Below are 57,671 nucleotides of genomic sequence, written 5' to 3'. Positions count from 1 at the left end.
TCCGAACCGGCGGACCTGGCGGTGTTGCGCGAGCGGGGAGCGCGGGTGCACCACTTCCCCGCCGACCTGGGAAAGCCGGGTGCCGCCGCGGGGCTGGTCGAGCGCGTGCATCGCGAATTCGGCCCGCTGCACGGCGTTCTGCACTTGGCGGGCACGACCCGCGACTCGTTCCTGGTGCGCAAGACCGATGCGGAGATCGCCGACGTGCTGGGCGCGAAGGTGCGCGGCGCCATCGAGCTGGACCGCGCCACCGCGGACGACCCGCTCGACTTCTTCGTGACGTTCTCCTCGATGTCCGGTGCGGCGGGCACGCCCGGCCAAAGCGACTACGCCTACGCGAACCGGTTCCTCGATGCCTTCGCGCGATGGCGAGGCGACCGCGGGCAACCGGGCCGGAGCCTGTCGCTGCTGTGGTCGCTGTGGGCCGAAGGCGGCATCCGGGTGGATGCCGACGGCGCCGCGCAGCAACGGATGGCGCGGCAGGCCGGGCTCCGCCCGATGCCCACCGGTGCGGCGCTGGCCGCGTTCGACGGCGCCTTCGCGCACGAGGGCGACCACCTGCTGGTCGCCTACGGCGATCCGGGCCGAATCCGGGAAGTGCTGGAAACCGGTGCTCGCGTGCCTGCGCCGGATCCCACGCCGCAGACCGCCGTGGCGGTCGAGGCCGGTGAGCTGCGGGCCGCGGCCGAGGACTTGCTGCGCGGTGTGCTGGCAGGCGTGTTCGAACTGGCCTCGGAGGAGATCGAGGCGGACGCGGCGTTCGAGCTCTACGGCATCGATTCGTTGCTGATCATGGACTTGACCCGGCGGCTGGAAGAGCACTTCGGCTCGCTGCCGAAGACGCTGTTCTTCGAGTACCAGGACTTGGAATCGCTGACCGGCTACTTCCTGGACCGGCACGCCTCCCGGCTGGCGGAGTTGCTCGCCGACCACGCTTGCGCATCTCCGGACGGCGCGGGCGATTCCCGCACTCCTGCCGCGCTCCACGACAGGCGCGAACAGCGGGTTTCCGGCGAGCACGGCGAAACCCGGGCCGAGCAGGCCCCCCGTTCGGATCAGGACGGCCAGCTCGGCCGCGACGAGCGCGAGCACCGGAGTGAGCCGGAAGACCGCGACGGCGGAACCCGCGGTCCGAGCTCGCAACGCGAATCTCCCGACGGTGCGGACGAACCCATCGCCATCATCGGGGTCGCGGCCCGCTTCCCCGGCTCGCCGGGGCTGGACGGCTTCTGGGCGGATCTGCGCGCGGGCCGGGACCTGATCACCGAGATCCCGGCGGATCGCTGGGACTGGCGCGACTACGACGACGCCACCGAAGCGGACCGGGCCGCCGCCTACAGCAGGTGGGGCGGTTTCCTAGACGGCATCGACGAGTTCGATCCGCTGTTCTTCGGCATCTCGCCCCGCGAAGCCGAGATCATCGATCCGCAGGAGCGGCTGTTCCTGCAAACCGCGTGGCACGCGGTGGAGAACGCGGGCTACACCCGCACCGACCTGCGGTCCGGCCGGACCGGGGTCTACGTCGGCGCGATGTACACGCTGTACCAGCTCTACGAGGGCGACGACGGACGGATCGCCGCCTCCTCCTACGCCGCCATCTCGAACCGGGTGTCCTACACGCTCGGGCTGACCGGGCCGAGCCTGGCCGTGGACACCATGTGCTCGTCGGCCTTGAGCGCGATCCACCTCGCGGTCCGCGATCTGCGCTGCGGTGATGCCGAGGTCGCGCTCGCGGGCGGGGTCAACCTGCACGTGCACCCGTACAAGTACCGGTTCCTCGGGCAGGGCGGTTTCACCTCCAGCGACGGCCGTTGCCGAAGCTTCGGGGAAGGCGGCGACGGGTACGTGCCCGGTGAGGGCGTCGGGGCGGTGCTGCTCAAACCGCTGAGCGCGGCGATGCGCGACGGCGACCACGTGCACGGTCTCATCCTCAGCAGCGGCGTCAACCACGGCGGTCGCACCAACGGGTTCACGGTGCCCAGCCCCGTGGCGCAAGGAGACCTGATCGGCCGAGCGCTGCGGGAGTCGGGCATCGACCCGGGCACCCTCGGCTACCTGGAGGCGCACGGCACCGGGACCGCGCTCGGCGACCCGGTCGAGATCCGCGGTCTGAGCAGGGCCTTCGGCTCCGCCGAGCTGCCGGCGGGCGGGCTGCCGATCGGCTCGGTCAAGTCGAACATCGGACACCTGGAGTCCGCGTCCGGCATGGCGGGGCTGTGCAAGGTGCTGTTGCAGATGCGCCACGGCGAGCTCGTGCCGTCGATCCACGCGGAGCCGCTCAACCCGAACATCGACTGGAGCGACGCCCCGTTCGTGGTGCAGCGGGAGCCGGCGCCTTGGCTGCGCAGGGACGACCTTCCGCTGCGGGCGGGCATCAGCTCGTTCGGCGCGGGCGGAGCCAACGCCCACCTCATCATCGAGGAGCACCGGGCGGTGCCCGCCGCCCGCTCGGCGACCGGGCCGTGGTTGTTCCCGCTGTCGGCGAAGACTCCGGAACGGCTGGGCGTGCTCGCCGCCGAGTTGGCCGATCACCTCGCGGACCACCCGCCGGAGGACGCGGCGGGGCTGGCCGACATCGCGCACACCCTCGCCGTGGGCCGGGAGGAGTGCGCGGACCGGATGGTGGTGCTCGCGTCCTCGGTCGCGGAGCTGGTGGAACGGTTGCGGGCGGGATCGGGCGAGGGGGTGTGGCAGGGCACGGCCCGGGGCCGGGCGCGTCGGCCGCACGCCGACGGTGGTGACCTCGCGGCCCGCGCGCTGGCCTGGGCCGGGGGCGCGGCCGTGGACTGGACCGGACCGGGGTCCGCCGATCGCCGTCGGGTGCCGCTGCCCGGCTACCCGTTCGAGCGGATGCGGTGCTGGATCACCCCGGAGATGTGGCGCCCTCGTCCCTCGGCCGAGTCGGCACCGCACCCGCTGCTCGATCGCATCGATCCGGCCGCGAGCCTCGGCGGGCTGACCTACCGCAGCACGTTCGGGCCCGAGCACCCGCTGATCGGTGATCACCGCGTCGGTGAGGTCCGGCTGCTGCCCGGGGCAGCGGTGCTGGAGATGGCGCTGGCCGCTGCGGGCGAGGCCGGGCTCGAATCTCCTCGGCTGCGAGAAGTGCGGTGGCTGCGGCCGGTGGTCGTCACCGACGCCGACCGCGAGGTGCGGTTGCGCCTGCTGCGCGAGGACGAGCGGATCGTGTTCGAGCTGTGCGACGAGTCCGGCGACGTGCTCGCACGGGGATCGATCGACTCCGCCGGTCCGGTGGCGGGGGAAGTCGTGGACCTGGATGAGGTGCGGCGCCGCTGCCCGGACCGGCACGAGGGCGCCGCCCTCTACGCCGATCTGGCGGCGAACGGACTCGTGTACGGGCCGTCGCTGCGCGGCGCGGAGTGGATCGCCTCCGGTGACGGCGAAGCCCTCGTGCGGATCGTGGTGCCCGCGGCGGCGAAGCGGTTCGAGGGCTGCGCCCTGCACCCGAGCGCGCTCGACAGCGCCCTGCACGCGTTGGGCGTGCTGCGGGACCGCACCTCGGGCCCGGCGATGGCGCCGTTCGCGGTCGCCTCCGTCGAGCTGCTGCTGCCGGTGACCGAGCACTGCTACGCCCACGTGCGGACGGCGGGTCCGGACCGCTACGACGTCGTGCTGTCCGACGACGGCGGACGGGTGCTGGCGCGCGTGCGCGACCTCGCGCTGCGCCCCGCCCCGGGAACGGACCGCGCCCCGCGCGGGGCCGTCGCAGAAGCCGTCGCGGACGAAGTGCCGTTGGACGACCTGATGTACGTCCCGACGTGGACGGCGCTTCCCGCGATGACCCGACCGGCGCCCACCACGGGCGAGGTGTGGGTGCTGCGCGGGCCGGAAGCGGCTCCGCTGGCCGCCGCTGTGGCGGCGGAACTGGGCCGGCCCGTCGTGGAGATCGATCCGGACGACGTGGACACCGCGGGTGAGCGCCCGATTCCGGCGGAGATCTTCGTGCTGTCCGGTTCGGTCGACGCGCGCGCGGATGACCTGGACTCGCTCGAAACCGCCCAGCGCAGGGGAGTGCTCGCGCTGTTCCGCTTGGTGAAGATCCTGCTCGCGCGCGGCGCGTCGGGGCGGAACCTGCGGCTGACCGTGGTGACCGAGGACGTGTGCGCGGTGCCGGGCCGCGTCGTGCGCAGCCCGTTCACCGCCGGGCTGCACGGGCTCACCTTGTCGCTGGCCCAGGAGCTCCCGAACTGGCGGGTAGTGCTGGCCGACCGCGATGGCGGCGACGAGCCCCGAGCGGCGGCGACCGCGCTGGTGGCGCTCGCGCCCGGTGGCCCGTACGCGCTGCGAGGCGGCGTGAGCCACCACCGGAAGCTCACGCCCGTCCGGCCTTCGCCGGGACGTGAGGCGATCCGCGCCGGTGGTGCGTACGTGATCCTCGGTGGTGCGGGCGGAATCGGCATGGAACTCGCCGATCGGCTCGTGCGACGCCACCGGGCGCACGTCGTGCTCGTCGGCCGCAGCGAACTGGACGAGCAGCGGCAGGCCCGGATCGGCGAGGGCGGCGGGCTGATCACCTACCGCCGGGCGGACGCGGCCGACCCGCACGCGCTGCGAGAGGTGTTCGACGAGGTCGAGCGCACGTGCGGCGCGCTGCACGGGGTCTTCCACAGCACGATCGTGCTGCGCGATCAGAGCCTGGCGTTGATGCCGGAGGAGGTCTTCCTCGCCTCGCTGGAGGCCAAGACCAGGACCAGCGTCGCTATGCGGGCTGCGCTCGGGGCGCGTTCGCTGGACTTCGTCGCGTTCTTCTCCTCAGCGGTCGCGCTGTCGGGCAGCGCGGGGCAGAGCAACTACGCCGCCGGATCGACCTTCGAGGACGCCTACGCCCACCACCTCGGGGCCACGATGAGCGCCGAGGTCCGGGTGCTCAACTGGGGTTACTGGGGCACGGTCGGGATCGTCGCCGACGACGACCACCGCAGTCGGCTGGCCCGCACCGGCATCTTCTCGATCACCCCGGAGGAGGGCCTGGCCGCGCTCGCGCACGTCCTCGGTCACGAGGACCGCCAGGTGCTGGTGATGAAGGCCGACCGCGCGGTGCTGACGGCAGCGGGCGCCGAATTCGCGGGGGAAGGCGCGGAGCAGCTCGTTCCCGAACTCGCGCAACGGCGACCGGTGGCGCGGCTGCTCACCGAGGACGACACCACGCGGATCGACCGGATCCTGCTGGAATGCCTGTGGTCGGCGCTGCGCGAACGGGGCTTGCCTGCCCCCGGGGAGCAGCGCTGGACGGTGGAATCGCTGGCGTCCCGGCTCGGTGTGCTCGACGACCGGCGCCGGCTGTTCGCCGAGCTGATCAGGGTTCTCGCGGTGGGTGGGCACTTGGTGGACGGGGGCGACGGCACGTTCGCGGCCGTGCACCGCGACCCGGCCACCGCCTCCCGCGACCCGCGGGCCGCGCTGGTGGAGTTGTGCGAGCGGACTCCGGCGTTGAACCACTTCGACCGGCTGCTGCTGCCCTGCCTGGAGAACCTGGTCCCGGTGCTGCGCGGCGAGGTGCGCGCCACGGACGTGATGTTCCCCGGCGGTTCCACCGAGCTCGTGGAGGGCGCGTACCGGGGCAGCCCGGTCGTCGACCGTGCCAACGAGCTGGTCACAGCGGCGGTGCTGGACCACGTCGGCCGGGCCGGACGCCGGGTGACGATCTTGGAGATCGGCGCCGGGACCGGCGGCACCACGGCCGGTCTGCTGCCTGCCTTGGCCGGTGCGGAGGTCCGCTACGTCTACACCGACGTCTCCCGCGCGTTCCTCCAGCACGGCCGCACCCGCTTCGCCGCGCAGCACCCGTTCGTCGAGTTCGAAGTGCTCGACGTCTCGCGGGACGTCTCGGAGCAGGGGTTCATCCCGGGCACCGTGGACGTGGTGGTGGCGGCCAACGTGCTGCACGCGACCGAGGACCTGCTGTTCACGCTGCGCCAGGCGAAGGCGCTGTTGCGGCCGGGGGGCAGGTTGGTGCTCAACGAAGCCACCCTGAACGTGCTCACCGCGACGCTGACCTTCGGGTTGCTGGACGGGTGGTGGCTCAACCGGGACGAGCACCTGCGGCTGCCGGGCAGCCCGCTGCTGTCCGGGGACGGTTGGTGCCGGGCGCTGGAGCTGGCCGGTTTCGGCCGCAGCCGCGCGCTTCCGGCGGACGAGGGGCTGACCCAGCACGTGGTCGTGGCCGAGACCACCGGCGGCTCCGGCGCGGACTCCCCCGAACTCGCCGTCGGCGGACCAGCCACCGCCGGGCGTTCGCTGGAGCCGCGGACCGAGCCGCGGCCGGAACCGGAAGCGTTGCGCGCGGTCGCGCAGGAACACGTCCGCGGCGTCTTCGAAGAGGTCCTGCAGGTTCCGAAGGACCGGTTGTGGCTGGACGAGACGTACGAGAACTTCGGGGTCGACTCGCTGACCGTCCCGCGCATCACCGACCGGCTCGCCGCGGACGTGGGGGAGCTGCCCGCGACGTTGCTGTTCGAGCACCCCACTATCCGTGAGCTCGCCGACCGGCTGCTGGAGTCGCACCCCGACGCGATCCGAGCCCTGGCACCGGAGAGGGCCCGGCAGGAGGTTCCGCCGCCCGCCGCTTCCCGGCGCGGTGGGGAGGACTCCGCAGCGCCGGCCGGACCACCGTCGTCCGGAGCGGAAGTCCCGCTCCCGCAAGCCGGATCCACCGCTGCCACGGGTGCCCGGCGGATCGCCGTCGTCGGTGTGGCGGGCCGCTACCCGATGGCCGCCGACGTCTCCGAGTTCTGGCAGAACCTGCGGGAGGGGCGCGACTGCGTGCGCGAGGTCCCCGCCGACCGGTGGAACTGGCGTCACGAGTCCGAAGTGGACGGAACTCCGGTCGGGCGCTGGGGCGGATTCCTCGACGGGATCGACGAATTCGACCCGCGCTTCTTCCAGATGTCGTTGCGGGAGGCTGAACTCACCGACCCGCAGGAAAGACTGATGCTGCAAACCGCGTGGCACGCGCTGGAGGACGCGGGGTACCCGCGTGCTCGGCTGCGCGGCAAGCAGGTCGGGGTCTACATCGGCGTGATGTACGGCCACTACCAGCTCTTCGAAGACGAGCGGGGGCTCGCGGGCGGCATGGGCTCGGCGTCCATAGCCAACCGCGTGTCGTACTTCTTCGACTTCCACGGACCGAGCCTGGCCGTGGACACCATGTGCTCGTCCTCGCTCACCGCCGTGCAACTGGCGTGCCAATCCCTGGCGCTGGGCGAGATCGACCACGCCCTCGTCGGCGGGGTCAACCTCGCCCCGCACCCGCGCAAGTACCGGCAGCTCGCCGCGGGCGGGTTCACCTCCAGCGACGGCCGCTGTCGCAGCTTCGGCGAAGGCGGTGACGGCATGGTGCCCGGCGAAGGCGTGGGGGCCGTGCTGCTCAAGCCGCTCGCGGACGCGGAGCGGGACGGCGACCGGGTACTCGGCGTGCTGCTGGCCGCGGCGGTGAACCACGGCGGCAAGACCGGCGGGTTCGCGGTGCCGAACCCCGCGGCCCAGGGCGACCTGGTGGCCGGAGCGCTGCGGGAAGCCGGTGTCGACCCCGCGACGGTGTCCTACGTGGAGGCGCACGGCACTGGGACGGCCCTCGGCGACCCCACGGAGATCGCCGGGCTGGCCCGCGCGTTCGGTACCCGCCCGGACGCGGCACCGCGGATCGCCCTCGGCTCGGCGAAGTCCTCCATCGGGCACCTGGAGTCGGCGGCGGGCATGGCCGCGTTGACGAAGGTCCTGCTGCAACTCCGGGCGCGGGAGCTGCCGCCGTCGCTGCACGCGGATCGGCTCAACCCCGACATCGACTGGGAGTCGGCGCCGTTCCAGGTGCAGCGGTCGCTGTCGCCGTGGACCGGTCCCGCGCCGCTGCGCGCCGGGATCAGCGCCTTCGGCGCCGGCGGGTCCAACGCGCACCTGATCGTCGAGGAGTACCCGGAACCAGCCGAGCCCGTGGTGAACGAGCGGCGTCCCCGCCTGTTCCCGTTCTCGGCGCGCGACGACGACCGGCTGCGCGAGCTGGTGCGCGGGATCTCCGGCGTGCTCACCGCGCATCCGGGGCCGGACGCGGACCTCGTGGCCGATCTCGCCGAGCTGGCCGGGGTGGCGCAGTCCCAGCTCGACGACTCGCTGGACGAACTCGGGATGGATCCGACGACGATGATGCGGCTGCCCGCGCGGCTGGCCGAGCGGCGCGGCGCGGTCGCCGAGACCGTGCGGCCAGGAGCCGTCCACCTGGGCATGAGCCTCCGGGAGGTCGCCGCGGAGCTCGCCGGGACCGGCCGGCCCGAGGGCGTCGACTTGGACCGCCTCGCCCACACCTTGCAGACCGGCCGGGAGCCGATGGCGCACCGCCTCGCCGTGGTCGCCGAGAGTTCCGCCGAGCTGGCCGCTTCGCTGGCGGACTTCCTCGCTGGGCGCACCGCGGCGAACCACCACGTCGGCACCGCCGCGGTGGAACCGGTCCGACGGGCGCTGCCTGCCGCTCCCGACCTCGCCGAGGTGGCCCGCGCTTGGGCGAGCGGTGAGGAATTCGACTGGGCGGGGCTGCATCCCGTGCCTCCGCGGCCGATGTCGCTGCCGGGATATCCGTTCGCGCGGACCCGCTGCTGGATCCGCGCGGCAGCCGGTGCGGGTGCTCCCCGGCCGGACGGTGCCGCCGAACCGGTCGCCACCGCGCCGACCCGGGACCGGGTGCTGGGACTGCTGGCCGAGATCAGCGGCTACCCGGTCGAGGAACTCGACCCGGACGGCACCTTCCACGAGCACGGACTCGACTCCCTCAGCCTGCTGAAGCTGGCCGACCGGGCCGGAGCCGAGTTCGGCCTGCCCATCGGACCGGACCAGCTGCTCGCGACCTCGACGGTGAACGCGTTGGCGTCGTGGCTGGTCGAAGAGCGCGGAGCAGGCTCGCCGGAGTCCCGTCCCGATGCGGCGGATCGCCCCGCTCCGCCTTCGGCGACCGAGGACGCGGATCGATTCGGCGGGCGTACGACAGATCCGGCTGAGGACCCCGGCTCGGTGGCGACCGTCGGACAGCGCTCAGCCCAGGACTTCGAGCGGTCCGACGAACACCGCGGTGCGGTGGACGTCGCCGCGGAGCCCGCCACGGCTTCGGAGTGCACGACGCCCGGCGGGAAATCGGCGAGGACCTCGACGGGCGGCGGCGCGGCCCGGGCACCGCACCAGGGCTCCACCGAGCAGGATCCGGTGGTCATCGTCGGCATGGCCGGTGTGCTCCCCGAATCCCGCGATCTCCGCTCGTTCTGGGCGAACCTCACCGCCGGGGGAGACCTCATCTCCGAGGTCCCGGGCGACCGCTGGGACTGGCGGGGCACCTACGGCGACCCCGCCGAGCAGACGGGCCGCACCCGGATCACCCGGGCGGGATTCATGCCCGGCATCGACCGGTTCGACCCGCTGTTCTTCGGCATCTCGCCGCGCGAGGCGAAGTGGATGGACCCCCGGCAGCGACTGCTGCTGCGCACCGCGTGGAGCGCGATCGAAGACGCGGGGATCGACCCGCTGTCGCTGGCGGGCAGCGACACCGGGCTGTTCGTCGGAGTCGGCCCGTCCGAGTACGCCGAGCAGATCCAGCGCTCCGGTGTCAGGACCGACGCCTACGCCTCCACGGGGCTGACGCCGTCGATGCTGGCCAACCGGATCTCCTACCAGCTCGACCTGCGCGGCCCGAGCGAACCGGTGGACACCGCGTGCTCCAGCTCGCTGGTGGCGCTGCACCGCGCGGCCGAGGCGCTGGAGCTCGGCCACTGCGAGACCGTGCTCGCGGGCGGGGTGGGCGTGCTGTTGTCCCCGGGCGCGTTCTCCTCCCTGGAGCAGGCGGGGATGCTCAGCCCGGACGGTGTCGGGCGCGCGTTCGCCGCCGACGCCGCCGGATACGTGCGTGGTGAGGGCGTCGGCGTGATCGTGCTCAAGCGCCTGAGCCGGGCGCTGGCCGACGGGAACCCGATCCACGCCGTGCTCCGCGGGAGCGCCGTCAACCACGGCGGCCGGGCGAACTCGCTGACCGCGCCCAACCCGCTCGCCCAAGCGGAGGTGGTGGTGCGAGCCCACGAGAAGGCGGGCATCGACCCGGCCACGGTGGGTTTCATCGAGACGCACGGCACGGGCACGGTGATCGGTGACCCGGCCGAGGCCAACGGCCTGCGCCGAGCCTTCGCCGAGCTGTACCACCGCTGGGGGCACCCGGCTCCCGCCGAGCCGCACTGCGCGCTCGGCGCGTTGAAGAACGTCATCGGCCACCTGGAGCCCGCCGCGGGAATCGCGGGGGTGCTGCGCGTGCTGCTGTCGATGCGCCACGGCCGGTTGACCGGAAACCCCGGCATCGGCGAGCTGAACCCGCACCTCGACCTGGCTGGTTCGCCGTTCCACATCCCCGTGTCCGAACAGGACTGGCCGCGCCCGGCCGACGGCGTTCCGCGCCGCGCCGGGGTGAGCTCGTTCGGCTACGGCGGGGTCAACGCGCACGTGGTGCTGGAGGAATACGTGTCCGAGGACGATTCGCACGCCGCCGACGGTCGGCCGGTCGTGTTCGCGCTGTCGGCGCGCGATCCGGAGCGCCTGCGGGCCTACGCCCGGTCCTTCGTGGACGCCGCGCAGGACTGGGCGCACGACTTGGCCGGTACCGCCCACACGCTCCTAGCGGGCCGTGCCGAGTTGCCGGAGCGGCTGGCGTTCGTGGCGAGCGACGGCGCGGAGGCGCTGCGCCACCTGCGCGGATACCTCGCCGGCGACGTCACCGCGCTGCACACCGGGCGGGTCGAGCGCGGGGCTCGGCCACCGGCTCCGGACGGGCAGGACCTGCACGAGGTCGCGAGCGCGTGGGTTCGGGGCGCCCGGATCACCTGGGGCGGTCCCACCACACGGCGCCGCCGCCTTCCGACCTACCCGTTCGCCGAGGACCGGTACTGGTTCACCGACCGCGGCGCGGGCCTGAGCTGGTACCGCGCGGACTGGCGTCCGCAGCCCGCGGCGTCCGCCGCGGAGCACGCCGACGTGGCGCTGGTGCTGGGCGAGCTGCCACTGCCGGGGGCCGTGCACGTGCGGCAGGGGCCGTATTTCCAGGAGCGGGATCCGCGGTCGTTCGAGGTGCGACCGGACCACGCCGAGGACTACGTGCGCTTGCTGCACATCCTCCGCGAGCGTGGTGTCCGCGTCGGCCGGGTCGTGCACCTGTGGACGCTGGCCGAACCGGACTTCGCACGGAGGCTCACGACCGGCCCCGAGGCGATGTTCCTGCTCGTGCGGGCGTTCGTGGCCGTGGAGCCGGGAGCGTTGCGCCGGGTCCACGCGATCGTGCCGGAGGACGGTGCGCTGGCCGAGGCGTGGGGCGGCTTCGACATGTCGCTGCGCGCGGTGCTGCCCGGACTTGCCTTCTCGGTGGTGCGGATCTCCGGCGACGTCGGCGCGCGGCGGCTGTGCGCCGAAGTCACCACCGAGCACGTCGACGCCGCCATGGTGCGACTCGGCTCCGCCGACCGGGCCGTGCGGTACCTGCGGGAAGCCGACCCGGAGCCGGTACAGCCGTCACCGCTGCGCCAGGGCGGGACATATCTGATCACGGGCGGGCTCGGCGGATTGGGCGCTGTGCTGGCCCGGACGCTGCTGACCCGCTTCGGGGCGCGGCTCGCGCTCACCGGCCGGTCCGCTCCGGAGGGGGAGCGGGCCGCGGTGCTGGCGGAACTGCGCGAGCTCGGCGAGGTCGAGCACTTCGTCGCGGACGTGGCCGACGAGCGCAGGATGGCCGAGGTGGTCGCCGAGGTCGGAGCGCGCTGGGGTGCGCTGCACGGCGTGTTCCACTTGGCGGGGACGGTCTCCGGCACCCCGTTGCCGGACAAGGACTTGGCGGAGCTCCGGTCGCGGCTGCGGGAACGCGTCGAAGGCCCTCGGGTGCTCGACGTGGTCACCGCGGGCGAGCCGTTGGAGCTGTTCGTGCTCTACTCGTCGATCGCCGGACAGCTCGGCGACTACGGGCTGGTCGACTACGCCGTGGGCGCGCGCTTCCTGGACGGCTTCGCCGTCGAGCGGGAGCACCGCCGTGCCGACGGCGATCGCCGGGGCCGGACCGTGTCCATCGACTGGCCGATGTGGCGCTCCGGCGGGATGCACGTCGACGCCGAGGACGAGCAGCGCTATTTGACCGGCACCGGGTTCGATTACTTGGACAGCGATGCGGGTGTGGCCGCGCTGGAGCTGGCGTTGCGCACCGGGTGGAGCCAGCTGGCGGTGCTGCCAGGCGAGCCCGAGCGGATGCGTGAGCTGGTCGCGGGCACAGCGGTGCGGGAACGTCCCGCTGTACCCGCGGAATCGGATGGCCACGACGCCGGATCGCCCATCGCCGGTGGGAATTCCGTGCGCGCGGGACGGGCGGAGGCAGGGGAACCGGCCGCTCCCGCTCGTACCGGGACGCAGCAGGGTCCGGTCGTGGCAGCTGCTTCTGATGGTCTCGGGACGTCCGCGGACGAAGGCGCGGTGCGGATCTCGCCCGCGGCGAACGCGCCGGAAGCCGGGGCGATCGAGTCGGCGGTGGCGGCGGTGCGCGAGCTCGTGGCCGGAGTCGTGGACCTGCCCGCCGCCGCGTTGGACGCCGACGCGGGTTTCGGGGAGTACGGCCTCGACTCCTTCGGCCTCCAAGCCCTCGCCGCGGAACTCACCGCGCGGCACGGCATCGAGGTGCCCACGACGACGCTGTTCGGGGCGAACACGATCGCCAAGCTCGGCCGCCACTTGGCCGGCGAATTCCCGGACGTGCCGACGTGGGGGCGCCTTCCGCTCACCGGAGCGGCGGTGACGTCTCCGGAGCACGACGGGACGCCGACGGATGTGAGGTCCGATCCGGTTGCGGCGACTGGGGAATCCGAGCGGGCGGATGCTTCCGCTGCCGTGACTCCGGTGCGGTCGGCCGGGGGCGACGCGGTTCGCCCGAACATCGCGGTCGGCCGATCCGCGATTCCCGCGCCGGAGGCGGAACCGATCGCCGTGATCGGCATGAGCGGCCGGTTCCCCGGCTCGTCCGGGTTGGAGGCGTTCTGGCGCGACTTGGAGCAGGAGCACGACCTGATCACCGAGGTACCCGGCGACCGCTGGGACTGGCGCGAGGTGTCCCGCGAGTACGGCGGTTCCGCCCGTTGGGGCGGATTCCTCGACGAGGTGGACAGGTTCGACCCGCTGTTCTTCCGGATCTCCCCGCTGGAAGCGGAGGTGATGGACCCGCAGCACCGGCTCTTCCTCGAACACACCTGGTCCGCCCTGGAGGACGCCGGTCGGCGTCCGGACCGGCTGGCGGGGCGGCCGGTGTGCGTGTTCGCGGGGGTGCAGTTCACCGACTACGAGTCGATGGTGCTGCGCGACGGCGAGGTCAACGCCTACACCGGGACGGGATTGGCGCGCACCATGCTGGCCAACCGGGTGTCGTACCTGCTGGACCTGCGCGGCCCGAGCGAGAGCATCGACACCGCGTGCTCCAGTTCGCTCGTCGCCCTGCACCGTGCGGTCCGATCGCTGCGGTCCGGGGAGAGCGAGTTGGCCATCGCGGGCGGGGTGAGCCTCGTGCTGTCGCCGCAGACCGTGGTCGCGGGCAACCAGCTCGGCGTGCTGTCGCCGGACGGCAGGTGCAAGGCGCTGGACGCGGGCGCCGACGGATACGTCAAGGGCGAGGGCGTGGCGGTGCTGGTCCTCAAGCCGCTGGCGCGGGCCGTCGAGGACGGGGACCGGGTGCACGCGGTGATTCGCGGCAGCGCCGTCAACCACGGCGGGCGGGCCAGCTCGCTGACCGCGCCGAACCCGCTCGCGCAGGCCGATCTGCTGGTCGAGGCGTACCGGGACGCCCAGGTGCCGATCGAGACCGTGTCCTGCTGGGAACTGCACGGCACCGGCACGAAGCTAGGGGATCCGGTGGAGGTCGAGGCCATCGTCGACGCCGACCGGCGGCTGGCTTCCGGTCACCCGGCGGTCGGCTGCGCGCTGGGCACGGTGAAGAGCAACATCGGCCATCTCGAACCCGCCGCGGGCATCGCCGGGGTGGTGAAGGTGATCCTCTCGATGCGGCACCGCACGCTTCCCGCGACGCTTCACGTGGCCGAGCTCAACCCGCTGATCCGCGTGGACGGCACCAGGTTCGAGCCGGTGCACCGGACGCGCGCGTGGGAGCCGGTGGACGCCTCGGGCGCGGTCGTCCCGCGCCGGGCGGGGGTCAGCTCGTTCGGCTTCGGCGGGGTCAACGCGCACGTGGTGCTGGAGGAGCCCCCGGCGCGCGACGCCGGGCGCACCGAGGGCGGGCCCGAGGTCTTCCTGCTCTCGGCCCGGGACGAGAGCGCGCTGCGCCGCTACATCGACTCCGTCCTGACCTTCCTGGACGGCACGACCGCATCCCTGGCGTCGCTGGCGCACACCTCGCAGACCGGCCGGACGCCGATGGCGGTCCGGCTCGCCGTCGTGGCCGACTCCGTGGCCGGGCTGCGATCCGAACTCGCCGCCGCCGCGACCGGTGACCTGCGGTGCGCGACGGCGTCCGGCGCGCACGAGTGGCTAGGCGAGCCGGAAGGTCGCGCCTACCTCGCCAGGCTGGCGAGTGAAGGCAGGCTGGACCGCTTGGCCCGGTTGTGGGAGGGCGGCGCGGACGTCGACTGGCCTGCGTTGCGCTCCGGGAGGCCGCCGCTGACGTCGCTGCCCACCTACCCGTTCGCCCGGGAACGGCACTGGCTGCCCGGCCGTGCGCCCGAGCAGGCGCGGGAGGACGGGGACGTCCGCCTGCTGGCCCGCTCGTGGCGGCCTGCCGAGGCCGTCGTGCGGCCGAGCGCGCCGCACGGCGAATTCCTGGTGCTGGCGGGGGAGAACACCTTCGAACTCGCCCGCGAGGCGTTCGGCGCGGAGGCACGCGTCGTGTCGTTGGACGAAGCAGCCGACGCCGACCCGGAGACCGGCACCCGCTTGGCGCGCGAGCACTCCGGGGCGATCGGCGTGCTCGACCTGGTGGACGCGGCGGGCGGGCCGGACGACCCGGCCCCGGAGAGCTGGGCGCGGATCGTGCTCGCGCAGGAGCTGATCGCGGCCCGCCGCACCACGGGACTGTGGTACCTGCACGTCACCGGGGGAACGGCCGAGGCCGGTGAAGCGGGGCCGGCTTTGCGCGGCGCCGTCATCGGCGGGCTCGTGCGGATGCTGTCGGCGGAGTACCCGTCGGTGCTCGCGCGGACCGTGGACGTCGACGGGCTGACCATCGGCGGTGTGCGGTCGCTGCTCGCCACCGAGCTCGCCGCGCCCGAACCGTTCACGGAGGTGCGCGTGCGAGGCGGGGCGCGGTTCGTGCCGGAGATGCGCGAAGTCGCCGGCAGCGGCGGAACCGAGTGGTCCGACGACCTCGCCGGGCGGACCGTGCTGATCACCGGCGGAACGGGTGCGCTCGGCCGGGCCGTCGCGGGGCGGCTGATCGAGCGCGGTGCCGACCGGCTGGTCCTCTTGGGGCGGATGGAGTTGCCGGCCAGGGACCGCTGGGAGGCGGTGCTGGCCGATCCCGAGGTCGATCCCGGCGTGGCCCGGCGGTTGCGCGACCTGCTGGAGCTGGAGCGGCCCGGCGTCGGCATCACGACCCTCGCCACGCCGCTCGACGACCCGGAACGGTTGCGGGAGGCGCTCGCGGAGGTGCGTCGCGAGTGGGGGCCGATCACGGGCCTGGTGCACTGCGCCGGACTGGGAGTGATGGACAACCCGGCGTTCATCGCGAAGGACCTGGGCGAGATCCGCGCGGTGCTGGCTCCGAAGGTCACCGGCGTCCAGGAGTTGTTCCGCGCGTGCGCGGACGATCCGCTGCGGTTCGCCGTGCTCTTCTCCTCCGTGGCCGCCGCCGTGCCCGCACTGGGCGCGGGCATGAGCGACTACGCGCTGGCGAACTCGTTCCTGGACCGCTTCGCCGAGCAGCAGACCGCGCTCGGGCGGTCGACCGCGGTGCGCGCGGTGCAGTGGCCGAGCTGGCGCTCGGACGGGATGCCGGAGGTGCACACCCCGGTCTACCGCGCACTCGGCCTGCGGACCCTCGACCCGAAGACCGGGCTGGACCTGCTGGACCGAGCGATGGCCGCCGCAGGGGAGCCGGTGGTGCTGCCCTGCCTGGTCGACCCGGATCGCTTCGACCCGCAACGCCTCACCGCCGTCGTGCGACGGAGTCCGGCAGCGCCGGAGCGATCCGCCGCGGACGACGCGGAGGGACCGTCGAGCGGACGGGAGATCGCGGCGACCCCGGCAGAACCAGCGGAACGGTCCACGAAGGACGACCGCCGCGCGCGGGCGAAGGCTGAAACCCCCACCGCACGGGGGATTTCGACCGGCCCCGCGGCCCGAGCCGAGGACCCCGCGCCCGGACCGGACGGTGCGCCTGCCGAGCTGGAGGCGCGGTTGACCGAGGTGTTCGCGGACCAGCTGCGGCTCGACGCCGCGGTCGTGGCCCGGGACGCGGACTTCGCCGAACTGGGCGTGGACTCCATCATGATCGCCCAGTTGCTGACCGCACTGGAGCGCGAGCTCGGGGTGGTCGCGGAGCCCTCGGCGCTGCTGGAGCACCCGACGATCGGCCTGCTCGCCGGACACCTGCGCGACCAGGTTCCGGTCGGCTCCGGCGCGCCGCTGCTGCGGGCCGCCCGGACGTCGACGGATGCGGGCGACGACGGCGAGCAGCTCGGCGAAGTCGACCGGCCGGTCCCGGCGGAGGTCTCCGCTGCGCGGCGGGCGGGCGGCGAGGGCATCGCCGTGGTCGGCATGGCGTGCCACCTGCCCGGGGCGCCCGATCACCAGACCTTCTGGCGCAACCTGCTCGCCGGGGTCGATTCGATCGTGGAGGTCCCCCGGTCGCGCTGGGACGTCGACGGGTACCACAGCCCGAATCCCGAACCCGGCCGCAGCGTCAGCCGCTGGGGCGGATTCCTCGACGGCATCGAGGACTTCGACCCGGAGCACTTCCGCCTCGACCCGGCGGGCGCCGCGCAGATCGATCCGCTGGTGCGCCAGTTCCTGGAGGTGTCCGCGGAATGCCTCGCCGACGCGGGGCTGCGGCCCGAGGACGTCGCGGGCTCCGCACTGGGCGTGTTCGCCGGGGCCCGCTCGGCGAACTTCGGCAGCTACCACTCGGGTCCGGGGCGGGATGCGATCAGCGGCATGGCGCAGAACTTCATCGCCGCGCACGTCTCGCACTTCCTCGACGTCCACGGTCCCGCCGTGGTGATCGACTCGGCGTGCTCGTCGTCGTTGGTGAGCGTGCACCTCGCCGCGCAGAGCCTGCGTTCGGGCGAGTCGGACCTGGCCCTCGCGGGCGGGGTCGAGATCCTGCTGGACCAGGTCCCGTTCGTCGGCCTGAGCGAGGCGGGAGCGCTCTCGCCCACCGGCAGGTGCCGCACCTTCGACGAGGGCGCGGACGGGATCGTGCTCGGCGAGGGAGCCGGGGTGCTGCTGCTCAAGCGCCTCCCGGACGCCCTGCGCGATGGCGACCCGATCCACGCGGTGCTGGAGGGCAGCGCCGTGAACAACGACGGCCGCACGATGGGGATCACCACGCCCAACCCCCGCGCGCAGCAGCGGACCATCGAGCAGGCATGGCGGGCGGCCGGAGTGGACGCCGACCGCATCGGTTACGTGGAGGCGCACGGAACCGGGACCAGGATCGGCGACCCGATGGAGCTCAAGGCGTTGACCGGGGCGTTCCGCAGCAGCACCGCCGAGGTCGGCTTCTGCGGCGTCGGCAGCGTCAAGACGAACATCGGGCACGCGCTGAGCGCGGCGGGCATCGCCGGCCTGCTCAAGGTGGTGCTCGCGGTGCGCCACGGGCAGCTCCCGCCCACCTTGCACTGCCCGGATCTCAACCGCCGCTTCCGGTTCGAGGAGTCGCCGCTGTACCCGGTGCGCGAGGCACGCGAGTGGGTCGGTCGCGACGGGGTGCGCCGAGGCGCGGTGAGTTCGTTCGGCTTCGGCGGGACGAACGCGCACGTCGTCGTGCGGCAGGCCCCGGATGGACTGGTGCCCGTCCGGACCTCGTTGCCTCCGGTCCGCTACCGGCGGCGTCGGTTCTGGTTCACCGGCGGCGGCGCGGCGGCCCCCGGCGCCGCTCCGGCGGCGGACGGCGCGGCCGTGGCCCCCGCCGAGACGGGCCCGAGGACCAACGGCGCGCTGCCGGGCGAGCCGCCGGTGGCCCCGTTCTTCGAGCTGCAGTTCTGATCATCGAGCACGAGCCGGAAGGGACGAGATGGACGCGTTGGACGGAGTCCGGTGCACCGTGGTGGTACGGGGAGACGACCCGGTGCTGCGCGACCACCGGGTGCACGGCACCCGCATCCTGCCGGGGGTGTCCTTCCTGGACATGATCTACCGGGTGCTGGTGGCGCGGGGCGTCCCCACCGGTACCGCCGAGCTGCGCCGCGTGCTGTTCCGCAACCCGGTCGCCGTGGCGGAGGGGGGCAGCTCACGGCTGCGGTTGCGCTTCGCCGCCGAGCACGGTCACCACCGGATCGACGTCGAAGCCGACGCGGAGTCCGGAGCACCGGTTCCCGTGCTGGAGTGCGAGCTGCATTCGGGGGAACCGTTCCCGCACCAGGCGGTCGACTTGGCGGGACTGCGGGAGCGGGCGTCGCACGCGGTCGACATGAGCGAGCTGTACGGGGTGGTCCGCCGCACCGGGATCGAGCACGGCGAGTTCATGCGGGGGACCGGCACGCTGCACGTCTCCCGCTCGGACCTGCTCGCCGACCTCTCGCTGGGCCCTCTCGCCGCGCCGCACACCGAGCACTTCCACCTGCACCCGGCCGCGTTGGACTCCGCGACGTTGCTGCCGACCCAGTTCGCCCGGACCGACGGTGCGCCCGAGGCCGACGACGGGGACGGACGGCCGTACATCCCGATGCTCATCGACTCGTTCCGGGCGCGCGGGCCGCTCGGCCGCGATTACCGGGTGCACGCGCGACCACCGGGCCGCGCCGGTCGGGACGGCGACCTCACGACCTGCGATCTGGACTTCTACGATCCCGACGGTGTCCGCGTCCTGTGGCTGCACGGCCTGACCTCGAAGCGGGTCCGGCGCCCGGAATCGATCACGCGGCTCGCCGCGGACGCGCCGCGACCCCCGGCCGTGGCGGAGCTGGTGCGCGATCTGGTCGCGCGGCGCCTCGGCTCGGACGCTCCGATCGACCCCGAGCTGGGCTTCTACGAGCTGGGGTTGGACTCGTCCGGGCTGCTGGGCATCGCCGGTGATCTGGAGCGGGCGTTCGGCACCGACTTCTCCCCGACGCTGCTGTTCGAGCACAACACGCTCGCCGACCTGGCCGGTCACCTGGAGCGAACGGCGGGGCCACCTCGCGCGGACGGGGCTTCTCCCGGAGCCCCTCCGGAAGGGAGTTCCGCCGTTCCACCGGGAAGCCCCGAGCCGGCCGAGGTGGTCTACTTCCATCCCCGTTGGGAGGCCGGTCCTCCGCCGGAGGGCCCGCTCCCGCGCCGGGTGCTGCTGGTGGGGGAGTGCGCCGGGGCGGCCGACGTGCTCGCGCGGTGCGGCGCCGAAGTGATCGCCGTGCGGTGGGCGACGACGTTCGCCCGCACCGCGGACGGATTCGTGCTCGACCCGGAATCGCCAGCGGACTGGCAGGCGCTGCTCGACGCGGTCCCCGGTGACCTGTCGGTCCTGTGGCAGCCGGACGATCCGTGCGATCTGGAACGCGAGTTCCTCTCCGTGCTGCACTTCGCCGCCGCGCTGGCACGCAGGCCCGGCGGTCGCGTGCGGCTCGCCTACCACCTGGACCAGCTTGATTTCGTGCCGGTGCAAGCGATTTCCGGCATGTTCCGCGCGCTCGGCGGGGAACAGCCCGGGATGCGCGCCTGCGTGGTGCGCGCGCCCGGACGGGTCGACCTCGCGCTCGCCGAGCTGGCGGGCGGTGATGAACTCGACCCGGAGGTCCGCCACTCGCCGGGTTCGCGCGAGGTCCGCCGATTCCGCCCCGCGGCTCAGCCGGGGGAGCCGGTGCAGTGGCGCGATCGGGGCGTCTACCTGATCACCGGCGGGCTCGGTGGCGTGGGAACGGCGCTCGCCCTCGCGCTCGCCGAGCAGTGCCGTGCCCGGCTGGTCCTGTGCGGACGTTCCGAACCCGAGCCCGCCGTGCTGCGGTCGATCGTCGACGCGGGCGGCGAAGTGCTGCACGTCATCGCGGACATCACCGACGCAGGGGACGTCGAGCGCGTCGTCTCCCGGGCCAAGGAGCGGTTCGGCGCGCTGCACGGCGTCGTGCACGCGGCCGGTGTGCTGCGGGACGGTTTCGCGGCGGGCAAATCGGCGGCCGACGCTCGGGCGGTGCTCGCTCCGAAGGTCGCGGGCGCGCGGAACCTCGACGCCGCCACTCGCGGCGAGCCGCTGGACTTCTTCGTGCTCTGCTCCTCCACCGCAGGAGCGTGGGGCAATCCGGGGCAGACCGACTACGCCTGCGCCAACGCCTTCCTGGACGCGTTCGCCGAGCAGCGGCCGGGAACGATCTCCGTCGGCTGGCCCGCGTGGGCGGAGGGCGGTATGCCACTCGACCACGACAGGATGCGTGCCGCCGGGCTGCGCCCGATGGAGACCGGTACGGCGGTCGACGTGCTGCGGCGCGCGATCGGCGGAGCCGAACCGCACGTGCTCGCCCTGGTCGGCGACCGGGACCGGATCGTCGCCGCATTCGTCGCGGGCCAGGCAGCGCACGCCCAGGCAGCGGATCCCCGGGTCGAGGTCGTGCACGAGGAGCTGCCCGCGGACCCGGACGCCATCGCGATCGTCGGCATGAGCGGGCGCTACCCGATGGCCGCCGACGTGGACGAGTTCTGGGCGAACCTGCGCGCCGGGCGGGACTGCATCAGCGAGGTGCCCCCGGATCGCTGGGACCACGAGGCGCTGCTGACCGAGCGGCGCGGCGAGCCGGGGCGCACCTACTCCCGGTGGGGCGGGTTCCTCGACGGCATCGACGAGTTCGACCCCGGTTTCTTCCACATCTCGCCGAACGAGGCCGCCGTGCTGGACCCGCAGGAACGGCTGTTCCTGCAAACCGCGTGGCACACCTTCGAGGACGCCGGGCACGCGCCTTCGGCGTGGCGAGGTCGCCGGGTGGGCGTGTACGTCGGTGTGATGTACGGCCAGTACCAGTTGTTCGGCGTGCGCGGCGCGGCGGAACCACCAGGGCTGGTGCCGTCGTCGTTCCACGCCTCCATCGCCAACCGGGTGTCCTACTTCCTGGATCTCCGGGGACCCAGCCTCGCGCTGGACACCATGTGCTCGTCCTCGCTGACCGCGATCCACCTCGCCGCCGACGCGATCCTGCGCGGGGAGTGCGAGGCCGCGGTGGCGGGCGGCGTGAACCTCACCGTGCACCAGAACAAGTACCTGCTGCTGAGCCAGTCCTCGTTCCTGTCCACCGACGGCCGGTGCCGCAGCTTCGGTGCGGGCGGCGACGGTTACGTGCCGGGGGAGGGCGTCGGCGCGGTCCTGCTGCGGCCCCTTCGGGACGCGCTGCGCGACGGTGATCAGGTGCTGGCGGTGATCCGCGGCCGGGCGCTCAACCACGGTGGCCGGACCGCCGGATTCTCCGTGCCGAACCCGGAATCGCAGGCTCGGTTGATCACCGAGGCGCTGCGAGGTTCCGGGGTGAGCCCCAGCGAGGTCGGCTACGTGGAGGCGCACGGAACCGGGACCGCACTGGGCGATCCCATCGAGATCGCCGCGCTGGAGACGGCGTTCGACCGGCTCGGCGAACCCGGAGCGGGTTGCGCGATCGGGTCGGTGAAATCGAACGTGGGCCACCTCGAATCGGCGGCGGGCATCGCCGCGGTCACCAAGGCCGTCCTCCAGCTCCGGCACCGGGAACTGGTGCCGTCGCTGCACGCGGAGGCGCTGAACCCGGACGTGGAGTGGTCGAGGTCGTCGTTCGTCGTGCAGCGGGATCTCGCACCCTGGCGGCCACGCGGCGACGGACCGCTGCGCGCTGCGGTGAGCTCGTTCGGCGCCGGTGGCTCGAACGCCCACCTGGTGCTGGAGGAGCACCCGGCGGCGCCGCCCGGGCCGGTGGCCGACGGGACGCGGCTGTTCGTGTTCTCGGCGAAGAACGCCGATCGGTTGCAGGCTTTGCTGGCCCGCTTCGAAACGTTCCTGAGCGCGTCGGCGGGGGGTGCGGGGGAGCGGCTGACCGCCATCGTGGAGGGCCTGCTCGGAGTGGCGGTGGACCCGGCGGAGCCCTTGGTGGACCTAGGGTTCGACTACTCCGACCTGGCCGTGCTCGCCAAGCAGGTCGAGTCCGCCTTCGGGGTGTGGCCCGACCTGCACGAGGGCACCACGATCGCCGGGCTCGCCACCGGGCTGCCCGAGACGTCCACTGTGGACCCTGATGCGCTGGCTTTCACGTTGTGGGCCGGCCGCGAACACCTGGAGGAGCGCTTCGCCGTGGTGGCGGGAGGAGTGGACGAACTGCTGCGCGCGCTGCGCACCCAGCTCGCCGGGGAGACCGGGAACGGCGCGTTCCGCGGTCGGCGGAGCGTTCCGGCGCCGTCCGCGCCGCATTCGACGGCTCCGGACGACCTCGCGAAGGCGTGGGTCGGCGGTGCGGAACTCGACGCGCCGATGCCCGCCCGCACCCGGCTGTCGCTGCCCGGATACCCGTTCGAACGCACCCGCTACTGGATCGACGACCGGCCGTTCGAGCGGGGACATCCGCTGGCCGGTGACCCGGTCGCGATGCCGGACGGGACGGTGTTCACCGGGTTTCTGGCGGTCTCGGCGCACCGGTGGTTGCTCGACCACGCCATCGGTTCCGGACCGCTGGTCCCCGGAACCCTGTTCGCCGAGCTGGTCCTGCACGCCGGGGCGCGCCTCGGGTGCCCGGAGCTGACCGAACTAGTGCTGGAGCACCCGCTCGACCTGGACGAGAGGGCGGAGGTGGAGCTGCACTTGTTCGTCGCCGGTCCGGACGCCTCGGGGGCGCGGGCGTGCGCTCTGCACTCGCGCCGGGGCGGCGAGGACTGGAACAGGCACGCGTCCGGGGTGCTCACCGCGCGTCCGGTGCGGGCGGAGCAGGGGCAGACGTCGTGGCCGCCTGGAGGTGCCGTGCCGATCGACGTCGCCTCGCTCTACGACGAGCTCGGCTCCGCGGACGTGCACTACGGCCCCGCCTTCCGGGGGTTGCGCTCCGCTTGGCGGTCCGGGGACGACGTGTGCGCCGAGGTCACCCTGCCGGACGTCGAACCCGGCGCTTGGGGGATGCACCCGGCATTGCTGGACGCGGCCTTGCACGCGGTCGTGCTCGGTGACTTCCTCGCCGCGCCCGGTCGCCCGCACCTGCCCTTCGCGCTGCGCGGCGTGCGGGTCCACGCGCGGGGCGCCACCGCTTTGCGGGTCCGGATGGCTCGGGCCGGGCGTGATTCGGTGTCGCTCGCGCTCTTCGGCGAGGACGGCGCCCTGGTGGCGGAGGTGGATTCGGTCTCGCTGCGCCCGGCCGGTTCCGGCGGGCCGGAAGTGCAGCTGCACCAGGTGGAATGGGTGCCGGCGCCGGTTCCGGAAGACATCGGTCCAGCGCGGTGCGCGGTGGTCGAACTCGCGGGATCCGAGTCCGGTCCCTGCCTCGCCGAGCCCGGGGTGCAGCGGTACGGCTCCCTGGCTGCGCTGGCCGAGGCCGCGGAGGTCCCGCCCGTCGTGCTGCTGCCGTGCCACGGCGGCGGTACCGCCGCCGCGGTGCACGAGCGCACCCGCGCCGTGCTCGGCAGCGTGCAGGAATGGCTCGCCGACGACCGGTTCACCGCGTCCCGGCTGGTGCTGATCACTAGCGGAGCCGTGGCCGTCGCGGCGGACGAGGAGCCCGACCCGGCCGCCGCGGCGGTCTGGGGCCTGGTGCGCTCCGCGCAGTCCGAGCACCCCGGCCGGTTCGCCTTGCTCGACGCGGCGCGCAGCAGCAGCGAACCCGGCCCGACCGAGGACGAAGACCCGGACGTCGCGCGCGGCTTCGGACTCACCGCCTTCGTCGGCTCGGAGGAAGCACAACTGGCGGTGCGCCGGGGAGTTCCGCACGTCCCCCGGCTGGCGCCCGCCCCGGATTCGGGCGCGCGTCCTGCGCCCTTCACCGGCACGGTCCTGGTGACCGGTGCCGCGGGTGCGCTCGCCGGACCGGTCGCCCGGCACCTGGTGCACCGGCACGGAGTCCGGAACCTCGTGCTGGCCGGCCGACGCGGGTCGGCCTCATCGGAGATCACCCGGCTCGCGGCGGAACTGACCGGCGCGGGTGCGGAGGTCCACGTCGCCGCCTGCGACGTGGCCGATCGGGAGGCGGTGCGGGAACTGCTCGCCGGAATCCCCCCGCAGCGCCCGCTGTCCGCCGTGGTGCACACCGCGGGAGTGCTCGACGACGGCGTGCTGACGTCGCTGACGCCTGAGCGCCTGTCCGCCGTGCTGCGGCCGAAAGTGGACGGTGCGTGGAACCTGCACGAGCTGGCCGGGGACGCCGAGCTCGTGCTGTTCTCCTCGGCGGCCGGAGTGCTCGGCGGTCCGGGCCAGGCCAACTACGCAGCGGCCAACGCCTTCCTGGACGCGCTCGCGCGCCACCGCGTCGCTCGCGGCCTCCCCACGACGGCGGTCGCCTGGGGGCCCTGGGCGACGGGATCGGGCATGGCCGCGGACCGGAACCGGTTGCGGCGCGGGGGAATCGAGCCGCTGACCGAATCCGATGGCGTGCGACTGCTGGACGCCGCGCTGACGGCACGTCGCCGCGATGTCGTGGCGCTGCGCCTGAACACCGCGAGCCTGCGCGGGCAGGCCGTCGCGGGATCCCTGCCCGCGTTGTTGCGGGACCTGGTGCCGAGCGCGCCCGCCCACCCGGCGGAACCGGCCCCGGGCGCACCCGCTCCGCCGGCCCTCGCCGGTCTGCCCGAACCCGAGCGCCGCGCCGCGTTGTCCGTGCTGATCCGCACCGAGGCGGCCCAGGTGCTCGGCCATCCCGGGCCCGGCGCGATCGAGCCGGACCGGTCGTTCCAGGAGCTGGGCTTCGACTCGTTGAGCTCGGTCGAGTTCCGCAACCGGCTGGCCGCGGTGACGGGCTGGTCGCTGTCGGCCACGCTCGTGTTCGACCACCCCACGCCCGCCGACCTGGCCGAGCACCTGGAGCGGTGGAGCGCGGAACCCGCGCCGCCCGCGGACCTTCCCGCGCTGCTGGCTGAACTGGAGCGGGTCAGTGCCGCGCTCGCCGAGGCGAGCACCGGCGCCGTCGACGGAACCGGTCGCAGGGTGCGGGAAGTGCTGGGTGACCTCAACCGTCGCTGGCACGGCGCGGACCGGGACGGCGTCGCGGCGACCGACATCAGCACGGCGAGCGACGAGGACATGTTCGCTTTCATCGACACCGAACTGGGCAGCGCGTGACCGGCTCGGGAGTGCACGGCGGTGGCCACGAGGAGAAGGATCCGATGACGAACGAGGACAAGCTCCGCGACTACCTGCGGCGGGTCACCTCGGAACTGCAGGTGACCCGCGCCAGGCTGCGGGAGGTCGAGCTGCGTGCGGCGGAACCGGTCGCCATCGTGGGCATGGGCTGCCGCTATCCGGGCGGGGCGAACACGCCGGAGCGGTTCTGGGACCTGCTGGCCTCCGGCGGCGACGGGGTCGGCCCGTTCCCCACCGACCGCGGCTGGGACCTGGAGCGGCTCTACCACCCCGAGCCGGGGCACCCCGGCACCACGTACACCCGCGAGGGCGGGTTCCTGCACGACGCGGCCTGGTTCGACGCAGGGTTCTTCGGCATCGCCCCCCGCGAGGCGGAGCGCACCGACCCGCAGCAACGCCTGTTCTTGGAAGTGGCGTGGGAAGCGGTGGAAGGTGCGGGGATCGACCCGACCTCGTTGCGGGGCAGCAACTCGGGCGTGTTCGCCGGGGTGATGTACCACGACTACGCGGGCAGCTACGGCGCGGGAAGCGTCGTTTCCGGCCGCGTCGCCTACGAGCTGGGCCTGGAGGGACCGGCGGTCAGCGTGGACACCGCGTGCTCGTCCTCCTTGGTGGCGTTGCACCAGGCGGTGCAGGCGCTGCGCCGGGGCGAGTGCTCGTTCGCGCTGGCCGGTGGCGTCACCGTGCTGGCGACACCGGACCCGTTCGTGGAGTTCAGCGCGCAGCGCGGCCTCGCCCCGGACGGCCGCTGCAAGTCGTTCTCGGCCGCCGCCGACGGCACCGCTTGGGCGGAAGGCGTCGGCGTGCTGGCAGTGGAGCGGCTGGCGGACGCGTGCCGCCTCGGCCACCCGGTGCTCGCGGTGGTGCGCGGCACGGCGGTGAACTCGGACGGCGCCAGCAACGGCCTGACCGCACCGAACGGGCCGGCTCAGCAGCGGGTCATCCACGCGGCGCTGGCCGACGCGGGCCTGTCCACCGCGGAGGTGGACGCGGTCGAGGCGCACGGCACCGGAACGCCGCTGGGCGATCCGGTCGAGGCGCAGGCCGTGCTCGCCACCTACGGGCGGGAGCGGGAGCACCCGCTGCGGCTGGGGTCGGTCAAGTCCAACATCGGGCACACCCAGGCCGCGTCCGGTGTCGCCGGAATCATCAAGATGGTGCTGGCGATGCGGCACGGGGAACTGCCCAGGACGCTGCACGCCGGCGAACCGAGCCCGCACGTGGACTGGAGGTCCGGCCAGGTGCGGCTGCTGACCGAACCGGCGCCCTGGCCGCCGGTGCGCAGGCCGCGCCGGGCCGCGGTGTCGTCGTTCGGCGTCAGCGGCACCAACGCGCACGTGATCCTCGAACAGGCGGAGTCCGCGGACGACGCGGCACCGGAGGTGAGCTCGGGACCGTGGCCGTGGGTGGTCTCCGGCAGGTCGGTGGCGGCGCTGCGCGCGCAGGCCGCGGCGCTGCACGGGTTCGTCACCGAGCATCCCGGTGTCGCCACCGCGGACATCGGTCTCTCGCTGGCGACGACCCGCACCGCGTGGGAGCACCGCGCGGTCGTGGTGGGCGAGGACGGTGACGGCACCCTGCGCGGCCTCGCGAGCCTCGCCGACGGCGTTCCGTCGGCTGCGGTCGTGGAAGGCACCACCGGCCCTGCGGGGGAGGTGGCGTTCCTGTTCCCGGGCCAGGGGTCGCAGTGGACCGGGATGGCCGCCGCCCTGCTGGAGTCCGCACCGGTGTTCCGGGATCGGTTGGACGAGTGCGAGCGGGCGATGCGGCCGTTCGTCGACTGGTCGCTGGCCGGGGTCCTGCGCGGCGCGCCCGGCGAACCCGGCTTGGACCGGGTCGACGTGGTGCAGCCGGTGCTGTTCGCGGTGATGGTGTCGCTGGCCGAGCTGTGGCGGTCGCTGGGCGTCCGACCGGCCGCCGTCGCGGGCCACAGCCAGGGCGAGATCGCCGCCGCCTGCGTCACGGGCGCGTTGTCGCTGGAGGACGCCGCTCGGGTCGTCACCTTGCGCAGCCGGGCGCTGCTGGAGCTGTCCGGCAGGGGAGGGATGGTGTCGTTGGCGGTGTCCGCCGCGGAATGCGCCGACCTGACCGCGCGGTGGGTGGACCGCCTGTCGCTGGCCGCGATCAACGGCCCCCGATCCGTGGTGGTCTCCGGCGATCCGGATGCGCTGACCGAACTGCTCGCCGAGTGCGAGGCCGGGGGCGTGCGCGCCCGCCGCGTCGACGTGGACTACCCGTCGCACTCCGCGCACGTCGAGGCCATCCGGGAGCGGCTGCTGGCGGACCTCGCCCCGGTGGCTCCCCGCGTTCCCGAGATCCCGTTCTACTCCACGGTGGACGGTTCATGGGTGGAAGCCGCCGCGTGGGACGCCGAGTACTGGTACCGGAACCTGCGCCGAACCGTGCGGTTCGACTCGGCGGTGACGGCGTTGCTCGACCGGGGCTGCACCGCGCTGGTGGAGGTCTCGCCCCATCCCGTGGTCTCGTTCGGCGCGCAAGAAGCCGTCGACGCCGCCGGATCCGAGGCGGTCGTCGTCGCCACGCTGCGCCGCGATGAGGGCGGCATGGAGCGGGTCCTGACCGCGCTGGCGGAGTTGCACGTGCGGGGGGTCCGTCCGGACTGGAGCGCGGTGTTCCCCGCCGCCCGCCGCGTCGAGCTGCCCACCTACGCCTTCCAGCGGGAGCGGTACTGGGTGGCGGGTGCCGCGGGCGGTGACGCCTCGGCGCTCGGGCTCACCGCGGTGGAGCACCCGCTGTTCGGCGCGATCGTGCCCGCCGCCGACGGCGAGGGCGTGGTGCTGACCGGCCGGTTGTCCGTGGCCACCCACGGCTGGCTCGCCGACCACGTCGTGCAGGGCGCCGTCGTGCTGCCCGGCACCGCTTACGTCGAGATGGCGTTGCGCGCGGGAGACGAGACCGGGTGCGACCTGCTGGACGAGCTGAACTTGCAGGCCCCGATGGTGCTGCCGTCCGGTGGCGCCGCGCGGATTCACCTGGCGGTCGGTGCTCCCGAACCCGGCGGACGCCGGGCGTTCTCCCTGCACGGCTGCGTGGACGGCACTTCGTGGATCGAGCACGCGAGCGGGGTGCTCGCCCCCGGCGGGGTCGGAGAACCGCCCGGTGAGCAGCAGTGGCCGCCCGAGGGGGCCGAGCCGGTCGACGCGGCGGACCTGCACGAGCGCATGTCCGAAGTGGGGCTGACCTACGGACCCGCTTTCCGCGGCCTGCGCGGAGTCTGGCGGCGCGGGGAGGAGATCTTCGCCGAGGCGACCCTGCCCGGCCCGGACGCCTCCGGATTCGGGCTGCACCCCGCGCTGCTGGACGCGGCGCTGCATCCGGTCGCGCTGGGCGGGTTCACCTCGGGCTCCGGCGCACGGCCGTGGTTGCCGTTCCTGTGGAGCGGGGTCCGGCTGCACGCCGTCGGAGCGGACGCCCTGCGGGTCCGGCTCACCCCGGCCGGGAGCGACTCGGTGCGGGTGTGGGCGGGCGACGCGACGGGGGCCACCGTGGCATCGGTGGATTCCCTCACCCTGCGGGAGTCGAGCAGCGCCCCGGCCGTGACCGCGAACGATCTGCTGCGGTTGGAGTGGGCGGCATTGCCCACGGGGCCCGCACCGGTCACGCCCGTCGCGCTGGTCGGTGACGGGGTCGACGTCGCGGCGTGGGAGTCGGCCGGTGCTCCGGTGCGCCGGGTTCCGGACTTCGCAGCGCTGGCCGCGTCCGGTCCGGTCGCCGGGACCGTTCTGGTCGGTGCGCCGGAGGGTTCGGCGCCGGGGGAGGCCGCCGAGTGGGCGCTGGCCACCGTGCGGTGCTGGCTGGCGGAGGAGCGGTTCGCGGGTTCCGTGCTGGTCGTGGTGACCAGTCGCGGCGCGGGCCCGGTGGTCGAGCACGTCGGCGGCGCCGCCGTGTGGGGGCTGCTGCGTTCGGTTCAGCTCGAACACCCGGATCGCTTCGTGCTGCTGGACGTGGCCGGTGATGCGGAGCCGCTGCCCGCCGCGCTCGCCAGCGGGGAGCCGCAGCTCGCCGTGCACGGCGGCGTCGTCCGGGTACCCCGTCTATCCAAAGTGGACGTCGAGGCTCCGGTGGTGGACTGCTGGGATCCTGAGGGCACGGTGCTGATCACCGGAGCCGCGGGCACCTTGGGCGGGCTGGTCGCCCGGCACCTGGTGCGCGAACGGGGGGTCCGGCACCTGCTGCTGCTCAGCCGCCGGGGTCCGTCCGCCGTCAGCGAGCTCACCGAGGAGCTGACCGGGCTGGGGGCTCACGTGACGACGCGCGCCTGCGATGTCGCCGACCGCGCGCAGCTCGCCGACGCGGTGCGGGCCGCGGCCCGTCCGGTGACCGCGGTGGTGCACGCGGCGGGAGTGCTCGACGACGCCTTGGCCGCCGAGCTGACCCCGGAGCGGCTGGCCGCCGTGCTGCGCCCCAAGGTGGACGCGGCGCTAGCCCTGGCCGAAGTCGTCCCCGGCGCGAAGCTGGTGCTGTTCTCCTCGGCGGCCGGGTTGCTGGGTGGTCTCGGCCAGGCCGCCTATTCCGCGGCGAACGCGGCGCTGGACGCGCTCGCCTCCCGCAGCGGCACGGCCACGTCGCTGGCCTGGGGCCTGTGGGCGGCGGAGAGCGAGATGACCGGTGGCGCCGATCGCGCCCGGTTCGACCGGTCCGGGTTCCCCGCGATGTCGGCCGAGCACGCGTTGGCCCTGTTCGACGCCGCGCTCGGCACCGCGCAGCGGGTGCTGGTGCCGCTGCGGATCGACCCGGCGGCGCTGCGCGCCCAGCCGGACGGCGTGCCACCACTGCTGCGCGGGCTCGTGCGCACTTCCGCCCGACGGGTAGTGCAGGCGGGTGCGGGCGCGGTGTCCGACCTGGCCGGACGGCTCGCGGCGCTGGTGCCCGAGGAGCAGGAAGCGGTGCTGTTGGAGCTGGTCGGCGCGCACGCCGCCGCCGTGCTGGGGTTGACCGCGCCGGATCAGGTCGGCGCGGATCGAGCCTTCAAGGACCTCGGGTTCGGTTCGGCGAGCGCGGTCGAGCTGCGCAACCGGTTGAACACGGCGACCGGGCTGCGGCTGCCCGCCACCGTGGTGTTCGACCACCCGACCCCGGCCGCGCTCGCCGGCCACCTGCGCATCGGGCTCGCGGGCCGTGCGGCGGCACCGAGCGACGCGGTGGTGCCGCGGTCGTTGCCACCCGCTCCGGCCGAGGACTCGGTGGTGATCGTCGGGATGAGCTGCCGCTTCCCGGGCGGGATCGGCACGCCCGCCGACTTCTGGGAACTGCTGAGCTCGGGCGGTGATGCGATCGGCCCGTTCCCGGACGACCGGGGCTGGGATCTCGCCCGGCTGCACCACCCGGACCCGGACCACCCGGGCACCTCCTACGTCGACCGGGGCGGTTTCGTCGCTGGTGCCGCCGACTTCGACGCGGGGTTCTTCGGCATCTCGCCGCGCGAGGCGTTGGCGATGGATCCGCAGCAACGGCTGCTGCTGGAGGCGAGCTGGGAGGCGTTCGAAGACGCCGGGATGGATCCGGAAGCGCTGCGCGGCAGCCGCACCGGGGTGTTCGCCGGGATGATGTACCAGGACTACGGCGCCCACCTCGACGGGCAGGACGCGGAGGGATTCCTCGCTCCCGGGGTCGGCGGTGGTGTGCTGTCGGGGCGGATCGCCTACGCCTTCGGCTTGCAGGGGCCCGCGCTGACGGTGGACACCGCGTGCTCGTCGTCGTTGGTGGCGCTGCACCTGGCCGCCAGGGCGGTCCGAGACGGGGAGTGCTCGATGGCGTTGGCGGGCGGGGTCACCGTGCTGTCCACGCCCGCCGTGTTCGTCGAGTTCAGCAGGCAGCGCGGGCTCGCCCCGGACGGTCGGTGCAAGCCGTTCGGCGCCGGCGCGGACGGCACCGGGATGTCCGAGGGGGCAGGGGTGCTGCTCGTCGAGCGGCTGTCGCGCGCGCGGCGGCTCGGGCACGAGGTGCTGGCGGTGGTCCGGGGCAGCGCGGTGAACTCGGACGGAGCCAGCAACGGGATGACCGCTCCCAGCGGCCCGGCGCAGCAACGGGTGATCGAACAGGCGCTGGCCACCGCAGGACTCGAACCGTCCGAAGTCGACGCCGTCGAGGCGCACGGCACGGGAACGACGCTGGGCGACCCCATCGAGGCGGGCGCGCTGCTGGCGACCTACGGACAGGGCCGCGCCGCGGCCGAACCGCTGCTGCTGGGTTCGGTGAAGTCGAACCTCGGGCACACCCAGGCCGCGGCGGGAGTCGCCGGGGTGATCAAGACCGTGCTGGCGCTGCGGCACGGGACGCTCCCGCGAAGCCTCCACGCCGCGACCCCGTCACCGCACGTCGACTGGAGCACCGGTGGTGTGCGGCTGCTGACCGAGCAGGTGCCGTGGCCGGAGCGGGGACGACCGCGCCGGGGCGCGGTGTCGTCGTTCGGCATCAGCGGCACCAACGCGCACGTGATCTTGGAACAGCCCCCGGAGGCCGAACCGGCCTCGGAGGACCGCGAGTGCGGCTCCCTCCCGTGGCTGCTGTCCGCGCGCTCGCCGGAGGCGTTGCGGGACCAGGCATCCCGATTGTTGTCCGATGTGGACGGAAAACCGGACCGGCCGCCTGCTGACGTGGCCCGCTCGCTGGCCACGGGCAGAGCGGCGTTGCGCCACCGCGCGGTGCTCACCGGTTCGGGCGCGGACGAGTTGCGGGCGGCGCTGGATGCGCTGGCGCACGACCGCGTCGCGCCCTCGGTGCTGCGCGGTGTCGCAGGACGGCACCGGACCGCGCTGCTGTTCACCGGCCAGGGCAGCCAACGGGCCGGGATGGGGCGTGGGCTGGCCGAGCGGTTCCCCGCGTTCGCGTCGGCCTTCGCCGAGGTGTGCGCCGAGTTCGACCGGCACCTGCCGCGTCCGCTGCGCGAGGTCGTGGACGACGGCGCGCTGCTCGATCGCACCGAGTACGCCCAGCCCGCGTTGTTCGCCCTGGAAGTGGCGGCCTTCCGGCTGCTGCGGCGATGCGGTGTCCGGCCGCGCCTGCTGGCCGGTCACTCGGTGGGCGAGCTGGTCGCGGCGCACGTCGCGGGCATGGTGGCGTTGCCGGACGCGGCGGCGTTGGTCGCCGCACGCGGCAGGCTGATGCGGGCCCTGCCCGCGAACGCTGCGATGGTGGCGGTCCGGGCCTCCGAACGGCTGGTGCGCCCCCTGCTGGCCGGACTTGAGTCCGAAGTGGACATCGCGGCCGTGAACGGCCGGGAGTCGGTGGTGCTGTCGGGTGACGAGACGGCCGTGCTCGAGCTGGCGGAGCGGTTGGCCGGCGACGGGTACCGGACCCGTCGGCTGCGGACCACCGCGGCATTCCACTCCCCGCACGTCGATCCGCTGCTGGCGGAGTTCCGCGAGGTCGCCGCGGGCGTCACCTTCGCCGAACCGGAGATCCCGATCGTCTCGACGGTGCGCACCGCCGAGAAGATGACGGCACCCGAGTACTGGGTGCAGCAGTTGCGCGGCACCGTCCGGTTCGCGGACGCCTTGGACGAATTGCGGAAGTCGGGGGCGAGCGCGGTGCTGGAGGTCGGGCCGGACGCGGTGCTGGGCCCGCAGGCCCGCGAGCACTGGACCGACGACGAGATACCGGTCGCATCGTTGCTGCGGCGCGACCGCGACGAGGTGCGGTCGGTGGGAGACGCCTTGGGCGCGCTGCACGTCCGGGGAGTCGACGTCGACTGGGCTGAGATGTTCGCGGGCACCTCGGCGCGGCGCGTCGAGCTGCCCCGGTACGCGTTCCAGCACCGCCGCTACTGGCCGCGGGCCACCGCGCGGCCCGAGCCCGCCGCTGATCCGGTGCGGTTGGCCGGTACCGATCCGGAGGCCGCGCTGCGGCTGCTCGGGCTGCGCGGGGACGAACCGGCGACCGAGGTGCTGGCCGCGTTGGCGCGAGTCCGCGCACCGCGGGAGCGAGTGCGGTTGAGCGCGGTCGAATGGGCTCCGCTGGAGTTGACCGACGACCCGGTCCTGGTAGGCGAGCACCTCGTGGTGGCGCCCGCCGTAGGTGAAGGCCGCGAGCTCGCGGACCCGATCGCCGGAGCGCTCGCGCGGCACGGCGCCGACGTCGGGGTGGTGTTCGCCGACGAGACCGGCGAGGTCGCCGTCCCACCGGCGGTCGTCGCAGTGGTTTCGTTGCTGGCCTTGCAGGACCGGCCGGTGGCGTGCCTCCCGGGCCGCGCGCACACCGGTGATCAACCGGTTCCACTGTGGTCGCTGACCAGGCGCGGGGCGGTGGTGTCGGCCGGTGATCCGCCGGTGTCCGCCGCGCACGCGGCGTTGTGGGCGGCTCCAGGTGGGGCCGTCGACCTCCCGGACGTCGTGGACGGTGCGCTGCGCTCTCGGCTGTGCGCCGCGCTGCTCACCGGGGAACGGGAGCTGGCGCTGCGAGCGGAGGGCGCGTTCGTCCGCAGGACGACCGAGGTCGAGCCGGCGATCGCCGGTGCCGGAACGTGGCGATCACGGGGAACGGTGCTCCTCAGCGGCGTGGACGAGGAGTTCTCCCGTGCGCTGGCCGATTCGGGCGCCCGCTGCGTGCCGCTCGGCGGCAGTGCCGCGCAGGGTGAGCCGCACGCGGCGGAGCCGGGACGGGTGGCGGAACTGATCGCGGGCCTGCCTACCGATCCGCCGCCGACCGCGATCCTCCGCGCCCGCGCGGCGGACGACCTGGAAGGGGCCTCGCGGCTCGTGCGTGCGCTGGACGAGGGGTGCGCGGTGCTGGTGCTGCTGTCCGAGCCGGGCGCCCCCGAGGTCGCGGAGTTCTTCGACGGGATCGCGCGGACCCGTGCGCTGCGAGGGCGAGCCGTCGTCTCGGTGTGCGCCGACGAGCTGCGGTCGGCGGCGCTCGCGGCAGCGCTGCCCGGCATCCTCGACGCCGGGCACCCCGTCGTCCGACTGTCCACCGCGTTCCAGGAGCAGGAGTCCACCGGGGAGTGCGCAGCTGAGGGCGATGAGGTCGTGGCGGAGGCCGAACCGGACCGGTTGCGCCGCCGCCTTGCGGAGCTGCCCAGGGCGGACTGGCCGGAGGTCGTGCTCGGGGGAGTGGTCGAGTTGTCCTCGGCGGTGCTGGGACATTCCGGCGGTGAGCTGATCGGACCGGACGAGGAGTTCTTCGACCTCGGCCTGTCTTCGGTGACCGCGATCGAGCTGCGCGATCACCTGACCCGGTCGACGGGGCTGGCGCTGCCCGCCGATGTGCTCTACGAGTGCCCCACACCTCGCGAGCTGGCCGGGCGACTGGCGGCCGATCTCATGGCGGAGGGGGAGTCCGCCGCCGAATAGCGCCGCGCCGGAAGGGGGATCCCGGTCGGAACGGAAGCGTTCCGGCCGGGGAATCGGAAGCCCATCCCTGGCTTTCGCTTATTTTCGGAAGGCGTTCTCGTGGCATTTTCGACTGCATTGGAGAATGGTGCTACCGGGCGCGTGGGACCTGGGATAATTGCTGTTCCGCGCTGTTCGACTGTAGTTCTGGAGTGCTTGACGGAACGTCGGAGATCTGCCTTCGAGCACTGTTTCCGGTGCGCCGCGAAAGATCTGGACAAGCTCGTCGAGAGCTCATTATGCTGCGATTCAATCCCACCTGTTCGATGCCTGAAAAACAGGAGAACCACCGATGCCTGATCCCGGTGTGTGGAGCGTCGTGCGCGACGCCGTCCCGACCGCAGACGCACCCACCGCGGACGTCGTGCTCGCCGCAGACTTCCCGGTGACCGGGCGCAACGAGGGCGGGTTCGCCGAACTGGCGCCAGGTCTGCGCCCGGACTGCGCCCTGTGGCAGACCGTCGCGCCGCAGCGCACCCCGGACGCGGAGTACTCCCCGGCGGACTACCTCGAACCCTGGTTGGCCGAGGTCCGCGCGAGCGGGCGCGCGGTGCGGGCCGTGCTGGGCTACTGCGCGGGCTCGGTGTTCGCCGGTGCGCTGGCCGCGGAACTCGCCCGATCGCAGGAGATCGCGCCCCAGGTGATCGTGTTCGACCCGGAACTGGTCGACGTGCCGACGGTGCACCTCCAGTTCGGCAGGGTGATCGGGAACATGACCTCGGTGCTGAGCGAACGCGAGGTGGAGGAGCTGTCGCGGACCGCCCAGGGGCTGGCGGAGTCGCCCGGCGCGGATCCCGCGGGATTCGCCGGTGCGCTGTTCGCCGCGTTCCGGCCGGTGGGCGCCGCCGCGTTCACCCGCGCCGGACTGGGCGAGGACTACGCGGACGAACTGGTCGGCCTGGTCGGTTCGTTCCTGAGCTACCTCGGGGTGGCGGCCCGGCTCGACCCCCGTCCCGGGTGGGAACGGGCGACCGTGATCACTTCGGCCAGCACGGGCAGCGGTTTGAACCGGATGCGGGCCACCGAGGGCATCGCCCCCATCAAGATCGCCGATGAGCTGCGCTTCGACGTCGAGCACCGGGATCTGCTGCGCGCTCCGGGCACGGCGGAAGCCGTCGCCGGACTACTGGAGAGATGACGTGACCGAGACCGCGCACGCCGCGATTCCCGCCACGCGCAAGGAGATCGCGCTGTGGATGCTCGACGAGTTCGTTCCCGACAGCGGAGCCAACAACCTCTCGCTGGCATTGCGGGTCGAGGGCGGACTCGACCACGGCACCGCACAAGAGGCGTTGCGGCTGCTGGTGGCCAAGTTCGCGGTGTTGCGGACGGTGTTCCGGAGGGACGGCGACGCGCTGTCCAAGGAGGTCCTCGCGGCTGAAGCGGTGCACGTCGAGCTGGAACGCGCGCGGCCGGGGACCGTGGATCCCGCGACGTGGCTGACCGGGTTCGTGGCCCGCCCCTTCCGGGCCGACGGCACCCCGCTGCTGCGCGCCGTGCTGCTGGACGACGGTGGGGACGACACGTTTTGCCTCGCACTGCACCACGCGGTGTCCGACGTGCAGTCCACCGCGGTGCTGCGAGCGGAGTTCGCTGAGTTCTGCACCGTCCTCGCGGCAGGTGGATCGCTCGACGCCGCCGCGAGCGAGGAGGTCGAGCCGTGGCAGGAACCCGCGCCCAGCGCGGACAGCGAACGGTTCTGGCGGGAACAACTGCGCGGGTTCGACTCCGCAGGGCTCGAACTGTGGTGCGAGAAGCCGGATTCGGCCGAGACGACGCTGCGCGGTGACGAGGTCACCCACGTGCTCTCGCCCGAGGCGCACGCCGTCGTCCGCCGCCTGCGGAAGGAACTGCGCGCCCCCGAATCGGTGGTGCTGCTCGCGGCCTACGCCGTGCTGCTGGCCGCGCACGGAGCCGGCCCGGACCTGGTCGTGGGGTCGCCGTTCAACACCCGCGGGCGGGACGCCCAGGACGCGGTCGGGTACCACAGCAGCCTGCTCCCGCTGCGCCTGGCGGTCGACCGGGCGGGCACCTTCCGGCAGCTGACCGCGTCGAGCCGGGGCGTGTTCCTGGAAGCGCTGGCACACCTGGACTTCTCGGCCGACGAGATGCTGGACGTCGTCGAGCGATCCGGTTCGCACTGGCGCAACGTGCTGTTCCGGCACGCTTTCAACTACGTCCCGCACTCCGCCGGGCAGCGGGAGTTCTCGCTGGCCGGACGTCCTGCTTCGCTGGTGACGGTGGAGAACGGATACAGCCAGTTCGACCTGGAGTTCTTCGTGACCTCCGACCAGGACTCGGCGACGGTGCGGGCGGTGTTCTACACCGGTGTGCTGGACCGAGCGGACGTCGAGCTGATGGTGCGCCGCTACGACGCGCTGCTGGTGCGGCTGGGGGCCGATCTCGACGCGCCGCTCGGGTCGGTTTCTGCTTGGTGCGAGCGGGATCACGAGATCGTCGGGGCTGCGAACGACACCGGTGACAAGCCTCCCGAACGCACCGTGCTGCACGAGTTCGCCCGGCAGGTGGCGGCGAATCCGGCCGCGGTCGCACTCCGCGACGCCGAGCGGGACGTGAGCTACGGCGCGCTGTGGAACGCCGCGATCGACGTGCGCGACCGGCTGCGCGCCCACGGCGCCGTGCGGGGCGACGTGATCGCGCTGTTCCTGCCGCGCGGGCCGGAGCTGGCGGCGGCCGTGTTCGGCGTGTGGCTGGCAGGGGCGACGTACCTGCCGCTGGACCCGAACCATCCGGAGCAGCGCATCGGCTACCAGCTCGACGACGCCGGGGCGCGCACGGTGCTCGCGGGACCCGGCACTCGGGTGCCCGGCGATCGTGCGGTGCTCGCGGTGGATGCGGTGCGCGGCGGCTCCGAGGTCGCCGACGATGTGCTCGCCGACGCGGTCGCCGCCGATCCGGCCGAGTTCGCCTACCTCATCTACACGTCGGGATCCACCGGGCGCCCCAAGGGCATCCCGATCCTCCACCGCAGCCTGCTCAACGTGATCGTCGACTACGCGCACCGGTTCGGCGTCGCGGACTCCGCGCGACCGACGGCGTGGCTGAGCACGTTCAGCTTCGACACCTCGGCGTTGGAGCTGATGATGCCGTTGATCACCGGCGGGCACACCGCGGTGCTGCCGGACGAGGCGCGCACCGACGGTTCGCTGCTCGCCGACGCGATCAGCCGGTACGACATCCGATTCCTGCAAGCCACTCCGACCACGTGGCGGCTGGTGGCCGACCGGGTCGCCGATCTGCTGGACGGGTGCAGCCTGCTGTGCGGCGGCGAACCGCTGCCCGCCGGGCTGGCCCGGAAGCTGGTGGCGACCGGAGCACGGCTGTGGAACGTCTACGGACCCACCGAGAGCACCATCTGGGCCACCGCGGGCGAAGTCCGCCCGGACTCGGAGGGCCGCATCGACGTGGGCGCTCCGGTGGCCGGCACCACCGTGTTCATCGCGGGCCCGGACGGCGAGCCGCTCCCGGTGGGGGTGCGCGGCGAGCTGTGCGTGGCGGGTGTCGGCGTAGGCCCCGGCTACCACGCCAGGCCCGAGCTGACCGCCGACCGGTTCGGCACCGACGACGCGCACGGCCGGTTCTACCGCTCCGGCGACGTGGCCCGCTGGCGCGCGGACGGCCGGATCGATCTGCACGGACGGATCGATCGCCAGGTCAAACTGCGCGGCAACCGCGTCGAGCTCGGCGAGGTCGAGGCGGTGCTGTTGGCGCACCCGGACGTGTCCGCAGCCGCGGTCGTCGTCGCGGGCGACCCGGGCGGCGAGGGAGTCCTGGCGGCGTTCGTGCGGATGCCGGAGCGGCCGGGGGCCGTGGACGCCTTGTGGGACCACGCCAGGGCGGCACTGCCCGCAGCGGTGGTGCCGCACCACTTCACCGTGGTGACGTCCTTCCCCCGGACCGGCAGCGACAAAATCGACTACTTGGCGCTCGCCGAGTCGGCTGCGCAGCTCCGCGCGGGTGGGGGAGCGAGCGCCGCCGCGGACGAGGAGGTCGCCGACGACCTCACGGCCCACCTCGTCGAATTGTGGCGCGCCTTGCTGGAACGCCCGGAACTGGACCGCGCCAGCCACTTCTTCACCAACGGCGGGCATTCCCTGCTCGGCGCCACGCTGGCCCAGCGCATCCGGGACACCACCGGGGTGCGGCTGAAGTTGGCCGACATCTTCGAAAGCCCGACTCCCACCGCGCTGGCCGCCAGGCTGCGCCACCTCGACCCGGCAGTGGCTGTTCCCACCGGCCCGGCGGACTGACGAGAACGAACGAGGACGCACATCATGGAGATCTTGAAACTGGCGATCAGCGGCTGGTTCTCCCGAGCGCTGGCGGTCGCGGCGCGACTGGGCATCGCCGACGAGCTCGCCGGCGGAGCGCTGTCCGCCGGCGAACTCGCCCGGCGCACCGGCACCGATCCGGACGTGCTGCACCGGTTGCTGCAGATGCTCACCGTGCCCGGCGTGCTGGAGCGAGACGAGCAGGGCGCCTTCCGGCTCACCGAGGCGTACGACGCGCTGCGCGCCGATCACCCGTTCACCCAGCGGCACTTCGCCATCCTGGCCGCTGAGTTCTACGACGACGCCTTCGCCGGGTTGGAGCACACGGTGCGGACCGGCGAGTCCGGGTTCCGGCACGTGTTCGGCTCGTCGCTCTACGAGCACTTGGCCGTCAATCCGGAGCTGGAAGCCCTGTTCGACCAGGGCATGGTGGACTTGGCCCGGCCGGTGGCGGCGGCGTTGGCCCAGCAGCACGACTTCACGGGCGTGGGCACGGTCGTGGACGTCGGCGGCGGCAGCGGCGGGCTGCTGCCCGGCCTGCTGTCCGCGCACCCGCACCTGCGCGGCGTGGTCGCGGACCGGGCCGGGGTGTGCGACCGCGGACCGGACGCGCTGAGCGCGATCTCTGCGCCGGATGTCGTGCAACGGATCTCCTTCCAGCCCTCGGACTTCTTCGCCGAGGTGCCCGCGGGCGGTGACCGCTACGTGCTCAAGAACGTGCTGCACGACTGGAACTACGACAACTGCGTGCGGATCCTGCGCGTGGTCCGCGACGCGATGGTCCGCGACGAGCCGGACGGACACCCGCACTTGCTGGTGCTGGAGCCGCTGGTCGAAGCCGACATCGACGGCTGGCGGGCGATCTTCCAAGCGCTGGCCTGCGATGAGGGCACGCTCGGGCTCGACGAGGAGGACCTGCGCCGCGCGCTGACCGAAGCCGGGTTCGAGGTGTGCGCGGTGGACCGGATGGTCACGGGGCACAAGCTCGTGGACTGCGTCCCGGCCTGAACCATGGCTCCTCGCACGATCTTCCTGTTCGCCGGGCAGGGTTCGCAGTACCACCACATGGGGCGGTGGTACTACGAGAACGATCCGGTCTTCCGCGCCACCATGGACGAACTGGACGAGGTGGTCCGGCGGCAGCGCGGGGATTCGGTGCTGGCCGGTCTCTACGCGCCGGAACGCGCAGCGGAGCAGCCGTTGGCGGAGTTCCGGCTCAGCCACCCGAGCATCTTCATGGTCGAGTTCGCAGCCGCGCGGATGCTGCGGTCGCACGGCTTCACCCCGGATGCCGTGCTGGGCGCGAGCCTCGGCGAGATCGTCGCCGCCGCGGTGGCGGGAGCGGTCGATCCCGCGGAGTGCCTTTCATCGATGCTGCGGCAGGTCGAGCTGTTCGAATCCGATTGCCCGCGCGGAGGAATGCTCGCGGTGCTCGGCGGAACCGAGCTGCTGGCGGAGCTGCCCACGGGAACGGCCGAGCTGGCGGCGGTGAACTCGGCGTCCAACTTCGTGCTGTCCGGAATGGACGGTGACCTGGACCGAGTCGAGGCCGCGCTGACCGCGAAGCAGGTCCTGTGCCAGCGGTTGCCGGTGCCGTTCCCGTTCCACTCCTCGTACCTCGATGCGGTTCGTGAGCCGTTCACCCGCCTGGTGCGGGAACTGGACGTGCGGCGCCCGGCGATCCCGGTGGTCTCCGGTACCACCGGTGAACCGGTCGCCGAACCCGACGCGGACCACCTGTGGCAGGTGCTGCGGGCGCCCTTCGACCTGCCCCGCGCGCTGGACGGGGTGTTGACCGGGGGGCGGTGCCTGGTGCTCGATCTCGGTCCCGCCGGGTCGATGGCGAACGCGGTGCGGGCACGGCTGCCCGCGGGGTCGGGGTCGGTCGCGCTGCCGGTGCTCTCGCCCTACGCGCGGGACGAGGTCCTGTTCAGCAAGGTGCTGGCCGCCCGGCCCCGCACCGCGCCGCCCGCGGCCCCAGTGCCGAAGCCGTCCGGCGCACCGGAGGCAGTGGAACGTTCCGATCACGAAACCGAGGTGGAGCCGGTGGCCGCGCGACCGGAGCCGGACGCGCTCAGCGTGTACGTGTTCCCAGGACAGGGCTCTCAGCGCAAGGGCATGGGGCGGGAGCTGTTCGACCGGTTCCCCGAGCTGACCGCGCTCGCCGACGAGGTCGTCGGCTATTCGATGCGCACCCTCTGCGTCGACGATCCGCAGCGGCGGCTGCGCAGCACCGAGTTCACCCAACCCGCGCTGTACGTGGTGAACGCGCTGACCTACCTGGCCGCGCTGCAGGAGGGCGGCAGACTGCCCGACTACGTGCTGGGGCACAGCCTCGGCGAGTACGACGCGCTGTTCGCCGCCGGGGTCTTCGACTTCGAGACGGGGCTGCGCTTGGTGCGCGAGCGGGGGCTGCTGATGAGCCGGGCGCCCGGTGGCCGGATGGCCGCGGTGTCCGGGCTCGACGCGCAGGCGCTGGCCGAGGTGTTGCGGGGCAACGGTTTGGCCGAGATCGACGTGGCCAACCTGAACACGCCGACCCAAACCGTGATCGCCGGACCGGCGGAAGCGATCGACCGCGCGCTGCCGCTGTGCACCGCCGCCGGTGGCCGCTGCGCGCCGTTGAACGTCAGCGCCCCGTTCCACAGCCGGTACATGGCGGGCGCGGCCGAGGAGTTCGGCCGGGTGCTGGACGGGACGTCCTTCGCCGCGCCGAAGATTCCGGTCATCTCCAACGTCGACGCCCGCCCGCACGTCGCGGGCCGGATCGGCGAGATGCTGCGCAGGCAGATCGACAATCCGGTCCGGTGGACCGACGGCATCCGCTACCTGATGGGGCTGGGACGGTTGCGGGTGCGCGAGCTGGGGCCGGGGCAGGTGCTGACCAAACTCGTCGCCAAGATCGAGGCCGAGCCGGTGCCGACCGCCCCGGCGTCGGGGGAGCCTGTCGAGGACGAAGCCGGGCCGTCCGCCACCGAGGCCACCTCCGGGCGCTCGTACGGTTCCGCCTCGGGCGGTGCACCGGTCTTCGGTTCGGGCGCGGTCGAACCGGGTTCGGCGGCGTTCCGCCGCGCCTACGGCACCCGGCACGCCTACGCGGCGGGCGGGATGCACCACGGCATCGCCTCGATCGAGCTGGTGGCCAGGATGGCTCGCGCGGGGCTGCTGTCCTACTTCGGCGCTCGCGGCCTGCCTGCGGGCCGGGTGGCTGACGCGGTCGACCGGCTGCGAGCCGAGGTCCCGGCGGGTTCTCCGCTCGGGTTGAACCTGACGCACGATCCGTACGACGAGCGGACGGAGTCCGAGCTGGTCGACCTGATGCTGCGCCGCGAGGTGCGGTGCGCGGAGGTGTCCTCCTACGTGGACGTCTCTCCCGCGTTGGTGCGCTACCGGCTGAGCGGCAGCCGATTGCTGCCCGACGGCCTGGCGCACGCGCCGAACAAGGTGCTCGCGAAGGTCACCAGGCCGGACGTGGCACGCGCGTTCATGCTGCCCGCGCCGACGGCGATCGTGGACCGGCTGGTCGCAGCCGGAGACCTCACCGAGGAGGAAGCCGCGGCCGGGCGGAGGCTGCCCGTGGCCGGGGACGTGTGCCTGGTCGGCGACTGCGGAGACCACACCGATCTGGGCGTGCTCCCGGCCCTGCTGCCGTCGGCGATCCGGATGCGCGACGAGCTCGTCGCGCAGGGCCGCACGTCCGAGCCCGTCCGGGTCGGGGGCGCGGGTGGGATCGGCTCGCCCGAGGCCGCCGCGGCGGCGTTCGTGCTCGGCGCCGACTTCGTGCTGACCGGTTCGATGAACCTGGCCACCGCGGAGAGCGCGATCAGCGATGCGGTCAAGGACCTGCTGCAGACCGCCGACGTGCACGACACCGCCCACGCGCCCTTCGGCGAGCTCTTCGAACTCGGCGGGCGGGCGCGGGTGCTGAAGAAGGGAACGCTGTTCCACGCCAGGGCGGGCAAGCTCTACGACCTGTGGCGCCACTACGGCGACTGGGCGCAGGTACCGCCGGGCGAGCGCGCCAAGGTCGAGAAGTACCTCGGTGCGTCGTTCGAGGACGTCTGCGCCGAATCCGGTGCCGAGGCGGGACTCGACCCGAAGCGGCGGATGGCGCTCGTCTTCCGCTGGTACTGCGAGCAGGCCCGGCGGTTCGCGATCAGCGGGAAGCCCGGCCGCGAACCCGACTACCAGATCAGCTGCGGACCCGCGTTGGGCGCCGGCAACCGCTGGCTGCGCGGCACCGAGCTGGAGCACTGGCGCCACCGGCACGTCGACGAGCTGGCGGACCGGCTCATGGCCGGTGCCGCCGCGATCCTCGGCGGTGCGGGCGAGGCACGACCAGACGACGAGATCCCGGCAGTGACCGGGGGAGAGGCCGGCTATCGATGACCGACGGGTTCGCTGAGCAGGAAACCGAGTTCGACCTGTCCGACACGGGGTTCATCACCGACCCGGAGGCGGGTGAGCGGTGGCTGTCCGAGCCGCGTCCGGTCTGCCGCGGCCGGTTCGCCGACGGCACTCCGATCTGGGTAGTGACCCGGTACGACGACGTCCGCGCCGTGCTGTCCGATCCCCGGTTCACCAGCCGGCCGCCAGGGGATTCGCACCTGACCAGCATGCTCAGCAGGGGCATTCCGCAGGACGTCGTCGAGATCTTCGACTCGACGCTGCTGACCATGGACGGTCCCGACCACGCGCGGGTGCGCAGGTTGGTGACCCCGGCGCTGTCGGCGCGTCGGATGCGGCGGCTGGAACCCGTCGTCGAGCACATCGCGCACGACCTGCTCGACGCCCTCGCCGACGACGCCGAACCGGACCTGATCGCCCAGTACGCGCATCCGCTGGCGATCGTGGTGATCTGCGACCTGCTGGGCGTCGACGAGCGCTACCGGGAGCAGTGGCGCGAGTGGAGCGAGTCGCTCGCCGTGGCGTTGCGCCCGGATCCGGAGCAGGTCGCACCCGCGGTCCGCGGCATGGCCGGGGTCATCCGCGAACTGGTCGAGCAGCGGCGGGCCCGGCCGCAGGACGACCTCATCTCGGAGCTGGTGCGGGTACGCGACACCGATGGCGATCGGCTGTCCGACGATGAGCTGCTTGCGCTGGCGATGGTGCTGGTGCAGGCCGGGCACGACACGGTGCGCAACTTGATTTGCCTCGGGGTGTTCACGTTCCTGGGCAACCCCGCCCAGCGCGAGCTGGTGCGCTCCGGCGCGACCACGATCAACGCGGCCGTGGCCGAGCTGGTGCGCTACGCGGCTCCGGTCAAGCACGCGTTCCGCCGGTTCGCGACCGACCCCGTGCGCCTGGGCGAGGTGACCGTGCAGCCCGGTGAGGCGGTGCAGGTGGTGTTGGCCGCCGCGAACCGGGATCCGGAGCAGTTCGCCGATCCCGGCGAGCTCGACGTCACCACGCGGTCGTGCCCGCACCTTGGATTCGGCCACGGCGCGCACTACTGCCTCGGCGCGAACCTCGCCCAGATCGAGGCCGAAGTGGCGCTCACCGCGCTGTTCGACCGATTCCCCGGCGTGCACCTGGCGGTGCCGCCCGCGGAGGTCGAGCCCCGCTTCCTGGCTCCCATGCCCCGCCTGCCGGTCCGGCTCGCGTGAGGAGCCGACCGGCCGCTGCGAGCCGCTCGGATCTCGCGTCGAGCCGTGGAGCTTCGGCCGCCCCGCTTGGCCGTTCGGGCGGTCGCCGCTCAGCCGTTCGGCCACCGGGCGACCGCACGCCGCCGACGACGCTCGAACCCGGGGGCTGAGCTCGCACCACCGGTCCTGAGCAACTCGATCCGCACGACGTGAGGCCGTTACCGCCCGCCGCACCTAGGAGACCCCGCATGCCCGAAGCCGTTCCCACCGCACCGGCTCTGCCGATGACCCGCGGCTGCCCGTTCGATCCACCTCCCGAGCTCGGCGCGCTGCGAGAGCGGCACCCGGTGAGCCGGATGACTTTCCCGGACGGGCACGTCGGCTGGCTGATCACCGGTTACGACGCCGTGCGGCGGCTGCTGGCGGATCGCCGGGTCAGTTCGCGCGGCGACCTGCTGCGTTCGCCGATCCCGCTGCCGATGGCAGCGGACCGGACGGAGGTGTCACCGGGCATGTTCACTGCGATGGACCCACCGGAGCACACCCGCTACCGGCATCTGATCGCCGGATGGTTCACCGTGCGGCGCACCCGCGAACTGGAGCCGCGGATCTCCGAGATCGTCGAGGAGCACCTCGACGTGCTGGCGAACTCGGAGCGACCGGTCGACCTGGTGCGCACCTTCGCCGAGCCCGTGTCCGCCATCGTCATCTCCGAGCTGTTGGGGGTGCCCGCCGACCGGCGGCAGCGCTTCCTGGACGCCACCGCCGCCCTGTTCGCCGTGCACACCAGCGCGGAGGAGGCCATCGCGGGGTGGCTCGGAATCCGTGAGCTGCTGCTGGAACTCGTCCGGGCGAAGCAGGCGGAACCGGCCTCGGACCTCTTGGGCACCTTGGTGTCCAGCGGGTCGCTCGACGACGAGGAGCTGATCACCGTCGGCAGCCTGCTGCTGACCGCCGGACACGACACCAGCACGAACATGATCGCGTTGGGCACCTACGCGCTGCTCACCAACGAGGATCAGTTCGCCGCGCTGCGCGACGACCCGGAGCTGGTGCCACGAGCGGTCGAAGAACTACTGCGGTACCTGACGATCGTGCACGCCGGTTCGATCCGGGCCGCGTCCGAGGGCTTCGAATTCGACGGTCATCAGATCGCCGGGGGCGACGCGCTCTCGCTGTCGCTGGTCGCGGCCAACCGGGATCCGGCGCTGTGCCCCGAACCGGACCGCTTGGACATCACCCGGGAACCGGTGAACCACCTGGCGTTCGGACACGGGGTGCACCAGTGCGTCGGGGCGCAGCTCGCGCGGATCGAGCTGCGGACGGCGTTCGCGGCCTTGGTGCGCCGCTTCCCCGGACTGCGCTTGGCGGTACCCGCCGACGAGATCCGGCTGCGCAGCGAAATGATCATCTACGGGGTGCACGAGCTTCCGGTGGCCTGGTGAGCTCCGCACGGGCAGGGGAATCATGATCTATCGAGACATGCTCAAGTCCAAGATCCACCGCGCGACCGTCACGCAGGCCGATCTGCACTACGTCGGTTCGCTGACCGTGGACCGGGTCTTGATGGAGGCGGCCGACCTCCTGCCCGGTGAGAAGGTCGACGTGGTCGACATCGACAACGGGGCGCGGTTGTCCACCTACGTCATCGAAGGCCCCGCCGACAGCGGGATCATCGGGATCAACGGTGCCGCCGCGCGGCTGATCAGTCCGGGCGACCTGGTCATCGTCATCTCCTACGCGTCCGTCCCGGACGAGTCGGCGCGCGAGCACGCACCCCGCGTGGTGTTCGTCGACGAGCGCAACCGCCCGGTGCTGCGCGGGGACGACCCGGCAGCGGTGCCGGAGGGGGCCGGGCTGAGCCGCGGCGACCTCCTCGACCGATAGTGCGCAGTCCCCGTTCCCGGCTGGAGGCCGAAGTGAGCACGCCCGAGATCATGACAGCGTTCAGCACCGGCTTGGCGGCCATCAACCTCGACGAGACCGGCACGCCGCGGCGCGGTGCCGAGGCCGAGCGGATGAAGACCGCCAGCGCCACCATCTACGACCTGGCGGTCGAGCGGAGCTCCGGCAACGACCTGTGGAACTGGGGGATGCACGACCCGGAGGTCGTGCGGGATATCGAGCGAACCATCGCGGACTTCGGCCGGTTCGGCACCGACGGGTTCAGCGAGCAGCTGTACTTCCAGGCGCTGCGCGGGATTCCAATGTCCTTCGACGATTACGCGGGCAAGACGGTGCTCGAAATCGGGTGCGGGCCGGGGGAAGGGCTGAACTTCCTGTCCCGAGCGGTGCCCACCGCCCGGTTCGTCGGGGTGGACCTGTCGCCGATGGCGGTCCGGCGGGCGAACGCGCTGCTGGCGCGGGGCGAGCAGCTGCGGTTCGTGCACGGAGACGCCGAGGAGCTGCCCTTCGAAGACGGTGCGGTCGACGTCGTGGTGAACATCGAGAGCTCGCACACCTATCCCGATCTCGGCAGGTTCCTCGGCGAGGTCTCCAGGGTCCTCAGACCAGGCGGCCACCTCACCCACATCGACCTGTTCACCCGCCAGCGCTACGCGCACTTCCAGCGGCTCGCGCCCGGCGTCGAAGGACTCGACTGGGTGCGGGAATTCGACCTGTCCGAGCAGGTGCGGGCCGCGGTCCGGGCGCGGATGGCGCCGGACAGCCACTTCCACCGCGCGCTCGCGCGGGAGCGGATGTCCGCGCTGGCGCGCCGGGTCCAGGAGCACAGCCGCATCCTGATGTTCGGGGGAGCCTTCGCCGGATACCGGCCGAGCCGGACCATCCGCGTGCTGCACCGGCTCGGCGTCGTGCCGTGGCTGAGCGGGTTGCCCATGGAGAGCTACCGGCAGCACGTCGCACGGCGGAGGTGACCCGATCCGGTGGTGCGAAGGGGAATTCGCACCACCGGGTCCTTCACCGCGCGGCGAACACGGCGTCGCGGACGGCCGACTGGTAGGGCGTCAGCGAGCGCACGGACGCCCGGCTCGCGGCACCGGTGGCGCAGCCGTCGCGGTGCACGCTCCGCCAATCCGGCGCGTGACCCAGTTCGAACAGCCCTCGAAGCGAATCCAGCACCGCCGAGCGCTCGGCATCGCGGCGGCCGGACGGGAGCGTGCTGCTCGGCGCGTCATCGTCGGCCAGGCACTGCCGCACGGCCGACAGCAGCACCGGGTGCGGGCTGATCTCCAGGAAGGTCCGATGGCCGTCGGCCCGCAGCATCCCGACGGCGTCGGCGAAGCGGACCGGTTCCCGCAGGTTGCTCATCCAGTACTCGGCGGTGATCTCCGGGCCCTCCAGCCGGCGCGCGGTCGCGGTGGAGTAGATCGGCACGTCCGCCCGTCCCGGCCGCAGCCCCGCCAGCGCGCGGTGCAGGTCGTCGCGCAGCTCGTCCACGTAGTGGCTGTGCGAGGCGACGGTGTTGCGGATCAGCTTGCAGTACACGTCGCGTTCGCCGAGGACGCGCTCGAGCTCGCCGAGGGAGTGGGCATCGCCCGCGAGCACCGTCGACACCGGGCTGTTGGACCCGGCGACGGCGACCTTGCCCCCGGTTCCCGCGACGAGCTCGCGGGCCGCTGATTGGGACAGCTCCGTCACCGCCAGCGCCCCCTTGCCGGTGATCCGCCGCAGCAGCGCGCTGCGGCGGCAGGCGACCGCGGCGGCGTCCGCCAGGCTCAGCGCTCCCGCGACGTGCGCGGCGGCGATCTCGCCCATGCTGTGCCCGACGACGGCGTCGGGCTGGATTCCCCAGCTGCGCCACAGCGCGGCGAACGCGATCTGCAAGGACACCATCGTCGGTTGCAGCACGTCGATCTCCTGCAACCGGGAGTCGTCGCGGGTGAGCTGGTCCACCACCGAGAAGTCCACGTGCGCGCGCATCGCGCGGTCGCACTCGTGCAGCGCCGCGTGGAAGACGGGCTCGGTCGCCAGCAACCGGCGTCCCATGCCGGTCCACTGCGAGCCCTGCCCGGCGAAGACGAAGGCGAGCCCGCCAGGTGCCGCCGGTGGTTCGGGTGCGGGCGCGGCGATCGCTTCGGCCAGCCGCTCGGCGAGCTCCGGGTAGTCGCCTGCCACGAAACCCGCTCGATGGGCGCCTGCCGGGGCACGGCCGGCCGTGCGGCACAGCTCGGAGAAGGAGGGCTGGCCGTGCGTTCGCCGCGCCAAGTCGAGGTAGGAGCCCATCAGCTCGCGCAGCTCACCCGCCGACCCGGCCGACAGCGGGAGCACCGTCGCGGCATCGTCGATCCCGGAAGAGGACATTCGAACACCCCACAGATTCGTTCGGACCTTCAGTCTGACCGGACGGGCGGCGGACGGCGTCGCGCGCGGTGTTCGACCACGAATCCTGCCGGTCTCGTCCGGAATGGTGGAAACGTGCTTGGGTGCCCGAGACACCTGAAACGCCTCCGCGTCGCCACGTCCGGCACTACCGAGGAGCACCCGTGCGCGTGCTGTTCGTCCCGCTTCCGTTCCCGACCCACTACTTCCCGACCGTCGGGCTGGCCTGGGCCTTCCGGCTCGCCGGGCACGACGTTCGGGTCGCCACCGGTGACCAGGTGGCTGACGCGGTCGACCGCTCCGGAGTGCCGGTCGTCCGCGTCCGCTCCCGCCCGGAGCTGATCGAGGCACCGGAGCGGAACCGGGAATGGCTCGGCATGGAACGAGCAGCGTCCGAGGGCGACGAGCTGGTCGACGCATTGGTCGCGGGCCCGGTCGACAACTACGCGCGGATCGCGGAGGCGATGGCCGAAGACCTGGTCGGTTTCGCCCGCGCGTGGCGGCCGGACCTGGTGATCTCCGATCCGCTGGCCTACGCGGGCCCGATCGCCGCGCAGGCCACCGGCGCGGTTCCGGTCCGCCACCTGTGGGGCGTGGACTCGCCGCGGTGGTTCCGGTTGCCCGGCACCGGTTTCGACCGGAACGCGCCGGCTCGCGCGGTCCCGTGGGAGGCGCTGCCGTGGCCGCCCCGGTTGCTCGACCTGTTCGACAGGTACGGCGCCACCCCCGGGGACGACCTCGCGGTGCGCACCGTGGATCCCTGTCCGCCGAGCCTGCAGGTTCCCGGGGCCGCGAACACGGTCCCGGTGCGCTACACCCCGTACAACGGGGAGGAAACCGTTCCGGAGTGGTTGTGGGACGCGCCCGGGCGCCCGCGGATCTGCGTGACCTGGGGGCTGGCCTCGACCGCGACCCTCGGCGAGGAGTTCTTCGGGGTGCCGACGGCGTTGCGGGCGATCGGCGACCTCGGCCCCGACGTCGACGTGGTCGTCGCCGCGCGCGGCGCGGACGCGGCACGGATCGAACCGGCGCCGAACGTGCGCGTCGAACCGGTACCCCTGAACGCGCTGCTGCCCACGTGCGACGCGGTCGTGCACCACGGCGGCTCGGGCACCTTGTTCACCGCGGCGAGCTGCGGGGTCCCACAGCTCATCCTCGGCATGATGCACGAGCACGAGGCCGCGAGTTCCCGGTTCGCCGCGCAGGGTTCGGCCGTGCTGCTGTCCCGCGGTCAGGCCGGGGACGCCGACGTTCGCGAGGCGCTGGCGGGGATCCTCGACGATCCCGCACGACGCGCGGCGGCGCGGCGGCTGGCAGCCGAGATGCGCGTGCAGCCGACCCCGGCCGACGCCGTCGAGCGGCTGTCGGCACTGCTCTGAGCCGGACCGCCGCACCGCCGGGCACCGGGACGCGACCACGTCGGCTCGGTCCGGTGACTTCGAGGCCGGGCCGGGAGGCGCGCGGCGTGGTCCGGCGTGCGGGGACCCGCGTCCCCGGCCCGCGGCGCGGATCAAGATCCCGAGAGGTGTCGCTCGAAGTGGTCTTCGATGACCTCGCACGCCCGCTCGGCGCCCCGGTCCGCTCGGACCCGGGAGCCGACCAGCGCGGCCCGCGCCGCCATGGCCGCGGAACCGACTGCTTCCTCCACGCCGCGCACCACCTGGTCGATCCGCATCGAGGCGAACGGGATCGGCTCGGCCGCCACACCCAGCCGATGCGCTTTCGCCGCCCAGAAGGGGTGATCGGCGAAAGTGGGGACCACGACCTGCGGAACCCCCGCTCGAAGCACCTCGGCCATGGTGCCGTAACCACCGTTGTGGATCACCGCCGACGCCTGCGGGAACAGCCACTCGTAATCGGCCTCGGCGATCTGCAGGTCGCCCTCCCGCAGCGGTTCCTCCCGGCCGCCCACCACGATGATCCGCTTGCCGGTGCGTTCCGCCGCCGCGATGAGCGCGGCGCGGGTCAGCTCCTCGTGGTGCACCGGCCACGTGCTGCCGAACGTCGCAACCAGCGGGTTCGGCTCGTCGGCGAGGAAGTCCACGAGCTCCGGCGGCGGCTGCCAATCGCGCTTCCAGAACCAGTAGCCGGTGACGTGGCAGTTGCGCGGCCAGTCGGCGGGCGGCGGGATGATGCTCGGGCTGAACGGGTAGAGCATGGGTTCCCGGCCGCCCAGCGCGCGGTACGGCGACCGCAGCCCCAGCGGATCGAGCCCGCGGTGCGCCCGGAATCCGTTCACCATCCGCCGCGTCTTGGCCCATTCGAGTTCGCCCGAGACCAGGTGGGTGAACCGGTGGTACAGCCCGCCCAGAGGTAGTTCCGGTGCCCCGAACGCGGGGAACGCCCGCGTGGAGGTGACCGGCCACCACGAGGTCCCGCACCACGGCCGTTCCGGGCGTCCGACGCTGATCCCCTTGGTGAACACGGCGTTCACCGTGAAGTCCGCGTTCGAGCAGGCGGCGTCGATGCGCTCCAGCAGGCTCGCGTACGCCTCCGCGCTGGTGCCCGGTAGCCGGCGCGTCATCCGCAGCACCGACGGGCTCTGGCGCAGGGACTCGACGACCTCGGGGATCTCGAAGAAGCTGCCGGTGCTGACCGGGGTGGGTTCGAGGTTCAACCCGGCTTCGTCGGCGAGTTCCTGGAAATCCCCGCTCGTGACCAGGTCGACTTCGTGCCCGCGAGCGCGCAGCGCGCTGCCGAGGGCGAGGAAGGGCTGCACGTCGCCGCGCGAGCCGAACGGGACCAGAGCGACCCTCATGATGCCTCCGCGACCAAGGTGCTGGGGTGGTCAGGCACTGGTCTTGCGCCAGTAGACCCCGGTCCAGTCGATCTTCTCGATCGGCTCGGTGATGCCGCGTTCGGCGCGGAAGTCCTCCACCGCCCGCACGCACGGCTCGAGGCTGAAGTCGTCGACGATGCAGTACCCGCCGACCGACAGCCGGTCGTAGAGGTGGCGCAGCACGACGTCGGTGGACTCGTAGAGGTCGCCGTCGAGCCGCAGCACCGCGATCCGTTCGATCGGGGCCTGCGGGATCGTGTCCCGGAAGTAGCCGGGCAGGAAGCGGACCTGGTCGTCGAGCAGGCCGTAGCGCTGGAACCGGGATCGCACCTCCGCGAGGCCGATCGAGTGCGAGTACGGCATGGAGTCCAGGGACTGCTGTGCGAGCGGACTGGCGAACCGCTCGTCCGCGGGGTACTGCGCCACGTCGGGCGGTGGGAAGCCGTTGAACGAGTCGGCGACCCACACGGCGCGGTCCCGCACGTCCCACGCCCGCAGGACGCCCCGCATGAACATGCAGGTGCCGCCGCGCCAAACGCCGGTCTCCACGAAGTCGCCGGGAACGCCTTCGGCCAGCGCGCTCTCCATGCACTCGCGGACGTTGTCCAGCCGGTACCAGCCGAGCATGGTGTCGGCATCTTGGTGCGCGTAGCGGCCTTCCTCCAGGTCGGCCATCGTCGTGCTGTCGTCGGTGGCCCACGTCGGCTTCTCCAGCGGTTCGCCGAGGAAGACCTCGCCACCGGCGTACCGGGTCAGGCACCGCTTGAGCAGGTCGAGGTAGGCGTCCCTGCTGCCCGCTCCCGCGGATCCACCTGCAGGACCGGTCACCGAGGTCATGTCGTTCACCGATGGTCTCCTCGTAGCTGAGCTCCCCAGTGCACGCGAGCGGCTGGGCTCGCGGGGTACGGCGTCGATCCTTGGTAACGGGCGCGGGGGCGTCAACACCGGAGGCCGCGTTTTCCGTTGCACCACAGTCGATTGCGCGTTCCGATCGTTTCGGTGATCGGTTGCCGCGCGCGAGGGCCCTTCGGTAGCTTCAGCACCGGATCCCCGGTGCCGCGGCTCATGTGTGGAGGACACCCCGGCTCGGCCCGCGCCGCGGGGAACGCGGGAGATCGCCGGGTTCGCCGCCGGACCCGAATCGAAGCACTTCCGGCCCGGCCACGGAATTCCCTTGCCTTGAGGAGAAGGACGGTAAGCATGCAATCCAGCCAGGAAGCCGCACGGATCCGGAAGCTGATCCTGGCCGCAGGCGGTGGGGACGAGCGGATCCGGGAAGCGATCCGGGAGCTGGGCGAGGAATGGGTCGCGTCCGCGTTGCTGGACGAGCTGGTCCACCGGGCCGAGCTCGGCGCGATTCCGCAGCTGGCGCAACGTCCGATCACCGTGCGGTTCGAGCTCGGTCACGACGGTGCGACCACGCCGTGCTCCGTGCGCTCGGCAGGTGCGGAGACGGTGACCACGGTGGGCGACCCGGACGGCGACGAGACCGCGCACGCCACCGTGGAGCTCGACCTGCTGCAGCTCACCCGCGCGGTCTTCGGCCCGTGCGGCGCCGGAACCGCGGTGGATCGGCGGATCAGCTGGCGGGACTTCGAGGAGCCGGAGGCGCTCGCCGCCGACATGCACGTCCTGCCGGTGGTGCAGCACCTGCTCAGCGGAACCGTCGAGCAACCGATCGATCTGTCCGGCCTGTCGCTGCGGTACGGCTCGGACAAGTGGGGACTGCACTTCTACGCGCAGCACTACGAACGGCACTTCGGTCCGCTGCGGGACAGGCCGCTGGTCGTCCTCGAACTGGGCATCGGCGGCTACGACGATCCGGCAGCGGGTGGCGGGTCGCTGCGGATGTGGAAGCGGTTCCTGCCGCGCTCGCTGGTCTACGGGGTCGACGTCTTCGACAAGAGCCAAGTCGCCGAGCAGCGCCTGTTCACCGTCAGGGGAGACCAGGCCGACCCGGAGTTCCTCGAATCGCTGATCGCTGAGATCGGCCCGGTGGACATCGTCATCGACGACGGCAGCCACTACTGCCCGGACGTCGTCAGCACCTTCCGGACGCTGTTCCGGCACGTGGTGCCCGGGGGCCTGTACGTCATCGAGGATCTGCAGACGTCGTACTGGCCGGCCTACGGCGGCACTTCAGCGCGACCGGAGGATCCGGCGACGACGATGGGTTTCCTCAAGCAGCTGCTCGACGGGCTGCACCACGAGGAGTTCCTGCCCGCCGGTGCGCGCGAGCCTTCCGAGTTCGACCGGACCGTGGTCGGCGCGCACTTCTACCACAACCTCGTGTTCCTGGAGAAGGGTCGCAACGCGGAGGGAACGATCCCGCAGTGGGTCGGGCGCGAACGCCCGATCTGATCGGCGACCGCGTGGGTGCGTGCCCGTGCTGAGGGCGCGACGGGCCGGGCGGAACGAGCTGCGACCGGTGTCCCGTCAACGAGGAAACCGCTGCGGTTCCGCTGCACGACCGGCTACGAGCCGTTCCACGAGGAGTCCTACCGCCCGCGCACGTCCTGGCCCCGCTCGCCGTGAGACGCGTCCGTCGACTCGCGGCGAGCGGGTGCGCAGACCACGATCAGTCCGTTCGACCGGCGAGTGCGGACCGGTACCAGTGCACCGTCTCCGCCAAACCCTCCGCCAGCGGCCGGGGCGTGAAGTCGACCGCCGCGACGAGCCGATCGGTGTTGAGCTGGTGCCCCCTCGCCCCGGTCGGCTTGCTCCGGTCGAGTTCGATCCGCTCGTCGACGCCGAATTCCTTGAACAGCATCCGGGCGAGTTCGAGCAGCGTGACCGAACCGCCGCCGGCCACGTTGAAGGTGTCGTGCGCACCCGCGGCAGTCATCCCCAGCACCGCCTGCACGAGATCTCGCACGTGCACGAACGAGCGCCGCTGCTGCCCGTCGCCCCAGATGGTGATGGGCTCGCCGCTCGCGATCCGGCGCATCATCGCGGGGATCACTCGCTGCGCGCGGGGATTCGTGCCGTCCCCCGGGCCGTAGACGTTGCTCGGGCGGGCCAGCAGGATGCGCATCCCGAACTGCTTGCGGTAGGCGTCGGCCAGCAGCTCCGCGAAGATCTTGGAGAGCGTGTAGCCGTCCCCGTCGAGCGCCATCCTGGCTCGGTAGTCGTCCTCCTCCCGGACCGAGTCCGGCCGGTCCCCGGTGTAGATCTCCGCGGAGCTGAGCAGGACGACGGTCGGAATGCGGTAGTCCCGGGCGGCGTTGAGCACGTTCGAGGTGATCCTGATGTTGGAGTCGAGGATCGAGCCGAAGTTCTTCTCCTTGAACTCGCTGTTGCCGTCCAGCCCCGCGCAGTGGATCAGCGCGTCCGCCTCGGCAGCCGCGTAGCGGAACAGCGACTGCACCTCGATGGACGAGAGCAGGTCGGTCTGGATCTCCCGCACACCGCTGTCATTGATCGTCGTGGCTGGGCCGGTGTCGCGGTCGCGGTGCAGTGAGAGGACCCGGGCTCCCGCCGCTGCCAGTTCGCGGGTGAAATGCGTGCCGATGAACCCCCTGCCTCCGGTGACGATGACGGTCCGGCCATGCCAATAGCCAGTTCTCATGCCTATTCCTGAATCCCTCTTCGCGGAGACCGAGTGGGGGCATTCTGGCACGTGGTGAAAACTCGCGGGAAATTTTTTGGCCCCTGTTCCTGCTGCCGGGTGGTGCCGCGCAGGTACGGGGGTCGGCTTGTTCGACCGAACAGGGTGGACAGTCGAATGCCGGTAGCATTCGCCCCGGGGGAACTGTAGCAGCCCGGCCGGGTGCAGTTTCCGGTTCTGGGTGCGTCGCGACGGAGTCATGGGGATCGGATGGATGCATCGCCTCTTCCTGGAGGCGTGATCACCACGTATGATCGACCTGAGTGGAAGGTGGGGAGCGTGCCAGTCGAGAACGCCCGAAATGGTCTGTTCGGGGGATGGTGTCGCTCACCTCCAAGCTACAAGATCGGCCATGTCCGCCCGCGGAACACTGGGGTTTCAAGGGGTAGGTCCGCGACGATGCCGGTTGGCGCGCGCAGTGCCGGGATCACGCCCGGCGGGAACGGGGGTTTCGGTTCGGGCACGGTTCGCGCGTCGCCGGATTCACCGGACTGAGGTCCGGCGCGAACACCTGGTCGCAAATGTGAAATGAACAAAGAATCTCCTCGCTGTATTGCGAGGAGGAAATAATGATGCTCGCGCGAAATCGGTAGAGTACCTGGGGGTACTGGTGGCGGTGAACACTTTTGCTTTGGTGCGGCGCGAAAGTGCGGACGGTGCGCACTTTCCGCTGAAGGCGAATCTATCGGGATTCAGGGCGGCGCAGACCGACATGGTCTCGCTGGCGGACCTGCGATCCTTCGAGCCGATTCGCCTGGCCGGCGAGAACAAGAACCACACCCGGCTGCTGGCCGAGGTGAAGACGGCACTTCCTCCGATCGTGGTGCACCGGCCCACGATGCGGGTGATCGACGGGATGCACCGCCTGCGGGCGGCCGTGCTGCGGGGGCAGGACGAGATCGAGGTCCGGTTCTACGACGGCGACGACGAGGACGCGTTCGTGCACGCGGTGGAGGCCAACGTCGCACACGGGCTTCCGCTCGCCCTGAGCGATCGCACGGCAGCCGCGACCCGCATCATGACGGCTCGCCCGGAGTGGTCCGACCGCAAGATCGCCTCGGTGACCGGTCTGGCGGCGACCACCGTCGGGGCGATTCGTCGGCGCTCGTCGGAGAACGGTGCGCAAGTCACCAGCAGAGTGGGTCGGGACGGCCGGATTCGTCCGCTCAACGGCGTGGCCGGACGGGTGTTGGCCAGCGAACTGATGAAGGATCGTCCGGAGGCCCCGCTCCGGGAGATCGCGAAGGCCGCGGGCATCTCCCCGTCCACGGCGCACGATGTGCGGGAGCGGTTGCGCAGCGGTAAGAATCCCGTCCCGGCGCGGTTGCGCGCCGACGGGAAGGCGGGGCGCGTGCCGGAGTGCGAAGCGGCCCCGCGCGCGGCTGCGGAAGAGCGGCTGGCCGACGGGCGTCCGGGTGTCGACGGCAAGACGATTCTCACGGTGCTGAAGCGGGATCCGTCGCTGCGGTTCACCGAATCCGGGCGGGCGCTGCTGCGGTGGCTGGACGCGCACACGAGCGATGTCGAGCAGTGGAAGTCGCTGTTCGACAACGTCCCGCCGCATTGCAGCGGTGTCATCGCGGAACTGGCGCGTGGCGCGGGCAACGCCTGGCACCAGTTCGCGGAGCAGCTGGAACACCGCCCGGCGCAACCGGCTCGGTCCTCGTCGGCCTCCGCCTGCTCCTGATCCCGTCCGCACGCGGGCACGGCTGCGGCGGGGGATCGTCGCCGCAGCCCACGGGACCGAGGCGTCGTCACCGGCTCCCGCGCGGTCGGGGCCGGTGCCGAACGCCGCGGAACCTCCGGCAGGCGCACGTGCCGGAAGACATCCCGGCGACGGCCACGCGCTCGCGCCACCGAGGTCGCGAGCCCCGGTGGGCCTCCCCGTGCGGCTGGTTGCGGGGGCGATGACATGATCGTCCTTCGTGGACTTGGACCGGTTGCTCGGGCGGATCGTCGATGAGGTGGCTCCGCTGCGGGGAGCGGGGTCGGCCGCGGATTACATCCCGGCGCTCGCGCGGGTCGACCCGGGCCGTTTCGGTATCGCGTTCGCCGATCTCGAGGGTCGTGTGCACGGGGCCGGTGAGTGGGAGGCGCCGTTCTCGGCGCAGAGCATCTCGAAGGTCTTCACCCTCGCGCTCGTGCTGGCCGGTGGTGGTGACGAGTCGTTGTGGAGGCGGGTCGGGCGGGAGCCGTCGGGCAATGCGTTCAACTCGCTGGTCCAGCTGGAGCACGAACGGGGGATTCCGCGGAACCCGTTCATCAACGCGGGCGCGTTGACGGTCACGGACGAGCTGGTTTCGCTGGCGGGTGACGCCACCGGTGAACTGCTCGCTTTCCTGCGCGCCGAA

Annotated in this window: 18 protein-coding genes and 1 pseudogene (2 of these 19 cut by a window edge); 15 read left to right on the top strand and 4 right to left on the bottom strand. The window is 72.7% G+C overall.

Annotated elements, in window-relative coordinates; genetic code table 11:
• The 11 genes and pseudogenes from OOZ19_RS02885 to OOZ19_RS02835 all read left to right on the top strand — a co-directional run.
• On the top strand, positions 1–18,216 hold the 3' portion of the coding sequence (locus OOZ19_RS02885; RefSeq protein WP_266087915.1) for an SDR family NAD(P)-dependent oxidoreductase. The gene continues 1,911 nt to the left of window position 1, outside the view; 18,216 of the gene's 20,127 nt are visible here — the last part of the coding sequence; its start codon lies beyond the left edge, outside the window; it ends in the stop codon at positions 18,214–18,216.
• Between the two features lie 28 nt (positions 18,217–18,244).
• Entirely contained in the window at positions 18,245–25,405 is a 7,161-nt protein-coding gene (locus OOZ19_RS02880) for an SDR family NAD(P)-dependent oxidoreductase (protein ID WP_323055091.1), read from the top strand.
• 56 nt (positions 25,406–25,461) lie between these two features.
• Positions 25,462–34,683, top strand: a pseudogene (locus OOZ19_RS02875) (SDR family NAD(P)-dependent oxidoreductase); the annotation flags it as partial.
• 385 nt (positions 34,684–35,068) lie between these two features.
• The gene (locus OOZ19_RS02870; protein WP_266087909.1) at positions 35,069–35,914 is read left to right on the top strand and encodes a hypothetical protein; all 846 of its coding nucleotides are present in this window, start codon (positions 35,069–35,071) and stop codon (positions 35,912–35,914) included.
• A 1-nt stretch (position 35,915) separates the two neighbouring features.
• Entirely contained in the window at positions 35,916–39,047 is a 3,132-nt protein-coding gene (locus OOZ19_RS02865; protein ID WP_266087907.1) for a non-ribosomal peptide synthetase, read from the top strand.
• Between the two features lie 24 nt (positions 39,048–39,071).
• Entirely contained in the window at positions 39,072–40,076 is a 1,005-nt protein-coding gene (locus OOZ19_RS02860; protein WP_266087905.1) for a methyltransferase, read from the top strand.
• Between the two features lie 3 nt (positions 40,077–40,079).
• Positions 40,080–43,457 carry an ACP S-malonyltransferase gene (gene fabD, locus OOZ19_RS02855; protein WP_266087903.1) on the top strand — a complete coding sequence of 1,126 codons (3,378 nt, stop codon included), beginning with the start codon at positions 40,080–40,082 and terminating at the stop codon, positions 43,455–43,457.
• The gene (locus tag OOZ19_RS02850; protein ID WP_266087901.1) at positions 43,454–44,674 is read left to right on the top strand and encodes a cytochrome P450 family protein; all 1,221 of its coding nucleotides are present in this window, start codon (positions 43,454–43,456) and stop codon (positions 44,672–44,674) included. The genes fabD and OOZ19_RS02850 overlap by 4 nt, the downstream gene beginning before the upstream one ends.
• 227 nt (positions 44,675–44,901) lie before the next feature.
• Positions 44,902–46,098 carry a cytochrome P450 gene (locus OOZ19_RS02845; RefSeq protein WP_266087899.1) on the top strand — a complete coding sequence of 399 codons (1,197 nt, stop codon included), beginning with the start codon at positions 44,902–44,904 and terminating at the stop codon, positions 46,096–46,098.
• Positions 46,099–46,123: 25 nt separating this feature from the next.
• Positions 46,124–46,540: an aspartate 1-decarboxylase gene (gene panD, locus OOZ19_RS02840; RefSeq protein WP_266088327.1), complete on the top strand. Its 417-nt coding sequence runs from the start codon at positions 46,124–46,126 to the stop codon at positions 46,538–46,540.
• 32 nt (positions 46,541–46,572) lie between these two features.
• The gene (locus tag OOZ19_RS02835; protein WP_266087897.1) at positions 46,573–47,529 is read left to right on the top strand and encodes a class I SAM-dependent methyltransferase; all 957 of its coding nucleotides are present in this window, start codon (positions 46,573–46,575) and stop codon (positions 47,527–47,529) included.
• A 43-nt stretch (positions 47,530–47,572) separates the two neighbouring features.
• Here the strand turns inward: OOZ19_RS02835 and OOZ19_RS02830 are convergent, their stop codons facing one another.
• Positions 47,573–48,916 carry an acyltransferase domain-containing protein gene (locus OOZ19_RS02830; protein ID WP_266087894.1) on the bottom strand — a complete coding sequence of 448 codons (1,344 nt, stop codon included), beginning with the start codon at positions 48,914–48,916 and terminating at the stop codon, positions 47,573–47,575.
• Between the two features lie 182 nt (positions 48,917–49,098).
• Here OOZ19_RS02830 and OOZ19_RS02825 point away from each other — a divergent pair, with 182 nt between their 5' ends.
• Complete coding sequence (locus OOZ19_RS02825; RefSeq protein ID WP_266087891.1) at positions 49,099–50,313, top strand: nucleotide disphospho-sugar-binding domain-containing protein; 1,215 nt, start codon at positions 49,099–49,101, stop codon at positions 50,311–50,313.
• Between the two features lie 131 nt (positions 50,314–50,444).
• Here the strand turns inward: OOZ19_RS02825 and OOZ19_RS02820 are convergent, their stop codons facing one another.
• Both OOZ19_RS02820 and OOZ19_RS02815 read right to left on the bottom strand, forming a co-directional pair.
• Positions 50,445–51,692 carry a glycosyltransferase gene (locus OOZ19_RS02820; RefSeq protein WP_266087889.1) on the bottom strand — a complete coding sequence of 416 codons (1,248 nt, stop codon included), beginning with the start codon at positions 51,690–51,692 and terminating at the stop codon, positions 50,445–50,447.
• A gap of 30 nt (positions 51,693–51,722) precedes the next feature.
• Positions 51,723–52,550: a TylF/MycF/NovP-related O-methyltransferase gene (locus OOZ19_RS02815; protein WP_266088325.1), complete on the bottom strand. Its 828-nt coding sequence runs from the start codon at positions 52,548–52,550 to the stop codon at positions 51,723–51,725.
• A gap of 363 nt (positions 52,551–52,913) precedes the next feature.
• Here OOZ19_RS02815 and OOZ19_RS02810 point away from each other — a divergent pair, with 363 nt between their 5' ends.
• The gene (locus OOZ19_RS02810; protein ID WP_266087887.1) at positions 52,914–54,074 is read left to right on the top strand and encodes a class I SAM-dependent methyltransferase; all 1,161 of its coding nucleotides are present in this window, start codon (positions 52,914–52,916) and stop codon (positions 54,072–54,074) included.
• A 217-nt stretch (positions 54,075–54,291) separates the two neighbouring features.
• Here the strand turns inward: OOZ19_RS02810 and OOZ19_RS02805 are convergent, their stop codons facing one another.
• Positions 54,292–55,281: an NAD-dependent epimerase/dehydratase family protein gene (locus OOZ19_RS02805; RefSeq protein ID WP_266087885.1), complete on the bottom strand. Its 990-nt coding sequence runs from the start codon at positions 55,279–55,281 to the stop codon at positions 54,292–54,294.
• A gap of 751 nt (positions 55,282–56,032) precedes the next feature.
• On the opposite strand from OOZ19_RS02805, the gene OOZ19_RS02800 reads away from it, so the two are divergent.
• Together OOZ19_RS02800 and OOZ19_RS02795 are read left to right on the top strand one after the other, a co-directional pair.
• Complete coding sequence (locus OOZ19_RS02800) at positions 56,033–57,007, top strand: ParB/RepB/Spo0J family partition protein (protein ID WP_266087883.1); 975 nt, start codon at positions 56,033–56,035, stop codon at positions 57,005–57,007.
• A 238-nt stretch (positions 57,008–57,245) separates the two neighbouring features.
• Positions 57,246–57,671, top strand: the 5' end (the start) of a protein-coding gene (locus OOZ19_RS02795) for a glutaminase (RefSeq protein ID WP_266087881.1). It continues 489 nt past the right edge of the window; only the first 426 of its 915 coding nucleotides appear in the window; the start codon lies at positions 57,246–57,248; its stop codon lies off the right edge, out of view.

The sequence above is a fragment of the Saccharopolyspora sp. NFXS83 genome (assembly GCF_026241095.1).
Taxonomy (GTDB): domain Bacteria; phylum Actinomycetota; class Actinomycetes; order Mycobacteriales; family Pseudonocardiaceae; genus Saccharopolyspora_C.
The sequence above is the reverse complement of the archived record's forward strand: the minus strand, read 5'-3'. Positions and strand labels throughout refer to the sequence as shown.

What these genes read in the sequence shown, in the direction of transcription:
- OOZ19_RS02880 (WP_323055091.1), top strand. Translation starts at nt 18,245, where the DNA reads ATGGACGCGTTGGACGGAGTCCGGTGCACCGTGGTGGTACGGGGAGAC.
- OOZ19_RS02870 (WP_266087909.1), top strand. Translation starts at nt 35,069, where the DNA reads ATGCCTGATCCCGGTGTGTGGAGCGTCGTGCGCGACGCCGTCCCGACC.
- OOZ19_RS02860 (WP_266087905.1), top strand. Translation starts at nt 39,072, where the DNA reads ATGGAGATCTTGAAACTGGCGATCAGCGGCTGGTTCTCCCGAGCGCTG.
- fabD (WP_266087903.1), top strand. Translation starts at nt 40,080, where the DNA reads ATGGCTCCTCGCACGATCTTCCTGTTCGCCGGGCAGGGTTCGCAGTAC.
- OOZ19_RS02850 (WP_266087901.1), top strand. Translation starts at nt 43,454, where the DNA reads ATGACCGACGGGTTCGCTGAGCAGGAAACCGAGTTCGACCTGTCCGAC.
- OOZ19_RS02845 (WP_266087899.1), top strand. Translation starts at nt 44,902, where the DNA reads ATGCCCGAAGCCGTTCCCACCGCACCGGCTCTGCCGATGACCCGCGGC.
- OOZ19_RS02830 (WP_266087894.1), bottom strand. Translation starts at nt 48,916, where the DNA reads ATGTCCTCTTCCGGGATCGACGATGCCGCGACGGTGCTCCCGCTGTCG.
- OOZ19_RS02820 (WP_266087889.1), bottom strand. Translation starts at nt 51,692, where the DNA reads ATGAGGGTCGCTCTGGTCCCGTTCGGCTCGCGCGGCGACGTGCAGCCC.
- OOZ19_RS02815 (WP_266088325.1), bottom strand. Translation starts at nt 52,550, where the DNA reads ATGACCTCGGTGACCGGTCCTGCAGGTGGATCCGCGGGAGCGGGCAGC.
- OOZ19_RS02810 (WP_266087887.1), top strand. Translation starts at nt 52,914, where the DNA reads ATGCAATCCAGCCAGGAAGCCGCACGGATCCGGAAGCTGATCCTGGCC.
- OOZ19_RS02805 (WP_266087885.1), bottom strand. Translation starts at nt 55,281, where the DNA reads ATGAGAACTGGCTATTGGCATGGCCGGACCGTCATCGTCACCGGAGGC.
- OOZ19_RS02800 (WP_266087883.1), top strand. Translation starts at nt 56,033, where the DNA reads ATGGTCTCGCTGGCGGACCTGCGATCCTTCGAGCCGATTCGCCTGGCC.